45 protein-coding genes and 2 pseudogenes (1 of these 47 running past the window's edge) are annotated in these 57671 nt (G+C 67.5%); 22 read left to right on the top strand and 25 right to left on the bottom strand.

Annotation, left to right across the window (positions count from 1 at the left end):
* Positions 1–313, bottom strand: partial view of an alcohol dehydrogenase catalytic domain-containing protein gene (locus ASE44_RS14170; protein ID WP_082456099.1) — the beginning only. Its footprint begins 722 nt before the window's first position; the window shows 313 of its 1035 coding nt (coding positions 1–313); the start codon lies at positions 311–313; its stop codon lies beyond the left edge, outside the window.
* A gap of 65 nt (positions 314–378) precedes the next feature.
* Positions 379–777, bottom strand: a complete 399-nt coding sequence (locus ASE44_RS14165; RefSeq protein ID WP_056013255.1) for a cupin domain-containing protein — start codon at positions 775–777, stop codon at positions 379–381.
* 185 nt (positions 778–962) lie between these two features.
* Here ASE44_RS14165 and ASE44_RS14160 point away from each other — a divergent pair, with 185 nt between their 5' ends.
* Both ASE44_RS14160 and ASE44_RS14155 read left to right on the top strand, forming a co-directional pair.
* The gene (locus tag ASE44_RS14160) at positions 963–1835 is read left to right on the top strand and encodes a helix-turn-helix domain-containing protein (RefSeq protein WP_056781341.1); all 873 of its coding nucleotides are present in this window, start codon (positions 963–965) and stop codon (positions 1833–1835) included.
* On the top strand, positions 1832–2401 hold the full coding sequence (locus tag ASE44_RS14155; RefSeq protein WP_056781338.1) for a sugar O-acetyltransferase: 570 nt from the start codon (positions 1832–1834) through the stop codon (positions 2399–2401). The genes ASE44_RS14160 and ASE44_RS14155 overlap by 4 nt, the downstream gene beginning before the upstream one ends.
* A gap of 132 nt (positions 2402–2533) precedes the next feature.
* On the opposite strand, the gene ASE44_RS14150 is transcribed toward ASE44_RS14155, so the two are convergent.
* From ASE44_RS14150 to ASE44_RS14140, 3 genes are read right to left on the bottom strand one after another with little or no spacing between them, the layout of a single operon-like run.
* Positions 2534–3256: a DUF3349 domain-containing protein gene (locus tag ASE44_RS14150; protein WP_235522649.1), complete on the bottom strand. Its 723-nt coding sequence runs from the start codon at positions 3254–3256 to the stop codon at positions 2534–2536.
* Between the two features lie 2 nt (positions 3257–3258).
* Positions 3259–3567: a hypothetical protein gene (locus ASE44_RS14145; protein ID WP_056781336.1), complete on the bottom strand. Its 309-nt coding sequence runs from the start codon at positions 3565–3567 to the stop codon at positions 3259–3261.
* 11 nt (positions 3568–3578) lie between these two features.
* A complete protein-coding gene (locus tag ASE44_RS14140; RefSeq protein ID WP_056781333.1) occupies positions 3579–4790 on the bottom strand; it encodes an inorganic phosphate transporter in 1212 nt (403 codons plus the stop codon).
* A 194-nt stretch (positions 4791–4984) separates the two neighbouring features.
* On the opposite strand from ASE44_RS14140, the gene ASE44_RS14135 reads away from it, so the two are divergent.
* Positions 4985–5335, top strand: coding sequence for a VOC family protein (locus ASE44_RS14135; RefSeq protein WP_157580004.1), 351 nt, complete (start codon positions 4985–4987; stop codon positions 5333–5335).
* Positions 5336–5422: 87 nt separating this feature from the next.
* Here the strand turns inward: ASE44_RS14135 and ASE44_RS18585 are convergent, their stop codons facing one another.
* Complete coding sequence (locus ASE44_RS18585) at positions 5423–5575, bottom strand: hypothetical protein (protein ID WP_157580003.1); 153 nt, start codon at positions 5573–5575, stop codon at positions 5423–5425.
* A gap of 140 nt (positions 5576–5715) precedes the next feature.
* On the bottom strand, positions 5716–6489 hold the full coding sequence (locus ASE44_RS14130) for a DeoR/GlpR family DNA-binding transcription regulator (protein WP_056781327.1): 774 nt from the start codon (positions 6487–6489) through the stop codon (positions 5716–5718).
* Positions 6490–6515: 26 nt separating this feature from the next.
* Here ASE44_RS14130 and ASE44_RS18260 point away from each other — a divergent pair, with 26 nt between their 5' ends.
* Together ASE44_RS18260 and ASE44_RS14125 are read left to right on the top strand one after the other, a co-directional pair.
* Entirely contained in the window at positions 6516–6749 is a 234-nt protein-coding gene (locus tag ASE44_RS18260; RefSeq protein WP_082456098.1) for a LacI family DNA-binding transcriptional regulator, read from the top strand.
* A gap of 85 nt (positions 6750–6834) precedes the next feature.
* Entirely contained in the window at positions 6835–8079 is a 1245-nt protein-coding gene (locus ASE44_RS14125; RefSeq protein ID WP_056781324.1) for an MFS transporter, read from the top strand.
* 86 nt (positions 8080–8165) lie between these two features.
* Here ASE44_RS14125 and ASE44_RS14120 read toward each other — a convergent pair whose 3' ends face one another.
* The 9 genes from ASE44_RS14120 to ASE44_RS14075 form a co-directional block, all read right to left on the bottom strand.
* Positions 8166–10103 carry an ABC transporter ATP-binding protein gene (locus ASE44_RS14120; RefSeq protein ID WP_056781321.1) on the bottom strand — a complete coding sequence of 646 codons (1938 nt, stop codon included), beginning with the start codon at positions 10101–10103 and terminating at the stop codon, positions 8166–8168.
* An 889-nt stretch (positions 10104–10992) separates the two neighbouring features.
* A complete protein-coding gene (gene manA / locus ASE44_RS14110; protein ID WP_056781316.1) occupies positions 10993–12198 on the bottom strand; it encodes a mannose-6-phosphate isomerase, class I in 1206 nt (401 codons plus the stop codon).
* A complete protein-coding gene (locus ASE44_RS14105) occupies positions 12198–14870 on the bottom strand; it encodes a CIA30 family protein (RefSeq protein ID WP_056781313.1) in 2673 nt (890 codons plus the stop codon). Before ASE44_RS14105 ends, manA begins: the two co-directional genes overlap by 1 nt.
* Before the next feature lie 58 nt (positions 14871–14928).
* Positions 14929–15942, bottom strand: coding sequence for an ROK family protein (locus tag ASE44_RS14100; RefSeq protein WP_235522647.1), 1014 nt, complete (start codon positions 15940–15942; stop codon positions 14929–14931).
* Positions 15939–18425, bottom strand: a complete 2487-nt coding sequence (locus ASE44_RS14095) for a glycoside hydrolase family 2 protein (protein ID WP_235522646.1) — start codon at positions 18423–18425, stop codon at positions 15939–15941. Before ASE44_RS14095 ends, ASE44_RS14100 begins: the two co-directional genes overlap by 4 nt.
* The gene (locus tag ASE44_RS14090) at positions 18422–19342 is read right to left on the bottom strand and encodes a carbohydrate ABC transporter permease (RefSeq protein WP_056781310.1); all 921 of its coding nucleotides are present in this window, start codon (positions 19340–19342) and stop codon (positions 18422–18424) included. The genes ASE44_RS14095 and ASE44_RS14090 overlap by 4 nt, the downstream gene beginning before the upstream one ends.
* Complete coding sequence (locus ASE44_RS14085) at positions 19339–20298, bottom strand: carbohydrate ABC transporter permease (protein ID WP_056781307.1); 960 nt, start codon at positions 20296–20298, stop codon at positions 19339–19341. Before ASE44_RS14085 ends, ASE44_RS14090 begins: the two co-directional genes overlap by 4 nt.
* Before the next feature lie 83 nt (positions 20299–20381).
* Positions 20382–21680 (bottom strand): ABC transporter substrate-binding protein, encoded by a 1299-nt coding sequence (locus tag ASE44_RS14080; protein WP_056781305.1) that lies wholly within the window; start codon positions 21678–21680, stop codon positions 20382–20384.
* A gap of 153 nt (positions 21681–21833) precedes the next feature.
* Complete coding sequence (locus ASE44_RS14075) at positions 21834–22703, bottom strand: LacI family DNA-binding transcriptional regulator (protein ID WP_056781303.1); 870 nt, start codon at positions 22701–22703, stop codon at positions 21834–21836.
* Positions 22704–22777: 74 nt separating this feature from the next.
* Between ASE44_RS14075 and ASE44_RS14070 the strand changes: the two genes are divergently transcribed.
* From ASE44_RS14070 to ASE44_RS14060, 3 genes are all read left to right on the top strand, one after another.
* On the top strand, positions 22778–24001 hold the full coding sequence (locus ASE44_RS14070) for an ROK family transcriptional regulator (protein ID WP_200921120.1): 1224 nt from the start codon (positions 22778–22780) through the stop codon (positions 23999–24001).
* A gap of 459 nt (positions 24002–24460) precedes the next feature.
* Positions 24461–24976 (top strand): VOC family protein, encoded by a 516-nt coding sequence (locus ASE44_RS14065; protein WP_056781300.1) that lies wholly within the window; start codon positions 24461–24463, stop codon positions 24974–24976.
* Positions 24977–24996: 20 nt separating this feature from the next.
* Positions 24997–25362, top strand: a complete 366-nt coding sequence (locus tag ASE44_RS14060; protein WP_056781297.1) for a hypothetical protein — start codon at positions 24997–24999, stop codon at positions 25360–25362.
* Positions 25363–25841: 479 nt separating this feature from the next.
* Here the strand turns inward: ASE44_RS14060 and ASE44_RS14055 are convergent, their stop codons facing one another.
* Positions 25842–26783: an aromatic alcohol reductase gene (locus ASE44_RS14055; protein WP_056781295.1), complete on the bottom strand. Its 942-nt coding sequence runs from the start codon at positions 26781–26783 to the stop codon at positions 25842–25844.
* A gap of 114 nt (positions 26784–26897) precedes the next feature.
* Between ASE44_RS14055 and ASE44_RS14050 the strand changes: the two genes are divergently transcribed.
* Positions 26898–27281 carry a MerR family transcriptional regulator gene (locus tag ASE44_RS14050; RefSeq protein ID WP_056781292.1) on the top strand — a complete coding sequence of 128 codons (384 nt, stop codon included), beginning with the start codon at positions 26898–26900 and terminating at the stop codon, positions 27279–27281.
* Positions 27282–27426: 145 nt separating this feature from the next.
* Complete coding sequence (locus ASE44_RS14045; protein ID WP_157580002.1) at positions 27427–29097, top strand: CTP synthase; 1671 nt, start codon at positions 27427–27429, stop codon at positions 29095–29097.
* A gap of 415 nt (positions 29098–29512) precedes the next feature.
* Here the strand turns inward: ASE44_RS14045 and ASE44_RS14040 are convergent, their stop codons facing one another.
* The 3 genes and pseudogenes from ASE44_RS14040 to ASE44_RS14035 form a co-directional block, all read right to left on the bottom strand.
* Positions 29513–31414 (bottom strand): glycoside hydrolase family 2 TIM barrel-domain containing protein, encoded by a 1902-nt coding sequence (locus ASE44_RS14040; protein WP_235522673.1) that lies wholly within the window; start codon positions 31412–31414, stop codon positions 29513–29515.
* A 132-nt stretch (positions 31415–31546) separates the two neighbouring features.
* Positions 31547–31936 (bottom strand): annotated as a pseudogene (locus ASE44_RS19000) (sugar-binding domain-containing protein); the annotation flags it as partial.
* A gap of 52 nt (positions 31937–31988) precedes the next feature.
* On the bottom strand, positions 31989–33203 hold the full coding sequence (locus ASE44_RS14035) for an MFS transporter (protein ID WP_056781287.1): 1215 nt from the start codon (positions 33201–33203) through the stop codon (positions 31989–31991).
* A 224-nt stretch (positions 33204–33427) separates the two neighbouring features.
* Between ASE44_RS14035 and ASE44_RS14030 the strand changes: the two genes are divergently transcribed.
* Positions 33428–34378, top strand: coding sequence for a LacI family DNA-binding transcriptional regulator (locus tag ASE44_RS14030; protein WP_082456094.1), 951 nt, complete (start codon positions 33428–33430; stop codon positions 34376–34378).
* A 154-nt stretch (positions 34379–34532) separates the two neighbouring features.
* Here ASE44_RS14030 and ASE44_RS14025 read toward each other — a convergent pair whose 3' ends face one another.
* On the bottom strand, positions 34533–36704 hold the full coding sequence (locus ASE44_RS14025; protein WP_056781281.1) for a glycoside hydrolase family 3 C-terminal domain-containing protein: 2172 nt from the start codon (positions 36702–36704) through the stop codon (positions 34533–34535).
* A gap of 98 nt (positions 36705–36802) precedes the next feature.
* Between ASE44_RS14025 and ASE44_RS14020 the strand changes: the two genes are divergently transcribed.
* A complete protein-coding gene (locus ASE44_RS14020; protein ID WP_056781279.1) occupies positions 36803–37396 on the top strand; it encodes a TetR/AcrR family transcriptional regulator in 594 nt (197 codons plus the stop codon).
* Positions 37397–38455: 1059 nt separating this feature from the next.
* On the opposite strand, the gene ASE44_RS14015 is transcribed toward ASE44_RS14020, so the two are convergent.
* Complete coding sequence (locus ASE44_RS14015; RefSeq protein ID WP_056781277.1) at positions 38456–40054, bottom strand: amidohydrolase; 1599 nt, start codon at positions 40052–40054, stop codon at positions 38456–38458.
* Complete coding sequence (locus tag ASE44_RS14010) at positions 40051–41556, bottom strand: APC family permease (protein WP_056781275.1); 1506 nt, start codon at positions 41554–41556, stop codon at positions 40051–40053. The genes ASE44_RS14015 and ASE44_RS14010 overlap by 4 nt, the downstream gene beginning before the upstream one ends.
* A 150-nt stretch (positions 41557–41706) precedes the next feature.
* Between ASE44_RS14010 and ASE44_RS14005 the strand changes: the two genes are divergently transcribed.
* The 4 genes from ASE44_RS14005 to ASE44_RS13990 all read left to right on the top strand — a co-directional run bounded on the left by ASE44_RS14005 (position 41707) and on the right by ASE44_RS13990 (position 45006).
* Positions 41707–42738, top strand: coding sequence for a LacI family DNA-binding transcriptional regulator (locus ASE44_RS14005; protein WP_056781271.1), 1032 nt, complete (start codon positions 41707–41709; stop codon positions 42736–42738).
* Between the two features lie 62 nt (positions 42739–42800).
* Positions 42801–44066, top strand: coding sequence for a flavin-dependent oxidoreductase (locus ASE44_RS14000; RefSeq protein WP_235522645.1), 1266 nt, complete (start codon positions 42801–42803; stop codon positions 44064–44066).
* On the top strand, positions 44063–44542 hold the full coding sequence (locus ASE44_RS13995; RefSeq protein ID WP_056781266.1) for a MarR family winged helix-turn-helix transcriptional regulator: 480 nt from the start codon (positions 44063–44065) through the stop codon (positions 44540–44542). Before ASE44_RS14000 ends, ASE44_RS13995 begins: the two co-directional genes overlap by 4 nt.
* Positions 44539–45006: a DUF3237 domain-containing protein gene (locus ASE44_RS13990; protein WP_056013328.1), complete on the top strand. Its 468-nt coding sequence runs from the start codon at positions 44539–44541 to the stop codon at positions 45004–45006. Before ASE44_RS13995 ends, ASE44_RS13990 begins: the two co-directional genes overlap by 4 nt.
* A gap of 46 nt (positions 45007–45052) precedes the next feature.
* Here ASE44_RS13990 and ASE44_RS13985 read toward each other — a convergent pair whose 3' ends face one another.
* Complete coding sequence (locus ASE44_RS13985; protein WP_157580001.1) at positions 45053–46642, bottom strand: APC family permease; 1590 nt, start codon at positions 46640–46642, stop codon at positions 45053–45055.
* Positions 46643–46871: 229 nt separating this feature from the next.
* Here ASE44_RS13985 and ASE44_RS13980 point away from each other — a divergent pair, with 229 nt between their 5' ends.
* Entirely contained in the window at positions 46872–47807 is a 936-nt protein-coding gene (locus ASE44_RS13980) for an alpha/beta hydrolase fold domain-containing protein (protein WP_056781263.1), read from the top strand.
* Positions 47808–47825: 18 nt separating this feature from the next.
* Here ASE44_RS13980 and ASE44_RS13975 read toward each other — a convergent pair whose 3' ends face one another.
* Positions 47826–48521 (bottom strand): TetR/AcrR family transcriptional regulator, encoded by a 696-nt coding sequence (locus tag ASE44_RS13975; protein WP_082456092.1) that lies wholly within the window; start codon positions 48519–48521, stop codon positions 47826–47828.
* 66 nt (positions 48522–48587) lie between these two features.
* Here ASE44_RS13975 and ASE44_RS13970 point away from each other — a divergent pair.
* The 5 genes and pseudogenes from ASE44_RS13970 to ASE44_RS13950 form a co-directional block, all read left to right on the top strand.
* Positions 48588–50261, top strand: a pseudogene (locus ASE44_RS13970) (amidase); the annotation flags it as partial.
* Between the two features lie 408 nt (positions 50262–50669).
* Positions 50670–53543 carry an aminotransferase gene (locus ASE44_RS13965; RefSeq protein WP_056781258.1) on the top strand — a complete coding sequence of 958 codons (2874 nt, stop codon included), beginning with the start codon at positions 50670–50672 and terminating at the stop codon, positions 53541–53543.
* 83 nt (positions 53544–53626) lie between these two features.
* Positions 53627–54655 carry an agmatine/peptidylarginine deiminase gene (locus ASE44_RS13960; protein WP_082456169.1) on the top strand — a complete coding sequence of 343 codons (1029 nt, stop codon included), beginning with the start codon at positions 53627–53629 and terminating at the stop codon, positions 54653–54655.
* Between the two features lie 53 nt (positions 54656–54708).
* Complete coding sequence (locus ASE44_RS18715; RefSeq protein WP_056781253.1) at positions 54709–55956, top strand: MFS transporter; 1248 nt, start codon at positions 54709–54711, stop codon at positions 55954–55956.
* The gene (locus tag ASE44_RS13950; protein ID WP_056781249.1) at positions 55953–57632 is read left to right on the top strand and encodes an amidohydrolase; all 1680 of its coding nucleotides are present in this window, start codon (positions 55953–55955) and stop codon (positions 57630–57632) included. The genes ASE44_RS18715 and ASE44_RS13950 overlap by 4 nt, the downstream gene beginning before the upstream one ends.
* The last annotated feature ends 39 nt before the right edge of the window (positions 57633–57671 follow it).

The raw sequence follows: 57671 nt of genomic DNA, 5'->3' as shown, positions 1-57671 counted from the left end.
GCACACATGAGGTGGTCACGCCGTCACGGCAGAACGCGCACGTGTTGTCCGACCAGGCGAACGGGACGATCACGGTGTCCCCGACGGCGAGGCGTTCGACGGCATCGCCGACCTGCTCGACGACGCCGATCGCCTCGTGTCCCATCCGGCGTCCTTCAGGGGTCTCCTCGAGGGAGTGGTACGGGTGCAGGTCGGAGCCGCACACGCAGGCGTAGGTGACGCGGATGATCGCGTCCGTCGGATGCTGGATCGAGGGCTCGGGGACGTCTTCGACGCGGACGTCGCCGGCGTTGTACATCAGGGTTGCTCGCATGAGCGTTCCTCTCGTGTCGGTCGTGCAGTGTGGTGCGGTGCAGTGTGGTGCGGTGTGATCGCGCTTCAGCGGTTGTCGTACTCGGCGTCGGTGACGTGATCGCCCCAGTGGGCACTGTCGTCGCCGTCGGGGGTCTCCCAGAGCGCGAGGTGGGTCATGAAACTGTCGGGTGCTGCGCCGTGCCAGTGCTCCTCGCCGGGAGGCGTGTACACGGTCTGCCCTGCGCGGACCTCGACCACGTCGCCGCCACGCGCCTGCACGAGCGCGGTGCCCTCCATGATGCGGAGCGTCTGGCCGAGCGGGTGGGAGTGCCAGGCGGTGCGAGCCCCGGGGCTGAACCTGACCAGGCCGGCGCTCAGGCGTTGGCCTTCGTCCTGCGGAGCGACGACGGGGTCGAGCCACACGTCGCCGGTGAACCACTCGGGAGGATTCTTCACCGTGGGGGTCGTGGGGAGGATGCGCATGATCGTCCTTTCTCTGGATGGGTCGTGGCGACGGTGGACAGTGAGCCCTGCCCGGTCCACCGGACGGAGGCGCCCGAACGTCACACCACGAGTGAAACGCGATCTCGCGCAAGCAGGGAGTCTCTCTCGAACGGTGTACTGCCAGTGCATCCCACACCCGCACGGACCGTCGTACGGTGGGTGGCATGGACAACAAGGCCGAGGTGCGTGAGTTCCTCATGTCACGGCGTGCGCGGCTCTCGCCCGCGGATGTCGGGCTCACAGCCGGCGCGAACCGCCGCGTGGCAGGACTGCGCCGATCAGAGGTCGCGATGCTCGCCGACCTGAGCGTCGAGTACTACGCCAAGCTCGAGCGCGGTGACATCGCGGGCGCATCCGCCGCCGTGCTGGAGTCGCTCGCCCGGGCGCTGCTCCTGGATGAGACGGAGCGGATGCATCTGCTCGATCTCGCGCGTGCGGCCGACGGCATCCCGACATCCGGCCGCCACCGGCGCCGTGCCAACGCCCAGCAGCCCTCCCGCGTCGCGTTGCAACGCACGCTCGACGCGATCACCGGGGGCCCGGCGTTCGTCCGGGACCGTCACCAGAACCTCGTGGCGACGAACCCGCTCGGTGCAGCGTTCTACTCGCCGGTCATCGGAGCCGGCGGAAGGATCCCGAACCTGGCGCGATTCCAGTTCCTCGACCCCGCAGCGCACGACTTCTACCCCGACTGGGAGCTGTTCGCTCAGATGTGCGTCGGCATCATGCGGGTCGAGGCCGGCCGGGATCCACATGACCGCACCCTGCAGGATCTGGTCGGTGAACTCACCACGCGCAGCGAGACGTTCGCCCGGCTCTGGACGGCGCACGACGTCCGTACACACGGATCCGGCACCAAACGGTTCCACCACCCCATCGTGGGAGCACTCACACTCACCTACGAGGAACTCGCCGTCACGGCCGAGGACGGCCTCAGCCTCCTCGTCTACACCGCCGAACCCGGATCCCCCTCCGCCGAGCGCCTCCAACTCCTGGCGAACTGGGCCTCCGAGGCCCCGATCACGGAGCACTCATGACCCTCACCGAACTCCTCGCCGCCCTGAACGCCGGCGAGACCATCGCAGGCGGCTCCCCCGGGCACGCGGTCATGCACGACACCAGCCAGGAAGCCCTCCGGATCGCCGGTGAACTCAATGCCGGCTATCACCCACCCGCCCGGGTGAGGGAGCTGCTGGCCGAGCTGACCGGCCGTCCCGTCGATGAGACGGTGACGCTGTTCCCACCGTTCACCGCCGACTTCGGCAAGAACATCCGACTCGGCGCCCGGGTGTTCATCAACTCGGGATGCCGCTTCCAGGACCAAGGCGGTATCTCGATCGGCGACGACTGCCTGATCGGTCACAACGCCGTCATCGCCACGCTCCAGCACGGCATGCAGCCCAGCAAGCGGGCCGACCTCATCCCCTCGCCGGTCGTCATCGGGCGGAACGTCTGGCTCGGAGCCAACGTCACCGTCCTCCCCGGGGTCACGATCGGTGACGACTCCGTCATCGGCGCCGGCTCCGTCGTCACGAAGGACATCCCCGCGGGGGTGATCGCCGTCGGCTCCCCCGCCCGCGTCGTCCGCACCCTCGGCGACTAGCCGACGTCGCGCGGTATCGGGACTCCGCCGAGTGCGGGCTGCTCCGCACGGGGCACGCCTCGTCGCAGGATGCACAGCTGGCCTAGCCGCCCCGTTGGGCATTCAGACCCACGGCCGGCCGCGCTCACCACCTCAGACCGCGAAGTCGCTCGGCCACCCGTGGTCGGCGAGCGACCGGCGGACTCGCTCCACGTCCTCGTCGCTCGGCAGCTCTGCGGTGACCCGCGCGATCGCGGTGGCGACGTCGACCCGGCTGAGCGAGGGGTCGCCCTCCGCCGCGAGGCGCGCACCCACCTCAGCGACCTCGGTGTCACTCAGCCGCCGTCGGAGGAGCGCCACGAGGGGCACGAAGTCCTGCTCGGGGAGTCCTGCGGGGTACCCGGCTCGGAGCCAACGCACGATGCGGGCGACCAGCCCTCCGCGCTCCCCGAGGAGTGTCGCTCGCGCCTCCCCGCCAGCGTCGGTGGGATCGGCCGCTTCCGCTCGGACGTCGTCCGGGCTGCCGAGCGGCCACCCCGCGCTCGCGAGCCGGGCGGAGACCCGGACGAGGTCCTCCGGGAGCGCCGGTCCGAGGAGGAGCTGTTCGACACGTGCCCGCAGACGATCCTGGCCGACCGGCTCGCCCACGGCATCGGCGTTCTCCGCCTCGACGACCAGGCCATCGACGACCCGGTCCAGCTCCTCGGGGGTGAGGCTCCGTCGAAGGATGCCGAGCAGCGGCACGTAGTCGTGCTCGGGCACACCTGTCGGGTATCCGGCACGGAGCCAGCCGACGACCCGAGCGACCACGCCGGACCCACCGCCGGTGACCTCGACGCCGTTGACGCCGTTCTCGTCTCCGGTCTCGTACGACACGCTCAGTCCTTGGGGGTGAAGGTCGGGAACACGTGGTCGAAGCTGACCTCCTGCCCGAAGCCGGTGGCGACGATGATCGTGAGTCCGACCAGCACCGCCGTGACGACGACAGCGAAGCACAGCACGCCGATGGAGCGGAGCAGCGCGGGCGGGAGCGCGGGCGTGCCCGAGCCGCTCCGGTCGTCGGAACCGGCGCCTCCGGCGACCGCGAACGAGCGGACACCCAGCGCGAAGAGCGCGGGAAGCCCCGCACCGAGCACGAGCGCGATGACGGCCACCTGGGCGGCGGCTTCGAGGAAGAGCATGAACATGTCCGACGTCCTTACGCTGCGGTCTGCTGCGACGAGCGGGCGGGGGCGTCCTGCCAGTCGTCGTTCACGTTGTGGGATCCGATGCTGTCGCGGCGTGATCGGAGGTAGATGAAGAGCGCGACGCCGGCGAGGATCGCGACCATGAGGATTCCGCCGATCGCACCGCCCACGAGGTGACCGACCCACCACATCACCGCACCCATGAGCGCGGCTGCCGGCAGCGTGATGACCCAGGCGACGACCATCCGGAGGGCCACTCGCCAGCGCACCTGCGCCCCCGGTCGACCGACTCCGGAGCCGAGGATCGATCCGGTCGCGACGTGGGTGGTGCTGAGCGCGAAGCCGAGGTGGCTCGAGGCGAGGATGACGGCGGCGGAGGAGCTTTCGGCGGCCATGCCCTGCGGCGTGTTCAACTCCACGATGCCCTTGCCGACGGTGCGGATGATCCGCCACCCGCCGATGTACGTGCCCAACGAGATCGCGAGGGCACACGCGAGCTTCACCCACAGTGGAACCGACTCGGTGTCGTCCCAGCCGCCGGCCGCGATGAGCGCGAGGGTGATGACGCCCATCGTCTTCTGTGCATCGTTCGTGCCGTGGGCGAGCGAGACGAGCGATGCACTGCCGATCTGCCCGATCCGGAAGCCGCGGTGGAGACGCCCCTGGGCGAGGTTGCCGATGACGCGGAAGACGAGCCAGGTGCCGATCGCGGCCACCGCGCCGGCGAGCACCGGCGACATGAGGGCGGGGAGGATGACCTTGCCGACCACGCCGTCGAGCTTCGAACCGTCGCCGGCCCAGTTCACGCCGTTCAGGCCGAGGCCCGCGAGCGTGGAGCCGATGAGACCGCCGAAGAGCGCGTGCGAGGAGCTCGACGGCAGCCCGAGGAGCCAGGTGAGCAGGTTCCAGATGATGCCGCCGATGAGCCCGGCGAGCACGATGAGCAGGAGTGCCGAGCCGCCTCCCTCGAGGAGCGCCGGATCGGGAGCGCCCGACGAGTCCTGGATCTTGACGACCGCGTTCGTGACGGTGAGCGCGACTTCGATGCTGAGGAACGCGCCCACGAGGTTCAGCACCGCCGAGAGGGTGACCGCGACCTTCGGCGGCAGCGCACCGGTGGCGATGGAGGTCGCCATCGCATTCGCCGTGTCGTGGAATCCGTTCGTGAAGTCGAAGGCGAGCGCCGTGATCACGACGAGCGAGAGCAGGATGATAGGGTCCACGGCGACGAGCTTGCTCCTCGATCACGGGATCGACAACGGGTGCTCGGGCGGATTCACCCACTGTTCACGTTTCGTGGAAGCCGTCGGCGGCACGCGGCGGAAAGCGACGCCTACCGAGCTATGTCGCTCGTCAGCCCACTGGCTGTCCCTTCTCCGGTGCTGAGCGCATCGACGAGCTCCACTACCGTGGTCGCATGAAAGCACGAGCGGTGACCGTGGGAATGCCCGTCCGTGACCTGACGCTCGCGATCAGTTGGTATCGAGCTGCTTTCGACCTCGGCGAGCCAGATCAGGTACCGATGGACAACCTCGCCGAATTCGATCTCGGAGCATTCTGGCTGCAGTTGGCTGAGGATCCTGAGCTGGCCGGCCGCGAAGGCATCTCCGTCAACATCAGTGTCGCGGACGCCGCCGCGGAACGCCGGAACCTGCTGTCCCGCGGCCTGTCTGTGACCGAGGTGCAACGATTCGAGGGTGTCGTCGAGTTCTTCGCGTTGACCGATCTCGACGGCAACACGATCGGTTTCGTCACCGAGCTCGGCTGATCACGCGGCGCAGTCGAACGCGAGCGCCGTGATCACCCGGGCGCGCGCAGGCTGATGCGGCCCGCGGCGACGAGACGAAACCCGACCTCAGCGACCGACCAGACCGGTCGACCAGGCGACGAAGTACCCGAGGATTGCGACGACTGCCACGACGAGGACGACGGCGGTCCAGAACATCACGATGCGGAGCAGCCGTGTCTGAGGCGATTCGCCGGGTCGATTCCAAGGTGCGGGAGCCATGGAGAAACCCTAGCGTTCGGTCGGCGACGCAGTCCATCGCGTGACGGGGTGCGTTCCGCTTGTTCTCGTGCGGGGATCATCGGTGTCACGTTCATCGTCCGGAGACCGCCGGCCGGCTCCTCCTGCGCGGTCCGGCCTGGTTACGGCTTCGCGTCCTCGATGACAGACACCTGCACACCCGCAGCGCGGAGCCGGTCGAGCACCGAGGGAGGGGCCGAAGCGTCGGTGACGAGGACGTCGACGTCTTCCAGCGCACACACGATCGCCATGGAGCGGAGGGAGAACTTCGCCCCCTCCGCGATCAGGATCACCCGAGCCGAGGACGCGATGATCGCCTGCTTGATCGCGGCGTCGCCAAGGTCGAACGCCGTCACTCCGGCGTTCGGATCAGCTGCACAGCAGGTCAGGATGGCCGTGTCGAAGCGGAGCGAAGCGATGGTCCGCTCGGCGATGGGGCCGACGATCGTTCCCTCTGCGCCCCGCACGGTTCCGCCGGAGAGGACCAGGCTGACCGTCTGACTCGACGACAGCGCTGCGATGCCCTGCACGGACAGTGGCATCGCGGTCACCCTGCGGTGGGCGAGCTCCGCGGCAGCGGCGGCACCGGTCGTTCCGCTGTCGATCACCACCGCCTCGCCGTCGTCGATGTAGGCCACGGCAGCAGCGGCGAGCCGTGCCTTCAGGCCCTCGTCGTCGACCGCTCGAACCGAGAACGGCAGCCCCTCCCCGTGCAGGGCGGTCCCGACTGCACCACCTCTGACGCGCCGCAGGGCACCGACCGCCGCGAGATGCTCGAGGTCGCGGCGAATCGTCATCGACGACGTACTCAACTGCTTCGCGAGCTCGTCGACCTGAACACGGCCGGAGCGGCGGAGCTCGTCGAGGATCTCGCGGTGCCGGACTTCCATCTGCATAGACATATCGTACCCGATGTGTTCGAATGAACATTGTGAATGTTCAAAACTCGCCTCGCCCGATCACCATCAAGGATGTCGCTCGCATGGCGGGCGTCTCGCACGCCACCGTTTCGCGGGTGCTCAACGGAAGCGACCTCGTCTCGCCCACGACGCGGGCGCGGGTGCGCGCAGCCATCGACGCTTCCGGCTGGACCCCCGACGAGACCGCGGCAGCACTCGGGCGCCGCAAGACACCCGGGCCGGCTCGGCCCTCCTGACGTCGCACGCCCTCGCGCCGCACCGCTCATCGATGCTCGTCGCAGCTCGCCACCCTCGACCACCTTCCCCGATCGGAACGATCCCATGACCACGTCCTCCCTCAGGAGCACGCCGCCGACCGCCTCCTCGGACGCCCGCCGCGCACGAGTCGCCGTCAGCGTCCTGTTCTTCACGAACGGCGCACTGATCGCCAACCTGCTCCCGCGGTACCCGCAGATCAAGGCTGATCTCGACCTGACCAACGCCGCCTTCGGCACCGCCGTGGCCGCCTACCCCTTGGGCGCGCTCATCGCCGGGCTCAGCGCCGGACTCCTCATCCGCCGGTTCCGTTCCTCGCGCGTCGCCATCGCCGCGACGCTCGTGACCGCCGTAGGCCTGCTGCTCACCGGTGTCGCTCCTGGCTGGCTCATCCTCGCGCTCGCGCTCTTCCTGGCCGGCGCCATGGACTCCATCACCGATGTCGCGCAGAACTCGCACGGCCTTCGCGTGCAGCGTCTCTACGGTCGATCGATCATCAACTCGTTCCACGCCGTCTGGTCGGTGGGCGCCGTGACGGGAGGCGCGATGGGTGCTGTCGCCGCGCAACTCGAGGTGCCCCTGGTGATCCACCTGGCCGTCTCCGGCGGGCTGTTCGGGATGGCGGCCCTGCTGTCCTACCGCTGGCTGTTGGCCGGAGCTGAACCTGACCTCAGCGCTGAGGGCACGATGGGCACGGACGGCGACATCCCGCAGAAATCAGCCGCGTCCACGGCCGCACCGAGGGCGCTCGGCCTCGTCGCCCGATACAGCGTCCTGCTCGCCCTCGTGGTCATCGCCTCGGCCGGGGCCATCGTCGAGGACGCCGGGAGCTCCTGGTCCGCGATCTACCTCTCCGACAGTCTCGGTGCGTCCGCCTTCGTCGCCGGCCTCGGATTCATCTCGCTCCAGGGCATGCAGTTCGTCGGACGCGTGTTCGGTGACCGCATGACCGATCGGTTCGGTCAGCGGACGATGGCCCGCGGTGGCGGTGTGCTCGTCTTCGTCGGCATGGGCGCCGCGCTCGCGTTCCCGAGCGTCATCGGCACCATCATCGGGTTCGGCATCGCAGGGTTCGGCGTCGCCACCCTCATCCCCTCAGCGATGCAGAACGCCGATGAGATCCCGGGCTTCCGCCCCGGCAGCGGGCTGACCATCATCGGGTGGCTCCTGAGGCTCGGTTTCCTCCTGTCCCCACCACTCGTCGGGGCGATCGCCGACGCCACGGCACTGCGATTCGGACTGATCGTCGTCCCCGCGGCCGGTCTGCTCGTGCTGCTCTTCGCCCGCGTGCTGTCGCCGCGAGACCGCTAAGCGGCCCGCAGGTCGAGGGCGCCGTCACCGTACCCAGCTGTGCGTCGTGTTCGCCCGCATCTCCTCGACGGTCATCTCCGGTGAAGTCAGCCGACAGGGCGCCCATGAGGGTATTCAGCGGACACTGTTCCGTCGAGCGCTTCATCACCTGCAGGTACTGCGGTGTTGTCCGCGAACTGCGTGCGGTGCAACTCCTCGTATCGGCCACTCAGAGCCAGGAGCTCCTCGTGGGTACCCCGCTCCACGATCGAACCGTCCTCGACCACGAGGATCAGGTCTGCGCTGCGGATGGTCGAGAGGCGGTGGGCGATCACCATCGCCGTTCGGCCCTCGAGTGCTTCACTGAGCGCCGCCTGCACAGCTGCCTCCGATGTCGAATCCAGCGCCGCCGTCGCCTCGTCGAGGATGACGACACGTGGCTGGGCGAGTAGGAGCCTCGCGATGGTCATCCTCTGGCGTTCGCCACCCGACAGCCGGTAGCCGCGCTCGCCGACCATGGTGTCGAGCTGATCCGGCAGCGACCGGATGAGCGGCTCGAGTCGCGCACGGCGAACGGCGTCCCACACCTCGTCGTCGGACGCCTCCGGCCTGGCAAGGCGCAGGTTGGCGAGGATGGTCTCGTGGAACAGGTGGCCGTCTTGGGTCACCATGCCCAGGGTGTGCCGCATGGAGGCGAAGCTGACGTCGCGAACGTCGGTCCCCCCGAGGCGCACGGCGCCGCTGTCGACGTCGTACAAGCGTGAGAGGAGTTGGGCGATCGTCGACTTACCGGCGCCGGACGTCCCGACGAGGGCGACGGTCTGACCCGGCTCGATCCTGAAGGAGATGCCGTGCAGCACCTCGTCGCCGCCGCGGGTGTCAAGCGTCGAAACCTCTTCGAGCGAGGCGAGCGACACCTTGTCGGCGGACGGGTAGGCGAAACGCACATCGTCGAACTCGACGGACACGGGGCCCTCGGGGACAGTCACGGCGTCGGGCTTCTCCTGGATGAGCGGCTTGAGATCCAGCACCTCGAACACGCGCTCGAAGCTGACCACAGCGCTCATGATCTCGACCCGGGCGTTCGCGAGGCCGGTCAGGGGCACGTAGAGCCGGGTGAGCAGGAGCGCCAGGGTGACCACCTCCCCGGTGTCGAGCTGGCCGGCGAGCGCGAGGGTGCCGCCGAGCCCGTACACGAGCGCGAGGGCGAGAGCGGAGACGAGCATCAGCGCGGTGACGAAGACGAACTGCAACATCGCCGTGCGTACCCCGATGTCTCGCACGCGGGCGGCGCGCACGCGGAACTCCTCGGCCTCCTCGTCAGGCCGGCCGAACAGTTTCACGAGGGTGGCGCCGGGTGCCGAGAAGCGCTCGGTCATCTGCGTGCTCATAGCCGAATTGTGGTCAGCTGCTTCACGGCGCAGCGCGGCGAGGCGACGACCCATGCGGCGCGCGGGTATCAGGAAGATCGGGAGCATGATCACGGCGAGGACCGTCACGAGCCAGGACGTGCTGAGCATGACGATCAAGGTGAGGATCAGGGCCACGATGTTCGTGACCACGCCCGACAACGTGCCGCTGAAGGCCTGCTGAGCGCCGATCACGTCATTGTTGAGGCGGCTCACCAGGGCGCCGGTCCGCGTTCGGGTGAAGAATGCGATCGGCATCTTCTGCACGTGGTTGAAGACGGCGGTGCGCAGATCCAGGATCACGCCTTCGCCGATCCGTGCCGAGAACCATCGCGTCACGAGCGACACGGCGGCATCCGCGAGAGCGACGAGGGCGATGACGGCGGCGAGCCACACGATGGTCGTGACCGCTCCCCGGGCGACGATGACGTCGACCACCTTGCCGGCGAGCACTGGCGTCGCGACCGCGAGGAAGGCTCCCCCGATGGAAAGCGTGATGAAGATCACCAGCTTCGACCGGTAGGGCACCGCGAACGTCAGGATCCGCATCACGGACTCACGGGAGAAACCGTGCTTGCCATCCCTGGCGGACGAGATCTTGTAGAGCGAGCTCCAGGCCGCGCTTTCCATGCTCATTGCGGTTCCTTCCGTGGGCGCCAGCCCCAACGTAGATGCCTGGCACCCAAACCCGAAATCCTCCTCACCTGTGTCGCCGTGGCGGTGACGCTCGGCCTCGCAGGACTGGGAGCACCATGTTCTCCACCCGTTCCGGTCTCGACGACGCAGCGCCCGCGATCGGCTTCTCGCTCGGAGCCCAGCTCGCCATCCGACTCGCCTCCGGACATCCTGAGCTCGTCAGCCAAGTGATCGTCGTCAGCGCTCAGGCGAAGGCCATGCCGTCCACGAACGTCACCTTGCGAGCGCTCGGAGTCGCTGCTCCCCTGGCTCGCAGAACTTCCCGACACCATGCCGTCGCGCGGCTCAGCCTCGTAGCGCGACGAGCTCGGCGGCACACACCTACAGGCATATAACCGGGGCCGCCGTGGACCGTTCAGACGGAGGCGCGAGGCGCGGAACACGGAACACACACGTCCCCTCCGCGTTGCTGGACTGATGCGGCCGACGGTCGAACGGCCGTAGCGGGGTCGTCCGCAGTGGCATACGCTCCGGAACACACGATGAGGGCGGGACCATGGCGCAACGTTGGGTGCTGGTGCATGAGGGCTCGGTCTATGACCTGCCGTCGCAGGCGGTGGCTCGGTTCATGCAGCGGCGGATCAGCAGGGCTCGATCCTCAGGCGAGGCGCTGCTCTTGCGCATTCCGGTACCCGGGTCCGTCGACGTCGTGACGGTGGTCGTCGACGCGAGCACACGCGTGTCCGTGCGGTCTCGTCGCTACTCATGACGAGCGCGCGGGCTCCTGGATGCGCCGAGCGCTTGCGCATACAGCGCTTGACGATGCCGACCGGGAGTCTCGGGAACGCTCGTCGCAGGCGGATGGCGTTCAGGGATCCGGTCTGGCAGATCAGCCGGTGGCGACGAACACCCGTCCGTCCGTGGACACCGTGACGGGGTCCGGCCCCGGTGAGACGAACACCGTCGTCCCTCGCTCGAGCACCATGGTCTCCGTGCCCTGTTCCACCCGCGCCGTCCCGGCGGTGACGACGATCACCGCCGCCTCACCGCCAGCGAGGCCGGTCGCCGTCCCTGGACCGATCCGGGCGAGGAGGAAGTCGTCGACCGGCACCGGGTACACGACCCCACCGCCGGTGCGCGCAATCGGCTCGACGAACGGGATCGGCAGTGGTTTGAAATCGAGAACGGCGAGGAGCTCCGGCACGTCGACGTGTTTCGGCGTCAGCCCTCCACGCAGCACGTTGTCGCTCGACGCCATGACCTCGACCCCGAAACCGGAGAGGTACGCGTGGATGTTCCCAGCGGGCAGGAACAGCGCCTCACCCTCCTGCAGGGTCACGAGGTTGAGGAGCGCCGCGACGACGATGCCGGGGTCCCCCGGGTACTCTTCGGCGAGCTGCAGGATGAGCTCGCGCTCGGCCGACCAACGTGCCGGACCGTCGTCGTCCCCGAGACCTTCGCCGACCGTGCCGGTACCGGCGGCACCGACGAGGGCTGCGACCGCGCCGGGCATCTGTCGTTCGAGCACTGACCGCACCGTCGATTCCAGCCCCTCATCGACCAGCTGAGCCAGGAGCGCCTCGAGCACCACCCGGCCCGGCACGTCGACGAGGCTGGCCAGATACGTCAGCAACTCGCACGACTCCTCGACCGCCCGGAATCCGCAGAGGGCACGGAAACCGTCCTGGAGAGCGACGATGATCTCCGGCTTGTGCCAGGCGTCCTTGTAGTTCCGATGCGGCGCGTCCAGCGGCACCCCGCGCGAGTCCTCGTCGGCGAACCCGGCCCTGGCCCGGTCGGGGGTGGGGTGGACCTGGAGGGAAAGCGGCCTCGCAGCAGCCAACAGCTTCAGCAGGAACGGCATCCTGGAACGCCCACCGAGAGCCGCGTCGGGGTCCGACGCGATCCACTCGTTGAGACTGCTCGGAAGACCGCGATCCTGACCGACGAGTTCGGTCACGCTACCGGGGTGTGCCCCGAGCCAGAGTTCCGCCTGAGGCGAACCGTCGGCGGGCACGCCGAGCATCTCCGGGATCGCCGTCGTCGACCCCCAGGCGTATCGCTTGGGGTCGCTGGTGATGCGGTGCAGTCCCATCAGCGCACCCGTCGGTGACCGCGGGCCAGCAGCAGGCCACCGATCGCGAGGAGCGCGAGCGCGCCGACGATCCAGGGCGTGGCCTCCAAGCCGGTGCGGGCGAGGTCTTCCGTCGACACCGTCGTGTCGGTGCCGCCCGCTCCGCCCGGTTGCCCCGTGCCCGGCTGTCCTGTGCCCGGTTCCGGCTCCGCCGCCGCGACCGTCGTGACGATGTCATCGACCAGCAGGGTGCCGGTGCCCTCGCCGCCGAGGTAGAACCCGATCTGGGTGACGGAGGTCGGGTCGAACGCCGCCTCGCCGGCCCACGCCGGTGGGGCGAAGGAGGAGAACGGGATCTCGACCAGCTGCCAGCCCTCGCCCTCGATGGGCGCGACCGTCTCCCAGTAGGTCCCTCGCGTCACGAACTGAACGGTGACGTCGTCGCCCGGTGTCCCCTGCACCCAGAACTCGAGCCCGGTGTAGCCCCACCAGTCCTGCGGCGTCTGGAACGTGCGGACGACACCGGCGTATCCGGGACCGGCGAGATCGTACGCGGCTGTCATCGCCTGCGTTCCGGTGTCCGGGTTCGTCGTGATCGACGGGGTCACCGCACCGCCCCCGGTATTCCGCACGTAGGTGGCCTGCAACGCGGCGTCATCGGCGTAGGACTCGAAGTCCTCGACGACGAGCGGCTCGCTCGGGAGGGGCTTCATGAGGAAGTCAGCCGCTCCCGTGCTCGAGGCGGTCGCCCCTGCTCCGTTGACCGCGGTGACCGACCACCAGTACCGCTGTCCTGGAGTGAGGGCGACCGTCGGCGTGATGGAGGGGTTTCCGATGCCGTCGACGACGACGACCGGGTTCCCGAGGTCGGCCTGCGCCGCAAGCGTGAAGCGGTAGTACGCCGCACCTGCCGCCGGCTCCCAGGTGAAGGTCGGGGTCGCGGTCACGTCGACGGTGCCGGATGCGGGCGAGATCGATGCGAACGCCGCCGGTGGCCCGCTCGGGGCGTCCACCGCCGACCAGATGGTGGCTCGCGAGACGGTCGCGCCGGCGGCGAGCGTCACCCTGAGGTACGGCCCCACCAGATCGCGTGCGGCCACCGTGCCGTCGGGTCCGACCTCGGACGGTGCGGTCTCCCAGGCAGAACCGTCAGCACTGGACTCGACCACGACCGACCCGGATACGATGAACGACGCCGCCGAGAGCCGGTCCTGCTTCCAGGTGACGCTGGCTCCATCGGAGGCTGCGACCATACTCGTCCCATCTGCCCGTGGAACGATCGTCGTGCCGTCGTGCGCCTCGGTGAGCAGCCAAGACTCGAGCGGGTCCACGAGCACGCGGGTGTCGGTCTCGGTCGCGAGCGGGTCTGACAGCGCCGCATCGGCTCCGGCCCCGTCGATCGCGACGACGCGGTAGACGGCTCCCGTCGGCGAGGTGAAGTCCGTCGCGGACCCGGCGTCGGCTCGGAGCGCGCCGGTGTCCACCGCGGTCCACGAGGTCCCGTCGAGTGAGCGCTCGACCCGGTATGAGACCGCGCCGCCTGCCCCGCGCCATCGGATCGTGTTGATGCCGTCCGCGCGGTCGACCGCCGTGATGAGCGGTGTCCCGACGGCGGGAGCAGCCGGCACGGCACCGATCGCGGCCGCGTAGGCGGTGATCGCGGAGACCCGGGCGCGCTCGGCATCGGTGACACCGGGTGCATGGATCGTGAATCCGTCGTCGTGCGGGACGAGCCCGCCACGGTCGTTGTTCCCGAACAGCGACCAGAACAGCATGCCGGTCACGTTCGGGTCGGCGACCAGCGGTTCGAGGAGTGCCGGGCTCGCAGCCGTGGAGGCGTACTCGCCAGCCAGGTACACCTTGCCCGCGGCGGTGACCGTGGCCGCGTCAGCCGACACGCGTGCGGCGGTGGGCGGGTAGTAGTGCACATCGACGATGTCGAGTTCCGGCGCGGAGAGCGTGTCCGGGTCGATGTCGAATCGCCGACCGGCCGCGACGAGCTGCTGTGGGGCGCGTTCCTTGATGAACGCGACCTGCCGGTCGATCCACGGGGCGGTCATCCCCTCCAACTCGTTCCCGAGCTCCCACGCCATGATCGTCGGGTCCTCGATGTACGGGACGCCGGTCAGCGCGTTCGTCCGCTGCAGGATCCCGTCGACGTAGGCCTGGTAGGCGGCGATCGGCCGCTCGTCGGTGTAGAAGTCGGCCGACGTCAGCCCGAACGGGGTCGTGAAGTCGCGATGCCCGCCGTGGTAGTACTCCCACTCGTCGGTGAGCGGGAGCACGAGGCGGATGCCGAGCTTGCCGGCGTACGCGACGGCGAAGTCGATCGTCGCGAACGCCTCCTCGTTCATCTGCCCGAGGCTCGGCATGATGGCCAGGGGGTTCGCGCCGTCCTGGCCCGTCGAGGTCATCATGTGTGTCCGAACCACGGTCGAACCCATCCGGGCCGCCGCGTCGAGGGTGTCGGCGATGCGGAAGGCCGTCGGGTAGTCGACCCCGCCCACGTTCTCGTCGAGACCGAGCCAGTAGATGTTCGGGCCGCTGAACCGGAAGGTCTCACCGTCGAGCACGAGGCGGGAGCCGTCACGCTCGACGAACGAGGTGTTGCGTGAGGTCCAGTCGACCGGGGCGGCAGCGGCCGGTGCCGCGAGCGCCGGAAGCAGCGCGGCGGTGACGGCCGCCGCGACCATGCCGGCGGCCAGGCGGCCGCTCGTGTTGCGGTGGGGTGGGCGGGGTCCGGGGTGCGGTTCATCGTGCCAGGCTCCTTCGTCTGGGATGGTGCATCGGGTCGTGTGGTGGGAGGCCGAGTGCCTCCGGTCGGTGGATGAGTGCTGCAGCGCCGAGGATCGGCCCCGCACCGTCGAGCGCGGATCCCGTGACGACCACGCCGGCCGCGTAGTCGAGGACGATGGCGTCCTGCACCGCGGCGCGGACCAGGTCGAGGTAGTCGGTGCTGACGGCCGTGAACCCGCCGCCGATGGCGACCGCTTCGAGGTCGAGGAGGGTCGCGGCACTCGCGATCGCTTGCCCGACCGCGGTGGCCGAACGGACGACGGCGGACCGCGCGACGGGATCCCCCGCCGCCGCGTCGACGGCGAGTTCCTCCCCGGTGTGTCCGTCCCATCCGTGGGTTCGCGCCCAAGCGACGCTCCGGGGGCCGGACGCGATGCGCTCGAGCGTCGCGTCGTCGGCCGACTCCCCCGGCATACGGGAGGCGATCTGTACCTGGCCGATGTGGCCGGCGTTCCCGCTCCTGCCGGCGATCAGCCGTCCGTGCAGGATGATCCCGCCGCCGACACCGGTCGAGACGATCATCGCCATCGAGTTCTCGGTGCCGCGGGTCGCTCCGAGCCAATGCTCCGCGAGCGCGATGCAGGTGCCATCGAGACGGACCACCACCGGGGCGTCCGGCAACAGCCGTGCGACGTGTGTCCGGAGGTCGAAGCCGTGCAGTCGCGGGAGGTTCTTCGGGCTCACGGTGCCTCGGCCGAGGTCGACGGGACCCGCCGAACCGATGCCGACGCCGACGAGCGCGGAACCGTCCGGCAGGTGCGCGACCGAAGCGAGGACCACTCGGTCGACGGCGTCCTCCAGCGCACGGCGTCCGGCATCGGGCCCCGTCGGCGCCCGGTGCGCACTGCCGTCGACCACGACGCCCTCGGCCGTGACGAGCGCGGCCTCCACTTTGGTGCCGCCGAGGTCGACCGCGAGCGCGACCGACCCCGACGGATCCCGCTCAGCGGTCAGGTCCGCCAGGGTCACCGCGCCCAGTCCTCGACCAGCTGGTTCGCGGTGCGCACGACGCGGGTCGACAGGAGCTCGTCCTCGTCGAGTTCCACCTCGGTCCGCACGTGGAACGTCACGCGCTCTCCCGGCAGGAGGGTGACGAGCTGGTCGTCGACGACGGCGGCCGGGTCCAGCTTGTCGACGAGCAGCGTGAGGTCGCGGAGGAACGACTCGGCGGCGATGGTCACGGCGTAGCCGTCGTCCTGTCGGGCGACCTCGGCGCTGAACCGCGGGGCGGGGATCGTCGAATCACGTGCCTCGGCGAAGGACCAGAAGCCGCGCTCAGCCCCGAGTGTCGCGACGAGCACCTCGTCAGACGCCGAGCCCGCGACCGCGACCGCTTCGGGGATCTCGACGAGCGTCGAGGAGCGTCGGTCCAGGGCGACGGGGACGCGCACCGAGGCGAGTTCGGTCCCGTCGAACCGGAGGCGTCGGATGACGAGGTCGTCCGCCCAGGCGTCCGGGCCGTCGTTGAGCACGGCGACCACGAGGGACTCCCCTCGCGGCTGCACGGTCACGAGCCGATCGGCGTAGACGTGTCGCAGGGCGTAGAGCAGCGGCTTCGCGCGCTCGTCGCCGTCGACGGCCGCCCAGGACGTGACGGGCCAGCAGTCGTTCAGCTGCCAGACGATCGACCCCATGCAGCGTGGGCTCCACGACCGGAAGTGCTCGATCGCGACGGTCACCGCGTTGGCCTGGTTGAGTGACATCGCCCAGTGCCAGTCCTCGGTGTCGTCCGGCAGCGGCAGGTGCGCGACGAGTCCGTCGGTCAGCTTGTCGTTCCCGTCCGTCGCCTTCTGGTGGTGGATCATGCCGGGCGACTCCGGCGTGAGCGGGGAGTCCGAGATGGCCCGGTCGATCGTCGACCAGGTCGCCGGACCCTGCCAACCGAACTCGGCCACGAAGCGCGGCGAGACGTCGCGGTAGGCGGGGTAGTCGACGCGGTTCCACAGCTCCCACAGGTGCACGGATCCGTGGTCCGGGTCGTTGGCCGGGATGTCCGGCGTGCCCGACCATGGGCTGCCCGCGGTGTAGTTGCCGGCTGGGTCGAGCTCGGCGACGAGCCGCGGCAGCAGGTCGAGGTAGTAGCCCATGCCCCAGGTGCGGCCCTGGACCCGCTTCTCCCAGCCCCACTCTTCGAAGCCCCAGATGTTCTCGTTGTTGCCGTTCCAGAGCACGAGGCTCGCGTGCGGCATGATGCGCGTGATGTTGTCGCGCGCCTCAGCCTCGACCTCGCTCCACAGCGGTTCCTCCTCGGCGTAGGCCGCGCAGGCGAAGAGGAAGTCCTGCCAGACCATGATCCCGCGCTCGTCGCAGAGTTCGTAGAAGTCGTCGGACTCGTAGTAACCGCCGCCCCAGATGCGGAGCAGGTTGAGGTTCGCGAACTCGGCCTGGTCCATCCGGCGGGCGAGCCGCGCGCGGTCGACACGAGTCACGAAGGCGTCATCGGGGATCCAGTTGGCGCCCCGGACCCAGACGGCCTCGCCGTTCACGACGAAGCGGAACGAGGTGCCCTCCGCATCGGGTTCGAGTTCGACGGCGACGGTCCGGAACCCGATCCGCTTCGACCACTCGCCCAAGCGAGCCTCACCCTGCCCGAGCACGACGTCGAGGTCGTACAGCGGCTGCTCGCCGTACCCGCGTGGCCACCACCGTTCGACGTCGGGCACAGCGAGCTCGAGCACGACGGAATCCGCGCCGGCAGGGAACACCACATCGGCGTTCACCTCGGCGATCGTCGCTGTGAGCGCGAGCGCCGCGTCACCGTCGCCGGCGCGTTCCACGTCGACGTGCACGGCCACCCGGCCCTCGCCACCGTCGACCGTCACGACCGGGCGCACCGAGGCGAGCCGGGCCGTCGACCACGACTGCAGACTCACCGGCTTCCAGAGTCCGGACGAGGCGGCGTCGAGTCCCCAGTCCCAGCCGAAGTTGCACGCGGCCTTCCGGATGGCGTTGAACGGGTGGGAGTAGGTGTGGGGGCGGTAGCCGATCTCGAGGCTGGCGAGGTCCGCCGCGGCGATCGGCGAGGCGAAGTGCACGACGAGATCGTTTTCGCCCTCGCGCAGGACGGCACCCACGTCGATGCGGTACGTGCGGTGCTGGTTCCGCGTGGTCGCGACGACCGAGCCGTTCACGGTCACCGTCGCGACGGTGTCGAGTCCCTCGAAGACGAGGTCGTGCCGCTCGTGGCCGTCCGGCTCCCACGTGAAGGTGGTGCGGTACTCCCAGTCCGTCGATCCGATCCACGTCACCAGGTGCTCGTTGCGGTCGAGGAAGGGGTCGGGGATGAGCCCGGCGTCGAGAAGGTCCGTGTGCACGAGGCCGGGTACCGTCGCGGGCACGCTCGTCCCGACGAACGCCTCGGGGATCGCCCCGCCGACCGCACGCAGACTCCACCCCTCGTGCAGGAGGCGGGTGGTCAGGGGACGGACGGTGGCGGTGTCGATGATGCTCACTTGGTTGCTCCAGAGGTCAGGCCGTTGTAGATGTATCGCTGCAGGAAGAGGAAGGCGACGAGCGTCGGGATGATCACGAGGATCGTCCCGGCCGCGATGATCTGCCACTGGGCGCCGAACGGTCCCATGAACCGGAACAGCGAGGTGGAGATCACCCCCAGGTCCTGCGACGGCATGTACAGGAAGGGGATGTAGAACTCGTTGTAGATGGCGATGCCTTTGATGATGACCACCGTCGCGACGGCGGGCTTCAGCAGCGGGAGGATGATGCGCCAGTAGATCGTGAAGCGGTTCGCGCCGTCGAGCATCGCCGCCTCGTCGAGGGAGACGGGGATCGACTGCATGAACTGCAGGAAGATGTAGATCGCGACGATGTCGGTCCCCATGAAGAGCAGGATCGCCGCACCGCGGGTGTTGAACAGCTCGAGGGCGGACACCACCTGGAACGTGGCCACCTGGGTCGTGACGGACGGCACGAGCGTCGCCAACAGGAACAAGCCCATCACGAGCTTCCGTCCGCGGAAGCGGAACCGGTCGAGTGCGTAGGCCGACATGGTGCCGATCAGGATGGTCCCGGCGACGGACACGAGCAGGATGATCGCGGTGTTGAGGAACCCGGTGACCATGCCGCCCTGATCGAACGCGACGACGAAGTTGTCGAGGTTGAACCAGTTCGACGGCGGGGTGAGCGGCCCGGTCGTCCGCTGCTCGCGGTCGGTCTTGAACGCGAGCATGAAGATCGTGGCCAGTGGGACCACGGCGAAAAGGCTCGCGATGATGAGCGAGGCGTACTTGACCGTCGTCGCGGTGAGGGCGGCGGCGCCCTGCGGGCGCTTCGGCCCGCGCCGCGTCCGTCGCAGTGCGCGTCGGGGCTCGGGTGTGGGAACGGAGACCGGTCGGTCGGCGGTGGCGGTCACGATTCGCCTCCCTTCTCGTCGGGGAAGACCCGGCGTTGGACGAAGGTGATGATCAGGACGATCAGCAGCAGGACGACAGCCATCGCGGAAGCCAGACCCACCTTCGAGAATTTGAACGCCGTGTTCACGGTCTGGATCACGAAGGTCTCGGAACCGTTGGCACCGCCGGTCATGACGTACGGCATCTCGAAGGCGGACAGTGCTCCGGCGATGGCCAGGATGAACGAGAGGCCGAGGATGCGCCGGATGCTCGGCAGGATGATGAACCGGAACTTGTGCCACGAGTTGGCACCGTCGAGGTCCGCGGCCTCGTACTGCTCGGACGGGACCGACTGGATCGCGCCGAGGAACAGGACGAAGTTGAGGCCCATGTACCGCCAGACGGACGTGGCGGCGAGGGAGGCGTTGACGAACGAGGGGTCGCCGAGCCACTGCGGGGTGTCCTGCACACCCACCGCCGCGAGGAGGGCGTCGAGGGTGCCGCCTGGGCGGAGGAAGTAGAGGAAGACCAGCCCGATCGCGACCCCGTTGATGAGGTAGGGGAAGAAGATGACGCCTTTGAAGAGGTTCTTGAAGCGGGTCCGGAAGCTCAGCAGCGTGGCGAGGTACAGCGCCAGGACGAGCTGGGCGACGGCTCCGACGAGGTAGTACAGGCTCACGAAGAAGACCTGGAAGATCTCCGGTTTCGTGAAGATCTGCACGAAGTTGTCGATGCCGACGAACTCCTGCTCGGGCTCCAGTCCGTCCCACGAGGTGAGGCTGTACCAGAACATGTTCGCGACCGGCACGTAGGTGAGGACGATCAGGAAGGCGAGCGGCACCACGAGGAACAGCCACGGCGTGACTCGGGAGCCGGTGGCCTTCGGGGGCCGGCCCGGCCGCAGTGTGCGTGCGCGGCGTGGATGGTTCGTCACCACCGCTCGGGTGGCGGGTGATGCTCCCTGGACTGTGACCATGCTCGTTGCCTTCTTCGCTGAATGGGGGTGGTGGGCACCCGGGCTCGCCGTGGGGACGGGCCCGGGTGCCGATCGGAGGGGTGCTACTCGGCGACGTCGGCGCGGGCCGCTGCCCAGCGCTCGTTGAGGTCGGCGAATGCGCTCTCCTTGTCGCCGTCGGCTGCGCCACGGGCGACGTCGATGAGCTTCTGGCGGTAGGTGTTGCCGAAGAGGTCGATCTCAGCGGCGTTCGCGATGTCGTTGATCACGGCTTCCTTGCCCACGGGGTCCGGAGCGAGCTCCAGGTAGGTGACGCCGAGGTCAGAGAAGTCGGCCAGCGTGTCCGGCGCCGGGTCGCTGATGACGGGGCTGATGGCTCCCTGGCTCGCGGCGAATCCGGACTCGTTCGTGAACCAGTCGATCCAGGCCTTCGCGGTCGCCTTGTTCTTCGAGTACTTGCTCACCGCCAGGAACTTGTCGGAGGCGGTGACGGAGGTGAAGCCCTCGTCGGTCTTCCACGGCATCGGCCAGAAGCCGATCACGTCGCGGGACTCGCCGGCCTTCTCCGCCGCGTCCTGCATCTGCGAGACGGCCCAGGAGCCGAGCACCATCGAGCTGATCTCACCCGAGGCGAGGAGGTTCTTCGACTCCTCCCAGTTGGTGGTGGTGGGGTCAGGCTCGCTCAGGCCGGCGGCAACGGTGTCGAAGAGGAGACCGTCGATGTTGTACTGGTCGTTGCCCTCGGTCCATGGGCTGTCGGTGGCGATCATCTCGGTACGGACCTCCGGGCCCTGCACCGCACCGAGGTTGCCCTCGAGCGTCGCGAGCGGCCAGCCGTCCTTGTAGTTCGTGTAGTACGGGATCGAACCGTTCGCCTTGATCTTCTCGAGTGCGGCGAGGTACTCCTCCTCGGTGGCCGGCGGCTCAGTGATCCCGGCCTTCGTCCAGACGTCGCGGTTGAAGACGTAGCCCATGGCGGAACCGAAGGTCGAGACGCCGTAGGCCGTCCCGTCGAAGGAGGCCTCGTTCGCGAACCGGTAGGTCTTGGACTGCTCCTCGGTGCTGCCGAGTGGCTCGAAGAAGTTCGCGTACTGATCCTTGGTGACGTTCGAGGACGGGATGAGGAGCACGTCGCCGTAGTCCTTCGAGTTGAGGCGGATCTTGGCGTCGCCCTCGTAGTCGGTCAGGGCCTCGAACTTGACGGTGGTGCCGGGGTACTGCTTCTCGAACTCGGCCGCGTAGTCCTTGAAGGTGGTGTCGACGAGGTCGGTGCGGTTCGTGAGGACGGTGATCTCGCCGCTCGGGTCGCCGTCGTCGTTGGCGGCTCCGCCGGAGCAACCGCTGAGGACGAGTGCCGCGGCCGCAGCCGTTGCGGCGAGGCCGATGATCGGTCTCCGGGACATGGGAACTCCTTCGTTCGTGGGGGCGAAGGGCCGGGTCGCCTCGTCGCTCGCTGTCCAGCATCGTCTGCCGCCTTGACCTGGTCAAGACTAAACATTATTAATTTATATAACAAATCGGTCACAGCACATCTCGGTGCGTGGCGCGCCGACGCGTCAGGCGCCGGGCACGGAGCCTGAGGTCGAGCGCTCGATGACCACGGCGTGCGGCGCCTCCCGGGTGGCGCCGGGGCGGCCCGCCAGCAGCTCGAGCAGCTCCTCGCCCGCCATCTCGCCGATGCGCTGCACGTCATGGCTCAGCGCGGACATCGGCGGGTCGGACAGCTGGCACTGCGCCGAGTCGTCCCAGGCCACGATCGAGAGGTCGTCAGGCACCCGCAACCCGGCCTCCTGCACCGCCTGCAGCCCGCCGAGCGCCATCACATCGCTGTCGAACACGACCGCGGTCGGCCTGGGGTCGCGTGCGAGCAACGCCTGCATGGCCTGGACGCCTGAGGTCCGGGAGTAGTCGCCGCCGATCGAGACGGTGTCCACGTCGGGCAGGTCGGAGGCGAGCGTGAACGCCTCCATCCGGGACAGCGTGTGCGTGAGCTCCCTCGGGCCGGTGACGTGCGCGAGCCGCCGGTGCCCGAGCGAGACGAGGTGGCCCACGGCCTCGTGCATCGTGACCGCGTCGTTGGTCCAGACCGCCGGGAGGCCCTGCGCCGTCGCCGGTGCACCGATCACGATCGCCGGGATTCCGGACCGCTCGACGAAGGCGACCCGCTCGTCGTCGTCGATGAGGTCCACGAGGATGACGGCGCTCACCGCTCCGTCCTGGTGCCAGCGCCCCAGCTGCAGCAGTTCCTCCTCCCGAGTCGGCAGGACTCGGAGGAGCACCGACAGGCCGTGCGGGCGGACCACACGATCGATGCCGGCGATGAGCTCGTGATAGAACGGCTCCTCCCCGTAGATCTCCGAGGCACGGAACAGCGTGAGGCCGATCGGCCTGGGCTGCGCGATAGTCTGTTCGGCGTCGAGACCCATCGGGACGCGGCCTTTCGTGAGAAGTGGTCGTGTGGCCCTCACACTACGCGCTCGAACATCGCCGGGAGGGGAAGATGGCCAGACGTGAGTCCGTGCAGTCGGGTCCCGGCAGCCAGGCGCTCATCGTCGACCTGATCCGCTCGGCCGGCACGATCAGCCGTACCGAGCTCACCGAGGCGACGGGCCTGACCCAGCCGTCGATCTCGAACATCGTCCGCCGCCTCATCGAGGACGGGCTCGTCCGGGAGACCGGTCGGGCTGCGCCCAGAGGTGGCAAGCCGCGGACCCTCCTCGAGATCAACGCGAGCGCCAAGTACGGCGTCGGGATCCAGCTCGGGTTCGAGTCGATCACGCTCGTCGCAACCGACGTGCGTGGCGGCGTCGTCGGCCGACAGCTCGTCGACGGGGCGGGCTCGGCCACGCCGGAGCAGGTGACCGACCGACTGGTCACGCTCTACCGCGACTTCGTCGCCGGCGTCGGGCTCGCGGCACCGTCGATCGCGGGCGTCGCCGTCGTCGCCCCCGGTCCGATCGCCCAACTCGGCGGTGTCCTCCTCGGTCCGCCCACGCTCGTCCGCTGGGATGACTTCCCCCTGCAGCAGGCGTTGCAGGAGAGCCTCGACGTTCCAGTGATCGTCGACAACGACGCCGCCGCAGCCGCTGTCGGTGAATTCTGGAGCCGCCAGGTGTCGCGCACGGAGTCCTTCGCGTGCGTCTACATGGGCACGGGGATCGGCGCAGGCATGGTGCTGGGCGGTGCGCTCTATCGTGGTTCGAGCTCGAACGCCGGCGAGCTGGGGCACATCAGCATCGAGGTCGACGGTGTCCCCTGCCACTGCGGCAACCGCGGGTGCCTGGAGCGCTACGCGGCACCGGCAGCCGTGATGGCGGCGGCTGCGGCGGTGCGCGACCGACTCGCGGACATGGGCCTCGGCTTCGCACCGGACACACTCAGTCGCGATTTCGACCAGCTCGCCCGCGCCGCCGTCAGCGGTCACGAGGCGGCCCTCGACCTCATCCGCTTCTCGGCCGACCGGGTCGCCGCGGCCACGGTGACGCTCGCGAACCTGCTCGACCTCGATCGACTCGTCCTCGCCGGCCCCGGCATGGCGGTCGCCGGGTCGCTCTACGCCCGCGCGATCCGCGAACGCCTCGAGCAGCGCTTCTTCGCCAGGCGTGCCCACCCGATCGCCGTCGAGCTCTCCGCCAACCCTCGCGATGCGGCTGCGATCGGTGCCGCGTCACTCGTCCTGCAGGGCTCGATCGCACCGGGCCACGGCCCGGCACTCACCCGCTGAGGCGCTGCAGCGGCGGTCGCCAGAGTGATCGGCTCGGCGGACAGGTTCCAGGTCATCGACGATTTCTGGATGCGACGAATTCCGGAAAATCGACCGGCCCTATCCCACCTGGGGCGAAGAAGTGGCGGACACAAGCGGCGACGCTCGCCTCCAGCTCTTCGGTCGAGAACCCACTGGATGAAGACGTCGACCCGATGGTGAAACCGTACGCAGGTTCGCTTGGTCCGTTGATCCATGAGAAGTCATAGACGCGACGTCCGTCTGGCTCTCGGCGCACCTCGACAGAGAACCGTTCGCCCTCAACGTCCATCAACATTGATCACCAGGGTACGTCCTCATGAGATAGCTAGCGCTCTGAGCAGGTACTGCCAGCGACGCTGAGCGATGACAGCAACCCTCCATTCAGCGATACAGTCCTCAGGCACGGACCGCGCAACCGAGGACAGAGCGGAAGATCTCATGACTCACAGCGATTCCCACGTGCTGGCGTTCGAACACGTCGGCATCACGGTCGCCGACCTCGACCGAACAGCGTCGTTCTTCTGCGACGTCCTCGGCTTCGAACTGAAGCGCCGGTCGCGCACACACGGTGATGCAGCGCATCACGTCACCGGCGTGGCGGATGCAGACATCCAGCACGTCTTCCTCACCGCTGGCGACCTGGAAGTCGAGCTGCTCGCGTACCAGTCACCCGACCGCCGTGCCGCTGGCGCGCCTGGACCTGAGACGCCGGGGTCGATGCATCTCGCTCTGCGCGTCGACGATCTCCCTGGCATCGTCCAACGAGCTGGAGCGTACGGCTGGGTTCCTCCCGGGCGGCCCCACCGGATGACAACCGGGCCCCGAACCGGGTTCCTGATGAGTTACCTCCGCGATCAACAGGGCGCGACGCTGGAACTGATCCAGGGCACGACCGATCCCTTCGAAGGTCGCAGCACCAACAGAGATCGTTTTCGAGCTGGTCTGGTCGACTGACGATCGTGCACAGTAAATACGTGAACGAAATCCATGCCGAGCTGAGCCGAGAGGCGACCGAGGCCCTGAACGCCTCGATGCCCGATGCAGTCATCACCGCCAGTCGCGCACGAATCGCGATGTATATGCTCTTCACCGCGTGGCTCCTCGTCCCCGCCTTGGGTTTTTTGGTCGCGATCTTCGGCCCGGCGCTTGTCAACGGCTTCCCTGGCTTCGTCACGGTGGTCGGCCTGATCGTCTTGGTGTTGATAGCGGTGATGGTGACGGCCTTGGTGATCGCCCTCCGCGCCAAGCGAGCATTCAACCAGATCGCTCAGATCATCCGACGTGAACGCCACGCAACCCTCGTCCGCGTGGTGAATCGCCAGATATTCGTGCGCCGCTAACTCGCACGTCGCGCCGCCGACGCTGAAGGGCGTTTCCGAGGCGATGAAATCCGCGCTCTCCAACCAAGGTCCGAGCCTTACCTGACCGCGGCCGTGCGCCGGTATCCGTGGGCGTTGCTGTCAGCCGTTGCTGTCAGCGTTGCTGTCAATCGGGCCCAAAACCACACCTGACCGCCGAAGTCGGGAGAGGATTATGGTCGGGACGAGGCAAGAAAAAAGCCGCTCGATGTCCCGACAGATCTGCGGTGGCATATCGGACATCGCCCCGCCTCCTTCGGTCAAGACCAGTCCCGCGGCAAGCGCACTGTATCGCACGTCGCCTTCGGTGAAGGTCAACCGGGCGTGGCATATGCCATCGTCACCTGGAAACAACAAGACAGCTACTTGTGAACGCGCACGCAAAGTGTCAAGCAGTGCGCCCCGCGTGGGGTGCTCATGGGCGCCCTCCTCTCGAGCTCTACGCCGCTTGAATCCGGTACTCAGGCGACGAGGTTCTGCTGGGCCCACTCCCGGAGCGTTGTAGTCGGGATCGACCGGCGCTCGTTAAACGTGTCGCTCTTGTCCCAGGCTACGCCTCGCCCCTGCGCGAACACGGCGCGGTACTTCCGGGTCATGTTGTCTGGGTCGTTCGCCAGCTCGCTCATAAGCGACGACTCTGTCCAAACTGCAAGTTCGAACGGACGACCAAGGACTGCTTCCAGGGTTTCAGCGACCTGGCGATACGTGATCGTGTCGCCTGCTACGTAGACGATCTCGTTGCGGATCCGGGGCTCCTCGAACAGAATCTCCGCCGTGAGTGCACCGATGTCTTCCGGCGTGGTCACCGTGACCGCGGTGTCGGGGCTACCGAGCGCGTTGACGGTATGGTTCGGCAGGTCGACCATTCCTGAGCCTGGCTCGAAGAGGTAGTTCATGAACATGCCGGTGGAGATGATCACCCACTCGGTGTCGTGCTGCGCCCTGAGCAGATCTCGCACGTCGAGTTGCGAGTCGAAAATGTCCTGGGGACTGCCACGCCCGATCACATCGAAGTCGACGCCGAACTGCCACGGGAAGTACCGCGGAATCTTCGCCTGCAAAGCGGCCTGTGCAACTTTCATCGGAGTTTCAACGCCGGCTGTGATCCCGGTGCAGCCGATCACGGTGTCATATTGCGCGAAGATGGCCGCGAGTTCATCGATCGACTGCCCAACGAGATCCCCTTGAACGATGCCGACTCCCAAAGCGCGGATCTCAGCGACGTTGCGCTGCTTCGCGGGAGTGGTGGAGTCGATCGTGTTCGACCGCAGGAGCACATCGACGGACGCTTCCGGCGCTGGTGAGGCCCGCCTCACGACGTTGCGGAGGACAGGCATGCCGAGTTCTCCTGCTCCGATGACGAGAATGTTCCGCGAGGGGGCGCTGGAGGCGGTCGCCGACATAGGTGTGTCCTTCCTTTGGTCGCCCAACGGTTGGGCGCCCATCATGTCAGCCAGCGTAAAGTTTGACACCAGTGTCAATGTCAACTCCGGGTGCGGTGAAGGGATGGCTGAAGGATGAAGATCGGTGAAGCGGCTGCTGTGGTCGGGGCTCCGACGCGCATGCTGCGCTACTACGAACAACAAGGACTGATCCAGTCGACGCGATCGGCGAACGGCTACCGCGAGTACTCCGACGAGCAGGTCGAACACGCCCGCCATGTGCGCGCCCTGGTCCAAGCCGGCTTGTCCACACGCATGATCAAAATCGTTTTGGACATCGAAGCACCACAGCCGGGACAGCAGTCTGCCTCGTGCAGTCGCGCATTGGCGGAGGATCTGGCACGAGAATTGCGCGTCGTGGAAGACAGGATCGTGTGTCTTGAGAAAAGCCGTGACGCGGTCATCCACTACCTCCAGCACACCGACCACGCCGATCTGCTGTCGCCCGCGCGGCCCTGAACCGTCGCTGCCAGAGGAATCCCGGCGCGCGGTGCAGACACTGATCGAGCGCTGAACTAACCGCGGCGTGAAGTTAGTATGGAATCCCGTGGCGAATACTCAAAGCAACGGAACCAGCACCCCGCCCTCGATCTCAGCTCCCAGCGTGACGAAACAGATCTTCGTCACGGGCGGGGTCGTCTCCTCGCTCGGCAAAGGCCTGACGGCGGCCAGCCTCGGCAACCTGCTCACGGCCCGGGGTATCAACGTCGCGATGCAGAAGCTCGACCCGTACCTCAACGTCGACCCGGGAACGATGAATCCGTTCCAGCACGGTGAGGTCTTCGTGACCGACGATGGAGCCGAGACGGATCTCGACATCGGGCACTACGAACGCTTCCTTGGCATCAACCTCAACCAGGGCGCGAATGTCACGACCGGCCAGATCTACTCGACGGTCATCGCGAAGGAGCGCCGCGGCGAGTACCTCGGGGACACCGTCCAGGTCATCCCGCACATCACCGACGAGATCAAGCGCCGCATGCGGTTGCAAGCTTCCGATTCCCCCCAGCCCGACGTCATCATCACCGAGGTCGGCGGCACGATCGGCGACATCGAGTCCCAGCCGTTCATCGAGGCGGCCCGACAGGTGCGTCACGAGCTCGGCCGTGACAACGTCTTCTTCGTACACATCTCCCTCGTGCCGTACATGGGCACTTCTGGTGAGCAGAAGACCAAGCCAACACAGCATTCGGTGGCACAGCTCCGCTCCCTTGGAATCCAACCTGACGCGCTCGTCCTGCGCAGCGACCGTCCAGTCAGCGGGTCGAACAAGACGAAGATCGCCCTGATGTGCGACGTCGACGAAAACGCCGTGGTGAACGCCATAGACGTGCCGTCGATCTACGACCTACCGACGCTGCTCCATGACCAGAGCCTCGACCAGGTCATCATCGACGCACTGCAGCTCGACGCGCATGACATGGACTGGTCGGCTTGGAAGCCGGTTCTTGATGCCGTGCACGAGCCGAAGGGGGATGTCACCATCGCCCTGGTCGGCAAGTACATCGACTTGCCAGATGCGTACCTGTCCGTCACCGCAGCCCTCCGGGCGGGCGGCTTCGCACACCGCACCACGGTGAATCTGAAGTGGATCGCTTCGGACGACTGCATCACAGCGGAGGGCGCCGCGGAGCAGCTCGGCGACGTGGACGGCATCTGCGTGCCCGGCGGGTTCGGTGTGCGCGGCATCGAGGGCAAAGTCGGAGCGCTGAAATTCGCTCGCGAACAGGGCATCCCGACGCTTGGCCTGTGCCTCGGGATGCAGTGCATGGTCATTGAATACGCCCGCCACGAAGCCGCCCTGCCGGAGGCCTCGAGCACCGAATTCGACCCGGAGACATCGACCCCGGTCATAGCGACCATGGCCGCGCAGGTCGACATCATCGCGACGGGCGAGCTGGGTGGCACGATGTGCCTTGGGCTCTATCCGGCTTCGTTCACGACGGGCTCTCTAGCCGCCGACCTGTACGGCGCTGCGACAGCATCCGAGCGGCACCGCCACCGCTACGAGGTCAACAACACCTACCGTGATCAGATCGCGGCGGCCGGACTGGCCTTCTCCGGCACATCACCTGACGGCACCCTCGTCGAGTACGTCGAGCTCGACCGCGGCGTGCACCCGTTCTACATCGGCACCCAGGCACATCCTGAACTCCGCTCTCGCCCGACCAACCCACACCCCTTGTTCGCAGGACTGGTCGGCGCGGCCATGACGAGGCGTGACTCATCCAGACTCTTCACTCGAGAGATCAACTCAGAACAGATCCAAGCGTGATGATCCTCTGCAAGGACACCCACCCGACTGTCGTGCTCGACACGAGCGGCACCTTTCCCTCCGCTCGGATCCGCACCAGCCGGATGGCCGAACCCTTGCGTGGCTCGCTCGTCCCGCGAAGCCGGCATCGCCCATGTGAGGAACGCCCTAGGTTCGAGTGGCCGCTCCCATCTCCCACCTCGCCGCGGAGAAGCTCGCTGTCGTCGCTCAGGCCCGCAGTCGGGACAGCCGCTCAGAATGAGCACCCTATTCGAGGGCATCTGGCGTCGCGGTGAAGAGCGCCCGGTGATCCCCTCGATCCCAACCAGACACCCCATACAGCTGGCCACCGCAGGCCGCATCAAGACCGACGGTCGCTGCTAGCCGGGCGCCGGGGTGGTCAGTGCTTCATGGGCGCACTGACCACCCGTCGTGCTCACCTGGCCGTGAGATTCACGTACTGCGGCGGAATGCCCGCCGCTGCAGCGCGCACGGTGATCGTCCCGGGGCCGGTTGGACGGATGATGGCCAGTGCACGTCCGTCGTAGGTGGTCCGGGTCGCTGCCGCGAACGCTTCTGTGGTGTCAGGTTGAGCGCTCCCGAAGCCGGCGAGGATTCCGGGCCCTTCGATCTCCACCGAGACGGCCGTGGTGACGTCGGTCGCGATGGTGCCCACCTTGTCGGAGAGTTCGACGCTGAGGTAGGCGAGATCGGTGCCGTCGGCGGTCAGCTCGGTGCGATCGGCGGTGAGAGCGAGTTGGATAGTGTCGCCGCGAGTATGCAGGGTGCTGACGCCGATTTCCTTCCCGTCTCGGATCGCGATCGCCGTGAGTTCGCCCGGGTGGTATTCGGTTTCGAACTTCGCGATGCACGCCTTCTGGGCTCCGACCTGAGCGCGTCCGATGATTGTGCCGTTGAGGCGGAGTTCGACTTCGTCGGCATCGCTGTAGACGTCGACATTGATCGGTGACCCGGGCGGGACAGCCCAGCTCCAGCTGCTGATGGCGTCATCCCAGGACCAGCCGCCCACGAAGACTTCGCGTCCATGATGTTCGGGGCGCTGGACAGCGATGTATGGTTCGTCTCGCAGTCCCCAGATCGTCTCTTGCCAGAACGACACGGGGCGACGATTCCCGAGGATGTCGATCGTCCCGGACTGTGCAAGCATCCAGGGATATGGCGAGCTCGTGCCGACCGGCGCATCGGTATCGCCTGCGTAGACCGGTCGACCGATGCTCGCTTCCCCGATGTAGTCCCAAGCGGTCCAGGCGAAGTCACCGATCACCGTCGGGTGCTGCTCGACCAGCGGCCAGATCCGGTCGAGCGCGCGCGGGAAGGTCTCGGATCCTACGAGGATGCGGTTCGGGTGATGCTCGGCGTCGATCGCGTAGCGGGCTTCGGCGTAGTTGATGCCACTGACGTCGAGCTGCGACTGGGATTCTTCGATTCGATCGGAGACCAACGCCGTGGAGCCGAGCGTGTTCATCATGTCTTCCATCGACCCCATGAGCGCGTTGATGTTCATCGGGGTGTCGCCCGAGGCCATCTGTGCGGCGAAGACGTCCATGGTGGCGACCATCCCGTTGATGGCATTGGTGATGAGTCGCGAGTCGTCGAGCGAGCGCACTTTCTCTGCAAGCGCCCGCCCCCAAGTAGATCCGATAGCGCTGCCGGTCTCGAAGATCTCGTTGCCGGTCGAGTACATGATGACGCTTGGGTGATTGAAGTCCTTGGCGACCATCGACTCGACGTCTCGTTCCCACCACTCCGGGAAGTCGAGCGAGTAGTCGAAAGCGGTCTTGCTCTTCGTCCATACGTCGGACACTTCGTCCCAGACAAGGAGCCCGTGGCGGTCACAGGCGTCGAGAAAGGCACGGCTGATGTTGTTGTGGGAACTACGGACGGCGTTGTAGCCCGCCGCCTTGAGCAGTTGCACGCGACGCTCCTCCGCGCGCGGGTGGGCTGCACTGCCGAGCGGGCCGTTGTCGTGGTGGATGCAGCCACCCCGAAGCTTCACCGAGCGCCCGTTGATCCGCAGACCATGCACCGGATCGACGGTGACGGATCGTACACCGAAGACGGATTCGTCCTCATCGAGCAGGGTGTCGCCCTCTCGCACCCGAGTGTGCGCGGTGTGCAGTCGCGGGTCGTCGACATTCCAGAGTGCTGGCTCGGAGAGGTAGTGACGGAGGTGCACTCGTCCAGTCGTCCCGGGGAGCAGGGTGATCGGCGCGGTCTGCAGGCTGAGCACCACATCGGCATCGTCGCGGATCTCTGTTTCGACCCGGACGGTGCGCGTGTGACGGGTCTCGTTGGCGACCTCGACGGTGGTGATCACGGATGCCAGGTCGGGCTCGATGACGGGGGTGGTGATGCGCACACCGTCGAGCGGGATGTGCACCGGCTCGGCGGTGACGAGCCACACGTTGCGATAGAGACCGGCGCCGGCGTACCACCGGCTGTCTTCGTGGGTACGGACCTCGACGCTGATGGTGTTCGCCTCACCGAACCGGAGAAACGGGTCCAGCGCAACGGAGAACCCGACGTACCCGTTCGGGCGCTGAGCGGCGAAGTCGCCGTTGACGTACACGACAGCATCACGGTAGGCGCCTTCGATGTCGAGGACGATGCTCTGATCACGCCATTCCGCCGGCACATCGATGGTCTTGGTGTACTCGAGGTGCGCGCTCGGGTAGTAACCGGTGTGACTGCCACTAGGGCTGTCTGCGGACCGCGGCAGGTCTCGGAGGCCGTCGTGCGGGAGCGTGACGGCCGTCTTGGCTGATCCGCCGCTGAAGGCGTCGAAGGGCGAACCCTTGTGACCGACGGTCCAGTCTCTGTTGAAGGGTGTGCGGATCATGCGTGTGCCTTTCTGGCGATGTGCGATAGGTGGTCGGATGCGGGATCGGTGGTCACCGAACGCTCTTGATGAATCGGACGCTGATGGCACCGAGGATGACGGCGACGATGGTCACGATGAAGAGCGGCTGGTAGAGCCCGGTCGCCGCGACAACGGCGCCGGCCAGAACGGGGGCGATCACCTGCGGTCCGGCATTGGCGACGTTCATCACGCCCAGATCCCGTGCGGCGTTGTCCATATTCGGGAGGACTCGGGTGATCAGCGATTGGTCGACGGCGAGGTAGACGCCGAAGGCGATGCCGAAGATGCCGCTGGCGATGAAGGCGCCGGTGAGCGTGGGCACCAGGAGGTAGACGAGGGCGCCCGGGGCGAAGAGGAGACTCGACAGGCCCACGAACACACGGATTCGTCCGAATCTGTCCGACAGCCACCCGCCGATGATCGAGAAGACGAGGAGTCCGAGCGTGCTCACTCCCTGCACAGCGACGAGGACGGCGGCGGCTTCCGTGACCGTACCCACACCGATGTAGTCAGCGAGGATGTACAGCTGCATGCCGGACATGAAGTTGTAGCCGAAGATGATCAGGAACCGGCCGGCGAACGTCCACCAGAAGTCCGGGGCACTCCGGAAACTGGGGAAGCGAGCCGCCGCCCGACGCTCGGCCTTGGAGGCGTGAACCGCGGCACGGACCGGCACGTAGTCCTTCGTCGTCAACGCGAAGATCGTCCCAAGGACGAGCACAACCGCAGCGATGCCCACGTACCCTACGAAGAGGTTCGTCGTCAGGCCGGCGATCGTGATCCCTCCGAATGCACCAAGGATCGACGACGCTCCGACCAATCCGGACATGGTCCCCCGGTTCCGGATCGGGACGCGTTCGGGGAGAACGGCGGTCAGGGCCGCCTGCAAACCGCTCAGAGGCCACATCGCGATCGCCCACGTGATGGCGAGGACGAGCGGGCTCGGGCTGCTGGCGGTGACGAGCAGGGCGAGGGCCGCGGCGACCGCGGATCCCAAGATCCAGATGTTGCGCCGGCCAAGGAAACGGCTGCTCGTCTTGTCTGAGAGGAGTCCGAGCAGTGGCTGCGCCACCAAGCTCGAGATCGCACCAGCACTGATCACGAGGCCCAGCATGCCGGCTGCCCCGGTCGTCTCTCCGAGCAGCTCGGCGACCTGTCTGCCGAGCATCACCTGAAGCACGCCACCCCAGACGACGTTGACACTGATCATCGCCAGCGGATAGATGACCCAGAGCCATCGGCTCATGTGCTGGGGACCCGTCGATGGCTCGAGAAGGGCATCCGGTGTAACTGCTGAACCGGGTACAGCGGCTTGATGAGGGCCGGTTTCGGGTTGAACGCTGTTGGTCGACATTGAGGATCTCCACGGCTCTGTGAGGGAAACGCTTACGCGCGTTATCGCCTCATCTAACATCATCTGATTACGCGCGTCAACTACACTGGTCGGACAGACACAAGGGGGAACGCGGGATGGCAGTCACGAGCGATGACGTTGCACGCGCTGCGGGGGTATCTCGGCCGGCAGTCAGTCAGATCCTGAACGGGCGAGGACGGTTCGCTCCGGAGACCATCCGACGAGTGGAAGAGATGGCTGCGGCCATGAACTACCGCCCGTCAGCGGCCGCTCGGACGCTTGCCACCGGAACGAGCGACGTCGTGGTCGCTCTCGTGCCCAACACCACGTTCGGCACCAATCTGCAAGACGTCATCGACGTGCTCACCGCAGAGCTCGCTCAAGTCGGCCTGACGCTCGTTCTGCGTTTCGCGAGTTCTCCCGTGGAACTGCTCGAGCACTTCGTCACGACCGTTCGACCGCGCGCGGTGATAGCGCCCTTCGTCGCTGCCACGGCTGCGGAGCGGAAGTTCATAGAAGGCAGCGGGGTTACCCTGATCGATCTGGCCGCGGGAGAGGATGTGAACTATCGCATCGGTCAAATGCAAGGCGAGTATCTGGTATCGAAGGGGCACCAGGCGCTCGTCTACGCGCACCTGCACGACGCCCGCATCGACGTGTACGGCGACATGCGGGAACGAGGACTCGCCGATTCCTGCCGCGAGCACGCGATTGCAGCGCCGAAATCGATTCGGCTGTCTGTCGACCTGGTGGACGCAGTGTCGGTCTTGCGCGACCTTCCTACCGGAGTGGCCATCGCCTGCTACAACGACGACGTGGCGATCGCGCTCCTCGCCGCAGCACGAGAACTCGGACGTCGCGTTCCGGAGGATGTCGCTCTGCTTGGAGTGGACGCGACTCGGATCGGTGCCCTCATGGAGCCCCGGCTGACCACCATCGCGGTCGACACGACGACCGCTTTACACGCAATGGTCGACAACATCGTGAGCCAGCTGTCCGGTTCCGTTCCCGTCGGCTCCCTCACGGATCGACTTGTGCTCAAGGTCGTACACGGCGGCTCCGCCTGACGGCGGGCACTGAGATGCCCCATCGGTCACCAGGTTGCTTGCCGAGTCGGATCTCGCTTTCTCGGCCAGGGTGGCGCAGCGACGGAAGCTCGTCTTGCTAGCCGCGGCGCCGGCCAGCCAGGAGGGAAGCCGTGCGCCGCGGTAGCGATACTCGTCAGGAGCGCGCTAGATGCAGCCCTGCCGATACGGCGTCGTGGTCGCCCGAGTACGCTGCCGCCTCGATGCGAACACTGTCTGCGGCAGGCGCGAACCCGGCGTCTGTCCATCGCTGAAGTGGACGGGTGGAACCCGCGAGGCGGATCGTCCGGGTCTCTCCTGTCTCGAGGGTCACCGGAGCGAAGCCGACGAGGACCCGCTGTGGGAAGTCCGGAGCGTCGACCGCAGCGTAGAGCTGCACCACGTGTCGGCCGGGACGTTTTCCGGTGTTCCGGACGGTGACGAGGGCGGGGAATTCCTCGCCGTCGACGTCGCCGAGTTCGATCGTCTCGATGTCAAACTTGGTGTACGAGAGGCCGAAGCCGAGAGGGAAGGCGGCCTGGTGGCCGTCCCGGTCGAGCAGTCGCTGACCGTGCCAACGGTCGTAGGTGATGGCGGCGGCGTTGATGTCGAACGCCGGGAGGTGGTCTTCGCTGGTGGGAATTGAGTATGGGAGTCGTCCGGTTGCGTCGCGTTCACCGAGGATGACGTCCGCGAGTGCCGCGCCGCCCTCGCTGCCGCTGTACCAGCCGACGAGCACGGCGGGGACGGCGTCGCGCCATTCTTCGGTGATCACTGCGCCGGCGGTGACGATGACGACGACGGTCCGCGCATTCGCGGCGGCGGTCGCTCGGATGATCTCGGCATCGATCGAGCGGACGCGGAGGGAGCGCCGGTCACCGCCGAGTGCTGTTCCCATGGTGTGCTGCGAGTCGCCGGCGCCGGCCATGAGTGCGGCGAGGTCCACGCCCTCGGGAGCTGGCGGAAACAGGTTCAACAACTCCGGCTGCGATGTGAGATCGCCCATGTATTCACCTTCATCGGCCGCGGTGTATCCGACGACGACGATCGCCACATCGGCTCCTGCTGCCGCGATAGCGGCTGCTTGTGGGTCGTCTTCGCCGGCGAACGTCACCGTAGCGTCCGGCAGCGCGGCCTGCAGACCGCGCAACGGCGTGATGACCTCGGGTGAGCGGACATTCGAGGAACCGCCGTCGCCCGTGTTCGGCAGGTCGGCGAGACGCCCGATGACCGCAACCCGATCCAGCCCCTCACGGTTCAGCGGGAGGAGCGGTGCACCGTTGACGTCGTCGTTCTTGAGGAGCACGATCGCCGTCGCGGCGGCCTCCCGCGACAGTGCACGGTGCTTCGGCGAAAAGACGACCTCGAGGCCTGGCTCCGCATCGAGCGGCCGAGCGAAGAATGCGAGCTGCGTCGCGAGGATCCGACGTGCCGCCCGATCGACGTCGGACCACACCACTCGACCCGCTTCGAGGTCGGCAGGCAGTTGCCCGGCCCGCTGCTGTCGGAACGGCTCTTCAACGTCGAGACCGGCTCGGAGGGACTTGGCCGCGTCGCGCAGGCCGAAGATGAAGTCGGAGACGGTGACGCCGGCGAATCCCCACTCTTCGCGGAGAATGCCCTCCATGAGTCGTTCGTTCTCGCCTGCCCACTCGCCGTTAACGCTGTTGTATGCGGTCATGATGCCGTCGACACCTGCCTCGACGACGCGGCGGAAGTGCGGCAGATACACCTCGTGCAAGGTGGCATCATCGGCCGTGACGTCGATCGTGAACCGGGCGTTCTCCATCGAGTTCAGCGCGTAGTGCTTCGCAACAGCCATGGCGTGCCGACGGACACCGCGGGTCAGCGCCACCCCGAACTCCCCGAGCAGCAGACTGTCCTCGCCGTACGTCTCCTGGGCCCGCCCCCAGGCAGGGTGCCGAGGGAGGTTGATGCAGACGCCTCCGAAGAAGTTCGCTCCCTGTGCCCGCATCTCGGCGCCGATCGCCGTTCCGATGCGTTCCTCCAGGTCGACATCCCAGGTGGCGCCGCGCGCCATCGCGACCGGGAATGCTGTGGAGTTGCCCATGACGACGCCCCGCGGCCCGTCGCTGAACCGCAACCCAGGGATCCCGAGTCGATCCACGCGTCCCATGATGATCGGCCGCATGTTGTAACCAGCGCTCATCTCGCCCATGCCGGGCCAGAACTCATCATCCCCGTCAAGCAGCCACAGCTTCTCCTCGTCCGTCAGCAACGCGAGCAGCGCGTCCACTTCGGTAGCAAGCTCGGCACCGCTCTTGACGCGTTCGAGACTGCGCGAGAACTCCGTCGTCTTCGTCGACATCACAAAACCTTTCATTCCTTACCTGCACCGATGCAGGTAAGGGAATTGTAGGGAGCCGCAACAAATTTCACAAGGACAAATATGCGACGCTTGAGTCCATGACCGAGCCGCAGCGGAGAACTCGCCTTGCGCCCAGTGAGCGACGGGCGCTGATCATCGACGCGGCAACCCGTCAGATCGCAGAGGGCGGATACAACACGTTCACCCTTTCCAAGCTGGCCGAGGACTGTGGGATGACTCGAGCAGGTATCGAGCATCACTTCTCATCACGCGAGGAGCTACTGATCGCCGTCCTCCTCCACCGGGACGACCTCGACGCCTTCGCGATCACCACGCCCGTCGAGGGACGGGACCCCCGGACCTTTGATGAGGACAGCGCGTGGAGAGTGCTCGACAACTTGGTGATACGAAATGCCGGGCAACCTGAACTCCTGCGGCTCTATACGATCCTCGGTGCCGAGGCGCTCGATCCGCAGCACCCGGCACATGACTACTTTGCTGAGCGCACTCGAACTGCACTCGATCTCCTCGCGGACTTGTCCTCTTCATGGCACCCGCAACCACGGACCTTCGCGCTCGCGGTACTCGCTATTCTCGACGGCCTGCAGCTTCAATGGCTGCGCTTCCCAGACGAAGACCTGGTAGCTCTATGGAGGAGCGCGGGAGGCGCGCTGGCCCGACAGCCTGCGTAGCCGCCGTTCTGGCTTCGTCGTCGACGACCTTTGGATGATGAACGGCGGGATCGATGGAGCGGGGCTCAGCAGTGTCGGTCAGGGAAGCGTCGCAACACCCGTCGCGGCGCACTCCCCGGTGTCGTACGCTCCGGTAGAAGCGATGGTTGAGCGGGGGCGGGACCTTGGGGTAACGGTGGGTGCTGGTGCATGGCGGTTCGGACTACGAGCTGCCGTCGCAGGCGGTAGCTCGGTTCATGCAACGCCGGATCAGCACGGCTCGATCCTCAGGCGAGGCGCTGCCCTTGCGCGTCCTGGTACCCGGGTCCGTCGAGGTCGTAACAGTGGTCATCGACGCGAGCACGCGCGTGTCCGTGAGGCCTCGTCGCAACTCACAATGAGGACCTGCAGCCGCGTGTCAGCAGCTCCACGACCGTCACGAGTGCCGGCGCATCGTGGACGCTGACCGTGACGTCAACGGCTGACACGGCTGTCTGTGGCCGCTCAGCGGACGCGCAAACGGGGCGGCTCGTAAGCCGCCCCGCCTGTGGATAACTACCGACCGAAATACGTGGATAACTTCAATTATGACAGTAGGCCAGCCGGGACCCGACTCTTCGGAGTCTCAACGGGCAAGTCGGCTATAACGGCAGCCTCCCCGGCTACAAGTCCGAAACCATCTACCTCCCCGAGCAGCAGACGACACTCGTTGTCTTCGTCAACACCGACGTCGAAGCCGAAACCGGCGGCGGCGTAACTGACAACGGTCTTGATTGCTTCCTCGTCGGTGACGTCACCGATGACTTCCGCTCTGCATCGTTGCACTACGCCTTCTTCGACACCCCTCCGACCTGAATCCTGACCTCGCGGCCGCAAGATGAGTGCGCGCGGTCGGCACGGTCAGCATCGACCCTTGTTGCGACTGCGGCACCTCTCCCCCGGACCCGTAGCGTAGTAATCGTGTTCGCGCATACAAATGGAGTAACGCTCGCCGACGCCAACCGAATTGTTCCCTTTGCGCTGCGCGTCACAAATCCGCTTTGACGTCGACGGAAGGCCTCTCGGCTGTGACGAACGGAGCTAGCGCTCCGGTTGAACGACGACCCGCCCGGCGACGAGGGTCATGACGACCCTGGCATCACCGAGGGTCGTCGGGTCAGCGGTCCGCGGGTCCCGGTCGAGGACGGTGAGGTCGGCCGGAGCGCCGACGACGATCATCCCTCCCTCCTGACCGATCGTCCGGTGCGGCTCGATGGTGAAGCCCCGAAGGGCTTCGACCGCCGACAGCGCCTGCTCGGGTTGGATCGGAACGACATCCGGGCGATCGTGGGGCCGACGGAGCTGCGCGTCGGCGAGGATGCCGACCGCGTCACTCGGAGCCACCGGCCAGTCCGAACCGAGCGCCAACGGGACACCGCCGGCGACCAGGTCGTGCATCCGGAACCCCCGCGCCGTCCGCTCTGCGCCCAGCCTCCGTGACCAGTTGTCGGTGCCATCGGCCTTGGTGTAGAGCGTGCAGTGCGTCGGCTGCATGCTGGCGGTCGCCCCTGAGGCGATGAACGCCGCCAGGGTCTCGTCGGTCATCGTCTCGATGTGTTCGATGCGGTGCGTCGCGCTACCGGGTGGGAGCGAGGCGATCACGTCCACGACGAAGTCGATCCCGGCGTCTCCGATCGCGTGTGTGGTGGTGGGAATGGCGCGCCGGTCGAGTTCGACCATGGCCTCCCGGTACCCCTCCGGAGCGAGCCACAGCGACGCGGTGGACTCACCATGGCAATCCGGCTCATGGAGCCAGGCGGTGCCGTTGTCGATGGTGCCGTCGATCATGAGCTTGACGCCCTGGACGATCCAGCGTCGCCCCCCGACGCCCTGCAACGCCTGCAGACGACCGACCTCCTCGACCGCCGTCCCGGGGTAGAACCACGGCGACATGCGCAGTCGGATCGGGAGTTCCCTGGTGGTTTCGATGGCCCGGAGGAGGTCTTCCGTCTCCGGGGCGAGATCCTGTACCTGTCCCGCGGTGAATCCGGCTTCTGCCATCTGCCTGAGCAACGCGTACAGACGTTCGACCCGCTCGTCGAACGTCTGCTCCGGGACGTGCCGCTCGACGAGTGTAAACGCGTTGACCTCGAGGAGATACCCGGTCGGGCGTCCTTCTGCGTCGGTCACCACACGTGAGCCGTCGTCGAACGTCTCGGTCCCGTCGCATTGCGCGATCCGCATCGCGGCCGTCGATGCGAGGGCGGCATGCGCGTCGAAGAATCGGATGAAGACCGGGCGCTCGCCGGCGACCTCGTCGAGGACCGAGCTGTCGACGGGGCCGTCTCCGAACACGTTCGGGTCGAGCCCCCACCCCAGCAGCCACTCGTCGGCGCGGAGGGTGTCGAGTTCCGCGAACAACCGTTGCCGGACATCGTCCAGCGAGTCGCATCCGTTGAGGTCTGCGCCGCGCGCGAGGCCGAGGCCGAACACCGGGTGGATGTGGCTGTCGACGAATCCCGGCAGGACCGTGGAGTCCTGGAGCTCCAGCACGCTCGTGTCCTGGCCGACATGGTTCATGATCTCGTCGCGGCGGCCGACCGCGACGATGCGTCCGTCGTGGACAGCGATGCCCTCGGCGACGTCGGATGGATCGACCATCGTGACCACGTTTCCGAAGATGGCGAAGTCTGCGCTCATCGCTGCGCACCCCCGGTCACGGCGGCGCCCTCGGTGACGATGGTGCCGTCGGTGATCCCGACGCCCTCGGTGCCGCCGATGCGCGCATACACGTCGGGCCGATGCCGCCGGAGGGCGAGTCCGTAGATCGAGCCACCGATCAGCACGATGGGGACGACTGCGAGGATGATCCCGTTCACGACGGGTCCGGCGGACGTGAGGCTGTCGATCGTCACCACCATGATGCCCAGCAGGACAGCCATGATCACGAGTGAGAGCACCACCATCGGGAGCACGTACCAGCGGCGCGCGATGTGTCGGTTCCGCAGGATGAACAGCAGCACGGCCACCGAGGTCAGGAGCTGCAGGCTGATCACGCCGTACACGCCGGGCGAGTTGACGAGGATGACGAGCGAACGCAGCGGATCGAGTCCGGCGAAACCGAAGCCGAGCACGACGAGGACGGCGACCGCGTTCTGGACGACGCTCGCGAGCCACGGTGATCCCTGTCGGTTGGTCCGGGAGAACATCGGAGGGAGGATGCCGTCGCGAGAGAGGGCGAAACTGTAGCGGTTGATGGCGTTGTGGAAGGCGAGTTGCCCGGCGAAGATGCTCGAGACGATCAGAGCGAACATCACCATGACGCCCCACGGACCGACGTAGTCACCCATGGCTCGGAAGAAGAATCCAGCAGGATCCTCGGCGATCACTCCCTGGACGGCGGAGTCTCCGAACGCCTGCGTCACGACCCACAGCGTCGCACCGTAGAACGTCGCGAGGAACGCCACCGCGATGTAGGTCGCCCGAGGAATGGATCGGTCCGGGTCACGGGTCTCGTTGCGGTACAGGACCGTGGACTCGAACCCCATAAACGCGGCGAAGCCAAATCCGAGGACGGCGAACATATTCGGTGTGAAGACGTTCTCGGGTGCGAGGACGCCGAATTCCAGCTGACCGGCCCGTTGACCGAGGATCGCGATCGCCAAGACGAGGAGGAGGACCGTCTCGAGGACGAGGAACACGCCGAGCACCTTGGCGCCGACATCGACGCCAGCGGACGCGAGCGCCATGACGAGTCCGATGCCGATGAGGGCGAGCGCCCACCAGGGTACGGCGACGCCGAACATCGTCGACAACATGGCCTCAGCCATCTGTCCGAACAACCCCCAGAGCCCGATCTGGAGCAGGTTGTAGGAGATCCACGCGAGGAAGCCGGAAGCAAGGCCGATGACCTTCCCGAGTCCCACCGAGATGTACGTGTAGAAGCCGCCCATCACGCGGAGGTGACGTGCCATGAACAGGAACCCGACCGAGAACACGGCGAGCGAGACACCGGCGACGACGTACACCAGAGGCGCCGAGATGCCGCCGATGAGGACGGCGAGCGGCGCGATGCCGGCGAGCGCGCTGAGTGGAGCGGCTGCCGACACCACGAGGAACACGACCCCCCACGGGCCGAGAGCGGCCTGTTTCAAACGGCCTGTCGTCTCGGTCGTCTCACCGTCGAGTTGCTGAACACTCATGAGTGCCTCCTTCGCTGATCGGCGGCATCCCTTGAGCGGTCTCTGCCGGATTGTGGTCCGAGTGTGCACTATCGGCAGCTGATGCGCAATCGATTGTTCATCATCGGTTCATCTCGATCGATCACCTAGGCTCGTCACGGAGGAGCGGACATGCCCACGAGACGAATCGCGACGCTGCAGGATGTCGCCGACCTGTGCGGCATCTCCCGAGGCACGGCGTCACGCGCACTCACAGGCGGAGGACGAGTCTCCGCGGAGACTCGTGCGAAGGTGCAGGATGCCGCGCGACGACTCGACTACGTCACGAACAGCGGCGCGCGGAACCTCCGACGAGCGCGAGCCGGCGCGGTCGGCCTCTGGCTCCCTCGGGATCTCCGCTTCATGGATTACTACATGAACTTCACCTTCGGCTTGGTCGAAGGCACACAGGACGAAGAGCTGACGGTCTCCCTCATCCCCGGAAACCTCGCCGGACGCAAAGTCGCCGGACTCCATGTCGATGGGTTCGTCCTCGCAGACGTCGACGCGCACGACGATCTGGCCCGAGCGATCCTGCGCGACCCGCGGCCGACGGTCAGCTCGGAGCTCGTTCCTCCGGAGCTACCCCAGCCTGCCGGTGTGGTGGCCGCCGACCACGCCTCGGCCGTACGCCACGTCCTCGAGCGTCTGCGTGAAGGCGGCTCGTCCACGATCGGCATCCTCGCTCCGGATCTCGATCAGATGTGGGTCCGGGAGGTCAGCCAAGCGGCGCGCGAATGGTCGTCCGCCAATGGGGTGGGCGTCCATGTCACCCTGCTCCACAGGGTCCCGACGTCGCCGGAACTGTCCGAGATCGTGCGCGGCATGCTCACCGACCGACCCGAGCTCGACGCGATCCTCTGCCTCCCGGAAGGTCTCGGCGTCGGGGTGCTGACGGCGCTGCACGCGTCCGGACGATCGGTGCCCGGTGACATCCAGCTCGCCTCGTATACGGACAGCCCGTCACTGCTCATCGTCGATCCCCCGGTCTCCGCCGTGGACCTCCGTCCGCGGGAGGCCGGCATCCGCGCCGGGCGCGCATTGGTCGCACTCCTGCAGGATCCAGCCTCCGACGGCGACGTCTCTCGAGCGGCACCGCAGGTCGACTGGCTCGACCTGCCGTTCCGGGCGCGCGGGTCAACGAGGGCGGCGTCGGCAGATTGACCCTGTACATCAGGTGATTCAAATGCAAAACTATGTGCACTTCAGGCCGACGACGATGTCGGATGAGAGAGGGACACATCATGCGCGTGGTCATCATCGGAGCTGGCATCGGCGGACTCGCCACGGCACTCAGCCTCGAAGCCGCCGGATTCCGGGACATCCAGATCTACGATCGGGTCGCACGGATCCGCGGACTCGGCGTCGGCATCAATCTGCTCCCCCATGCCCTCCGCGAGCTCACCGAGCTCGGCCTCGCCGAGCGCATTGCGTCGCTCGGGGTCGCGCCGTCACGACTCGGCTATCACAACCGACGCGGGCAGCTCATCTGGCAGGAGCCGCGTGGTCTCGCCGCGGGCTACCGGTGGCCGCAGCAGTCCGTACACCGCGGGCGCCTGCAGCTCGAGCTTCTCGATGTGGTGCGCGAGCGCCTCGGAGACCGGGTCCACGCCTCGCACCGACTCGTCGAGGTGATCTCCGGCACCGACCGTGACCGCGTGGTGTTCGATACGCCGGACGGGCCGGCCGACGTCACTGCCGATCTCGTGGTCGCCGCCGACGGCATCCACTCCGCCGTGCGCGCGCAGTATTACCCGATGGAGGGCCCGCCGCGCGAGAGCGGTTTGACGCTCTGGCGTGGAACGACGGTCGCAGCGCCGTTCCTGGACGGCACGACGATGATCATGGCCGGCGACTCGGACCAGAAGTTCGTCGCCTACCCGCTGTCCCCGCCCGACGCCGACGGGCTGGCACGCATCAACTTCGTCGCCGAGCAACGCGGCGCAGCGTCCGCAGCGGTCGACTGGAACGCTCCAGTCGATCCCGCGCCGATCGTCGAGCGCTTCCGCGACTGGTCGTTCGACTGGTTGGACATCCCCGGACTCATCGGTGCGGCTGACGAGATCCTGGAGTACCCGATGGTCGACCGGGACGCGCTTCCGCGCTGGACCTTCGGTCGCACGACGTTGCTGGGCGACGCCGCGCATGCGATGTACCCGAACGGGTCGAACGGCGCATCGCAGGCGATCATCGATGCGAGGACGCTCGCTCATCGACTCGCGACCTGCGCGACGGTCGACGAGGCCTTGGAGAGCTATGAGGCGGAACGCCGCCCACGCACCGCCGCCCTGCTGGAGGAGACCCGCAGGACCGGCCCGGAACAGGTGATGCAACTCGCCTACGAGCGCGCGCCCGAGGGGTTCGAGCACATCGACGACGTGATCCCGGCCGCGGAGCTCGCGGCCATCGCGGATGGGTACAAGCGGGCTGCCGGGTTCCATCCCGAGGCGCTGAACCTGCGCCCGTCGCTCAGCGCCCGGGTGCGGGCATGACGCTCGACGCCTCGCGACTCGCCGCCGTGATCTCGCCGCTGCGGCGGGCGTTGCTCGCCGCAGCGAAGGAGCGGGAGGGGTTGCCGAACATCCCGGACGCGCAGATCGAGGTCTTGCGGGCGCTTCCGCCCGGGGTGGTCCGATCGCCTGGCGAGCTCGCAGCCGAGCTGGGCCTCCAGCGGTCGACGTTGAGCAATCTGCTCGCCGGAATGGAGCAGGCCGATCTCATCACCCGGCAGCCGGGGGCCGGTGACCGTCGCCAGGTCGAGGTGCGCGCCTCAACGCTGGCGCTCCAGCACCTCACCGCGTTCGACCAGGCAGCCACCGAAATCCTGGCCGACGTCACCGGCGCCCTCGGTCCGGACGATCAACGACTCCTGTCCGATGCGCTGCCCTCGTTGGAACGACTCCGCGCGGCCCTGCAGACCCGACCGAAACCGCTCCCCGACCACCGATCGAAAGACCTCCGCACATGACCACCCAGGCACCTGTACCCACGCTCGTCCCAGCCTTCGACGCGATCGTGACCCTGGGCGAGCTCCAGGACCACGGACCCACTCGAGCCGGCCACCGCCGGATCATCCCGGTCACCGGCGGTTCGCTGCGCGGTGATGTCGAGGCGGAGATCCTTCCCGGCGGAGCCGATTGGCAGATCATGCGTACCGACGGCGCCTTGGAGATCGACGGGCGGTACTCGGCGCGGACGCGGTCCGGAGACCTCGTCCATCTGCGGGTCAGCGGCGTGCGAAGTGGGAGCCCAGCCGTCCTCGCGTCACTCCTCGCGGGGGCCGAGGTCCCACCCGCCGAGTACTACTTCCGCACCAGTGTCAGCATCGAGACCTCCGCTCCCCGGCTGGAGCACCTTCAGCACTCGCTGTTCGTCGCGTCCTGCGTCCGGCGCGCGGCGACGGTCGAGTACCGCGCCTACCGCGTCACCTAGCAGCCCACTGCTGGATGCCCGGTGAGTCTCCGGCGGAGCCCCGCGGTCACGACAGCAGGCGTTGCTCGTCGAGGGCCGCATCGGCGACCGCATCGGAGCGGCTCAGGGTCTCGCCGCGGAAGAAGGCGGGTGAGGCCTTCGCCTGGATGAACATGATGACGATGCCGACCACGAACACCAGCACACCCATGATGCCGACCAGCCCCACCCCGAGGATCTGGCTTCCGGAGCCGAACGCCGGGTCCATGGCGTCCCAGAGAGTCTGCGCGAAGATGACCAGGAGCATCACCCCGCCGATCCCGGGCAGGACCACCTGAGCGAGCACGGCCTTCCAGCCGGTCGCAATGGCCTGCTTGCGGAAGTACCAGGTACTGGCCAAGGCGGTGAGGCCGTAGTAGAAGCACACCATGATGCTCAGCGTCGTGATCGTGTCCCAGAGCGTGTCCTCACTCACGAAGCGGAGGACCGCGTAGAACACGGACGCGACGATCGATGAGGTCAGGAGCGCTGCCGACGGCGATTTGTATCGCGGATGGATGCGCTTCAGCCCGGCGGGAAGGGCGCCGTAGTGGGCCATCGCGAGCATCGTGCGCGCCGGCGAGATCGCGGTCGAGTTGATGGATGCCATGGCGCTGACCAGGATCGCCAGGGACAACAGGATCGCCGCAGGTCCCATCACCGGGTTCGCGAGCGCGGCGAAGACGTTCTCCGCGATGTCCGGATTACCGAGTCCGGTCCCGGTCGTACCGGTGCCGGCGAATGCGAGGGTCGCCGCCGCGATCCCGACGTACATCACGACGAGCAGGACGAGAAGAATCGATGCCGCCTTGCTCTCGGTGGAGATCCGGCCGCGCGCGGCCCTGGTCTCCTCGCCCATCGTGAGGACCGTGTCCCATCCCCAATAGACGAAGATCGAGACGGCGAGCCCTGCGGAGAATGCACTGAATCCGTCGATGCGGGTCGGGTCGAACCACGACAGGTCCGGGACGCGGCCGGCCGGGTTGGCGTCGTCGGCCGCTCCGGCGAGGAGGGCGATGAGGAACCACACGAGGATGGCCATCTGGAACGCGACGGCGCAGTACTGGAACACCTTGGTTGACGTCATCCCCCGGTAGGAGATGAACGTGGCGATCGCCATGAAGGCGAGACAGGTCGCGACGTTGATGGCCGGGTTCTCCGTCAACAGCGCCAGCGATGGATCGCGGAACAGGATCGCGAGGCTCTGGTAGAAGAAGTCGACGGCAATGCCTGCGAGATTGGACAGGACGAGCACCGTCGATGCCACGAGTCCCCAACCGGTGAGCCATCCGACCCACGGCCCGAAGGCACGCGAGCCCCAGGTGAACGACGTCCCCGAATCCGGCATCGCCGTGTTCAGCGCCCGGTATCCGAACGCCACGAGGAGCATCGGGATGAAGCCGACGAGGAAGATCGCGGGGGTCTGATCCCCCACCACACTCGCCGCCGGGCCGACCGACGCGGTGAGCGTGATCGCCGGCGCACAGGTCGAGATCCCCAGGACCAGCGCTCCGAGCACCCCGATCTGTCCCCGGGGCAGGCCTTTCCTGCTCAAGCCGGTCACGGCGTCCAGGGAACGTGTCTGCGGGCTCGGGCCGCTGAGGTCGAACGTGTCCACGCCAGGCCAGTCTTTCTCGAGGGTGATGCAGGACGCGCGTCGTCGATGACGGCGAACGGGTCGTGTCACCTGAGAGAGGCCGACCAGAAGCTGACGTTAGGAGTCAATGCGCAATTGTGTCAATAGCGATTTCTTTACTGGATATTCACTCTCGACCTAGACCGACATACGGTGTATGTTTTCCTTTCGACGCGAGGGACCCGGCCCGGACGCGACCCAAGGAGACAACGTGCCGATCACGGTCGATCCGATCTTCGACGCCGCATTGACGGAAGCAGCCGCGGCTCCAAGACTGCCGCGGGGCGACGCCGCAGCCCGCCGCGCCGCGCTCGATCCGCTCCTCGCGGAGGAGTTCCGGCGCATGGGTCCCACACCCGACGTCTCGCATCGTGATGTCCGCCTGCCGGTGGACGATGGGCAGGAGATCCTCGCGCGCTGGTACAGCCGCGTCGGATCGGCGCCTGGATCGGCGGTGGTGTTCTTGCACGGCGGCGGTCTGATCGCCGGTTCGGTCGAGATCTACCACCCCTACGTGGCGCACCACGTGCACTGGTCCGGGGTGCCGATCCTCTCCGTCGACTACCGCTTGGCCCCCGCCGCCACTGGCGACACCCCGGCGCAGGACGCGATGGCCGCCCTGCGCTGGTTGTCCGAACACGCGACCGAGTTGGGGGTCGATCCACACCGGCTGGCACTCATGGGAGACTCCGCCGGCGGTGGAATCGCGGCGGCGGCGGCGATCATCGCGCGCAACAACGGGATCGAAGTCGCCCGCCAGATCCTCATCTTCCCGATGCTCGACGATCGCACGGTCGGCGCGGATCCCTCACTCGGCCGACCGGGCATCTGGACGGACGACGACAACTACACCGGCTGGCATGCGCTGCTCGGCGACCGTCTGGGGACCGACGCGGTCTCGGCGTATGCCGCCCCCGCACGGCTCGGGGACTTCTCGCGCCTTGCGCCGGCATACATCGAGGTCGGAAGCGTCGACCTCTTCCGCGATGAGAGCATCGACTACGCGCGCAGATTGTTGCGGGCGGGGGTACAGACGGAACTGCACGTCCACCCCGGCGCACCGCACGCCTACGACTCGATGGCCCTCGACTCGGCGTTCGCGGACCGTTGGAGGGCGGATCGCACCCGAGCACTCATGGGGATTTGAGCCGCCGCGCGTCGCGGCCTAGCGTTCCTCGGTCGGTCGGCCCTGCGGCCGAGCGGACGCGATGAGCATCCGTAGCCCCAGCTCGAACGCTCGCGTCGCCACCGGGTCGAGCGGGTCCTCGTCCTCCAGAGCGACGAACGCCGCGGCGAACCGGGGGAACCGATCCTCCTGTCCGCTGGGATCGAAGACGACGGTCGGACCAGACATGTCCAGCACGCTGCCCAGGATGAACGACTCGAACGCGGTCAGGAGCGGCAGGACGTCGCCGATCCGCCATCCGACGGCTTCCGCCGCGACGACGAAGTCCTCGTACTCGGCGAGGAGCACTGGCGCGGACACCTTGGTGGTCATGAGGAGCGGGATCGTCTTCGGATGGTTCGCGAACGCCCGTCGGTAGGACGTCGCCCAGGCGAACAATCCCTCCTCCCACGGCTGTTCGACGAGCGGCCGTGAGTCGATCGGCGCCGACACCAGCGCTCGTACGTCCTCGACCATGGCGGCACGGCTCGGCACGTGGTTGTACAACGACGCCGGATTCACGCCGAGCTTCGCGGCCACACGGCGGATGCTCGCACCCTCGACGCCCTCTCGGTCCACGAGTGCGAGGGCGGTGCGGGCGATGAGATCACGACTGAGTAGGGGTCTCGGCGGTCGAGCGATAGGAACCTCCTTGTACGCACCCCAGCCTATCCGTTGAAGAAGTCTGGTGCTCAAGAAACAAACGCTGTATGTTTTAGTCCCAACGCGCCGGATCGCCGTGCGTATTCGGAAATGAGACTCATGGACAACTCGACTTTCACCGTCGTCGAAGCCGACATTCGGCAGCTGAACGCTGCGATGGACGAGGGGCTCGTGACGAGCGTGGAACTCGTCGCCCGCTATCTCAATCGCATCGCCTTCTATGATCGGTCGGGCATCCGGCTCAACGCCGTTCCTGTCATCAGTCCCCGCGCGTTCGACGACGCGCGCGCTTCCGATCTCCGGCGTGCCGACGGAGCGTCGCTCGGGCTGCTCGACGGCATCCCGTTCACCGCGAAGGACAGCTACGCCGTGGCGGGGATGACCGTGTCAGCCGGATCTCCTGCCTTCTCCGACGTCGTCGCGTCGCGGGATGCGTTCGCCATCGACCGACTCCGGAAGGCCGGCGCGGTCTTCCTCGGTCTGACCAACATGCCGCCGATGGCGGCCGGCGGGATGCAGCGCGGTCTCTACGGTCGGGCGGAATCCCCGTACGATCCCGGCTTCCTGACGTCGGCCTTCGGCTCCGGATCGTCGAACGGGTCGGGTACGGCGACGGCGGCGAGCTTCGCCGCCTTCGGACTCGCAGAGGAGACCTGGTCCTCGGGCCGGGCGCCGGCGTCGAACAACGGGCTCGTGGCGTACACGCCGTCCCGCGGCGTGATCTCCCTCCGAGGCAACTGGCCGTTGGTACCGACCATGGACGTCGTCGTTCCGCACACCCGGACCATGTCCGATATGCAGATCGTCGTGGACACGCTGATCGCCGACGACCTGGACACGGACGGCGACTTCTGGCGGACCCAGCCGTGGATCGCTCTCCCCCGCCCGTCGGAGCTGCGACCCGGCTCGCTCGTCGACCTCGACCCACTGCCCCTGAAGGGTCTGCGATTCGCGGTGCCGCGGATGTACATCAATGGAGACGCCGAGTCCGCCCACCCGATCACGACCCGTGAGAGTGTCATCGCCCTCTGGTCGACCCTGCGAGCTGAGCTCGAGGCCGCCGGCGCGGAAGTGGTCGAAACCGCCTTCCCGGCAGTCGACAACTACGAGCGATTGCATGAGGGCGACCTCGACCTCGTCGAGCGAGGCCTGGTCACGGAGCAGTACCTCCTCGACGAGGTGGGCGCATTATCGATCTGGGCGATGGACGACCACCTCCGACGGAACGCCGACCCGACGCTCCACCGGCTCGCCGACGCGGACGCGCCGCGCATCTTCCCCAAGCCGCAGGGAGCCCTCGACGACCGATACGGTCGGTTCCCGTTCGACATCGCGTACGACATCGCCGACTACGTCCCGCGGGCCGCTGAGCGCGTCGTCGACTGGGCCGAGATCCCCGGCTTGGAACAGGGGCTTCGCGGCCTGGAAGCGGCGCGGCGCAGCGACCTGGAAGCCTGGATGGACGAGGAACGCCTCGATGCGGTGATCTTCCCCGCAGCCGCCGACATCGGCCCGGCGGATGCGGACGTGAACCCGCGATCCGCCGACATCGCCTGGCAGAACGGTGTCTGGGTGTCGAACGGCAACCTGGTGCCGAGGCACCTCGGGGTCCCGACGTTCACCGTCCCGATGGGCGTCATGGACGACCTGGGAATGCCCGTGGGCGCGACCATCGCCGGGCGCGCGCACGACGACGTTCGCCTCATGCGGATCGCCGCAGCCGTCGAGTCCCTCCGTCAGCGACGAGTAGCACCCGGGAGGACGCCGACGCTCGCGACCGAGCAACTCTTCCCCACCGCAGCTCCCGCCGCACCGGGTTCGATCACCGTGGCGATCGGAACGGTGACGGTCGACGCTGGAGCGCACGACGACGTGGTCCGGTTCACGGCCACGGTAACCGGTGGCGTCGCCGATGAGGCCGTCGCCTCCGTCGACGGCGTGCCGGTGCAACTCACCCGGCGAGGGGACCGGCTCGAGGGCGAACTCACCGTCCCCGCCGGTCGCTTCGAGCAGCCGCACAGCGAATGGCGGGCGCCGTACGGTCCCCTCGTCGTGGTCGTGGTCAGGCAGTCCGGTGGAGCCACCGTCGGGGCTGTCGCCACGACGCTGGCAGCGCCCTTCTGACCTCGAACGTTCAGCTCCACTTCCACCTCACCATCTGTAGACCATTGGAGAAACATCATGGGGACCGAGTACTTCGACTACTTCCAACACGTCGAGCTCCCCTCGCCGGCACTCCCGGATGACGAGGTCCGGAGGCTGTTCACCGCCACGTTCGGCGTCGACGTCGACGTCCGGTCGCTCGGCAGTCAGCAGGATCAGAACTTCCGGGTCTTCGAACGAGGTTCAAGCAACCCGCTCGGCGTGCTGAAGCTGAGCAACCCAGCCTTCAGCGAGACCGAGATCGCGATGCAGGACGCCGCATCCGCGCTCGTCGGTGAACGCGAGCCAGCGCTCAGAGTCCCCCGTGCCGTCGTCGGACCGCGGGGCACGATGAGCGCCTGGTGGGACACCTCGCAGGGTCGCATCCACGCGCGGGTGATCGAGAACCTCGAAGGACGGACCCTGATGGGCTCCGGTCATCTCTCCGCCGCCGTCGTCGAGCGCATGGGGGATCTCGCGGCGAGAGTCAGCCTGGCCCTCGCCGACTTCGAGCACCCGGCCGCAGATCGGGTGCTCCAGTGGGACCTCAGGCATGCCGGCCGCGTCATCGACACGCTGCTCCCGTTGGAGCCGGAGGCCGACGTGCGGGCGACCATCCGAGCCGCCGCGGACGACGCGCTCCTCGCCCTCGACCGCGTAGCGGACGGACTGCCGATCCAGGCCGGACACTTCGACATCACCGACGACAACGTGCTGCGCCGCTCCGACGAACCACTCCCGGACGCGGTGATCGACTTCGGGGACGTCGTCCGCTCGTGGCGCGTGGGCGAGATCGCGGTGACGGTGTCCTCGATCCTCCACCACGACGGGGCGACGATCACCTCCGGGCTTCCTGCGATCAGGGCCTTCCACGCACGCCGACCGCTCGATGAACACGAACGGACCGCGCTCTGGCCCCTGGTCGTGCTGCGCGGCGCCGTGCTCGCACTGAGCGGCCGTCAGCAGGTTCGACTGGACCGGGAGAACACCTACGCGAGCGATGCCCTCGATCGCGAGATGCGCATCCTGGAGGTCGCGGCATCCGTGCCCGTGCAGGTGATGACCACCCTCATCCGCGACGCCCTGGGGGAACCATCCCGTGCCGGCGTCGAGTGGCTGGGGGCTCCCCTACTCACCTTCGCTCGCGGGGTCGCCATCGATGCCGGCACTCTCTCCGAGGTGAACGCCGAAGGCGCTTGGATGCGCGAGGACACGCTCGCCGGCGCGGCCCTGGCAGCCCTGGACGACGGGGCTGACGCCGCTTTCCTCCCGCCGTGGCGGCCTGTACTCACCGGCGCACCTGCTCGCACCCCGTCCGCCCCGGCGACCGTCCCCACCGGGATGAGCCTGTGGCTCGCCGAAGCGACACCGGTCGACCGCCTCGGCACGGTGAGCGCCGTCCGGCCGGGCATGATCGCCGTCACAGGCGAGCACGGGACGATCACCGTCTCCGGCTTGCCCGTCACCGGAGCCGACGTCCTGCCCGCGCGCACACCACTGTTCGTCCAGCTGCACCACGGTCCGGAGTCCCCCGCCCCGGAACGCACCACTGCGGCCCTCGTACCCGGGTGGCGATCGCTCCTCGGCGACCCCGGACCGGCATTCGGCCTCTCCCCGCAACACCCGGACCCCCGCGACGACGTGCTCGGCCGTCGCGACGCCGTGCTCGCGGAGGTGCAAGAGCACTACTACGCCCACCCGCCTCAGATCGAACGCGGGTGGAAGGAGTACCTCATCGACGTGGAGGGGCGGGTCTACCTGGACATGGTCAACAACATCGCGTCGGTCGGCCATGCGCACCCCCGAGTCGCAGATGCGGCGTACCGACAGCTGCGGCTCCTGAACACGAACTCGCGGTTCCACTACCGGGCCATCGCCGATTACGCGGAGCGGATCGCAGCGACGTTGCCCGACGAGCTGGACACCGTGTTCTTCGTGAACTCGGGCTCGGAAGCGGTCGATCTGGCCATCCGTCTCGCGCAGGCCTCGACCGGCCGGGACGACGTCGTCGCGATGCGTGAGGCGTACCACGGGTGGACCTACGCGAGCGACGCCGTCTCAACCTCGATCGCCGACAACCCGTCTGCGCTCGAGACGCGTCCCGACTGGGTGCACACCGTCGCCGCAGCCAACTCCTACCGGGGCTCCCATCGTGGTGCCGATGCGGTGAAGTACGCACCGGAGGCGGCGGAGGTGATCGACGCCCTCGCCGCAGCCGGCACCCCACCCGCAGCTTTCCTCTGCGAGTCCTATTTCGGCAACGCGGGCGGCGTCGCACTGCCCGACGGCTACCTCCGTCAGGTGTACGCGGCGGTCCGGCGCCACGGCGGCATCGCGATTGCCGATGAGGTCCAGGTCGGGTTCGGCCGCCTGGGCGAGTGGTTCTGGGGGTTCCAGCAGCAAGACGCCGTGCCCGACGTCGTGGCCGTCGCGAAGTCGATCGGCGCCGGTCAGCCGATCGGGGCCGTGATCACAAGCCGGGCGATCGCCGATCGGTATCGGACGCAGGGCTACTTCTTCTCGTCGACCGGCGGCTCGCCGCTCTCATCGGTGGTCGGTCTGGCCGTCCTCGACGTCATCCGCGACGAAGGCCTGCAGGAGAACGCCCGACGGGTCGGCAGTCACCTGAAGTCGCGGCTCGAAACCCTGCGCGATCAGTATCCGATCATCGGTGCCGTCCATGGTTCCGGGCTCTACCTGGGACTCGAATTCATCCGGGATCAGGACACGCTCGAACCCGCGACGCTCGAGACGGCAGCCATCTGCGACCGGCTGCGAGAGCTCGGGGTCATCATGCAACCGACCGGGGACCACCTCAACGTGTTCAAGATCAAGCCACCCCTCTGCATCACCGAGGAGTCCGCGGACTACTTCGTCGACGCCGTCGCACACGTCCTGGCGACGGGCTGGTGAACCGCTCGACGAGCTCCACCGTCGTCCCGAACCGTCATCCTCTCCCACCCACCCCGACCGAATCGAGTACCCCCATGTGGCGCATGCCAGCTGAGACCGCGGAACACACCCGAACGTGGATGGCCTTCCCGCGCGAGGGTTTCACCCTCGGAGACACGCTCGCCGCCCGCGAGGAAGGCTACGCCGCCTGGACCGCGGTGGCTCATGCGATCTTGGAGTTCGAGCCCGTCTCGATGGTGGTCGACCCGACCGAGATCGGGCGCGCACGACGGATGCTGGACCCGTCCATCGAGATCATCGAAGCGCCGGTCGACGAGTTCTGGATGCGGGATATGGGACCGACCTTCGTCCTCGATCCCGACCGACCGGGAACGCTCGGCGCGGTCGACTGGATCTTCAACGGTTGGGGTGCCCCGGCGTGGGCGGAGTGGCAGCAGTCCGCTCGCGTCGCTCGACTCGTCGGCGAGCACGTCGGCGCGGAGATCGTCTCCTCCCTGCTGGTCGCGGAAGGTGGCGGACTCCACGTCGACGGGACCGGCACCGTCCTGCTCACGGAGACGGTTCAGCTCGATCCTCGACGTAACCCCTTCGCCGACCGAGCGCGCGTCGAGGCGGAGATGGCTCGGACGATCGGCGCCGAGCACGCGGTCTGGCTCTCGCAGGGGCTGACGCGGGACTACGAGGATCTGGGCACGAACGGCCACGTCGACATCGTCGCGACCTTCGCCGCTCCGGACCGCCTACTCCTCCACGACCAGCTCGACGCGGGGCACCCGGACGCAGCGGTGATGCCGCTCCTCCGGCGCGAGCTGGAGGAGCAGTTCGAAGCGCTCGGACGTTCGGTGGAGATCGTCCCGCTGCCCGGGCCGGCGACGATCCGCGACGACGGGGGCTTCGTCGACTGGAGCTACGTCAACCACCTCGTGGTCAACGGCGGGGTGATCGCCTGCGGCTTCGGCGAGGAGGCAGCCGACGCCCGGGCACGCTCGATCCTGAGTGACGCCTACCCCGGACGCACCATCTCCACCGTCGACGCACTGCCACTCTTCGCCCGTGGCGGCGGTATCCACTGCATCACCCAACAACAGCCGGCGCTCACCGCCGTGAGCTGAGCTCCCCCTCCATACCGACACATCCGGCGATCGAGCCGGGGAACGAGGTCATCATGGCTCCAACCGGTAACGACACGCGGCTCCCACTCAACACGAGACGCGCCATATCCACCTTCGGGCTGTCCGTGCTGGGGCTGCTTGCCGGCAATCTGCTCCCCTTCATGGTCCTCGCGCTCGAGCAGTCGCTCGGCATGGGGGCCACCGAGGCCGGCGCAGTGATGACCGGTTCCCTGCTCGCCAGCGCGGTGTCGTGCGTGGCCACCACCCGCTTGGCCGAGGGAGCGCGTCGCACCCTCGTCGCGCGGATCGGCCTGGCACTGGCGGCCGTGGCGTTCACCGTGGCAGCGCTCAACCCCGGTGCCAGTGTCACCGTCATTGCGATCGTCGCGGGAGGTGTCGGCACCGGCGGGGCGCTCTCCGCAAGCGGTGCTGCACTCGCAGCGCTGCGCAACCCGAACCGGATGTCAGCTGCGAACGGCCTGGTCAACCGCGTCGTCGTGACGATCATCCTGGCCGTCGTGCCGCTGATCGGCATCACGACCGGCAGCGTCTTCGGTGTCATCGCCGGTGCGGCGTTCCTCCTCTTCTTCGCCGCGACCTGGCTGCCTCGAGCACCGATCGTCGCAGTCGATCCCCTCCCCTCGGCAGCATCCGGCCAGCACGTAACCACGGGGAACCCACGTCCCTCCCGCTCCATCACCATCGCCGGAGTCGCACTTCTGGCCATGTACGCGGTCTGGGCCGTGAGCGAGGATTCGGTGTGGGCGCTCGCCGGCATCATCGGCGCGGATCAGTCCGGTCTGACCGAGGCCGGCCTCGGCCTCGTCCTGAGCGCCTCGAGCGCGGGCGGACTCGTCGCGGCGGTCGTCCTGATGTTCCTCGGCGAACGGATCGGCCGTGCCGTTCCGCTCGCGGTCCTCCTCGTCGCGGGCGGAGCGCTGAAGCTCGTCGCAGCGGTCACGACGGACCCGACCGTCTACACGATCGCGCTGATCGCCTGGAACACCGCCTACCTGGCCGTGTTCCTCCTGTTCATCGCCACAGCAGCCGCCTTGGACGCGAACGGTCGGTTCTCCGGCCCGGCGATCGGCGTCTACCTCTTTGGATCGGCCTTCTCGCCACTGGTCGGCGGATGGCTGGCGGAGACGTTCGGGTACCCCGGCTTCGGGTGGGCGATTGCGCTCGTCAGCTGGATGCTGGTGGTACCGGTCGTCGTCGTGGCCCGTCTGTCCACCCGCGTGGAACAGCGGATGGACACATCCGAGAAATCGACCGTCGCAACAAAGGAGATGATCCGATGAACGCTCGCACCATCATCTCGGGTGCTCGGATCATGGATCCGGGCGCGCGTGCAGCTACCCGAGCCGCTACGACCGACACCGTGGACGTGGTCGTCGAGGACGGGAGGATCCGCTCCGTCGGTGAGCGTGTCAGCGTTCGACCGGACGACGTCGTGATCGACGCCAGCGGTACCGTCCTCCTTCCCGGATTCGTCGACTCGCACGTGCATCTCGTGTGGACCGGCCAGAGCCTGGCGAACGTCGCACTCACCGACGCAGCCGACCTCGCGGAGATCCAGCGGCGACTCGCCGCCGAACGTTTCCGGTTGGGCGACGATGCGACCGTCCTCCGCGGCCGCGGCTGGCTCTTCGACGCGGTCGACGGTGAGCCGACGGCTGCGATGATCGACGAAGTGGTCGCCGACATCCCCGTCTTCCTCGACTCGAACGACATGCACTCGATCTGGGTGAACACGGCTGGCCTGCAGGCCCTCGGAGTCGACTCGTCGACGCCCGATCCAGCCGGCGGCCGACTGTCTCGGGACCCGTCCGGCGAGCCGACCGGAATGCTCTATGAGCGTGCCGCGCATGAGATCGGCTGGGCCCATGTCACGGCGACGACCAGCGATGCCGATCGCGTGGAGTCCGTGCTCCGGGCGCTCGACGCGTTCGCGGCGGCCGGAGTCACGTCCGTCATCGACATGGGGATGGACGAGGACGGTTGGCGGGCGCTCCGAACGGCGGCCTCCCAACTCGGGGGTTCCCTACCCGTCCGCGTCTCGGCGCACTGGCTGGTGGTCGACACCGGCGATGACGAGGGCAACCTGGCCCAGATCCGTCGCGCAGCCGAGGTCGCCGCCGACGGGTCGGACTGGCTCTCGATGATCGGGGTCAAGCTCGTCCTGGACGGCGTGATCGACGCGTGCACGGCGGCAATGACGTACCCCTATGCCGACGGCAGTAACGGCGACCTGATGTGGGACCCCCAGCGGCTCGAACAAGTGGCCATCGCCGCCGACGCGTCAGGCCTACGGATCGCCATCCACGCCATCGGCGACCTCGCCAGCGACGTGGCCCTGGAGGTACTCGAGTCGGTCGTGGAACTGAACCCGTCATGGGACCGACGCCCGCGGCTGGAGCATCTCGAGGTGGTCTCGGAGGCGACGCCCGCGCGGATGGCCGCACTCGGGGTCACGGCGTCGGTCCAACCCGTGCACGCCGACCCCGCGATCCAACCGAACTGGCGTGCGCAGCTCGGCGACGAACGGGCCGAGCGCGGATATCCGTGGCGGTCGTTCAGCGACGCCGGAGCACGGCTGGCGTTCGGAACCGATGCCCCCACCGCGCCGCATGAAGCGCTGGACAACCTCTACATCGCGACGACGCGACGCTCCGTCATCGATCCGGCTCTGCCCGCACACACCCTGCACTCCGCAGTGCTCCCCGATGCCGCACTCCGACACGCGACGATCGACTCGGCGGCGTCCTTCGCCGCCGACGGCCGCATCGGGCGTCTCGAACCGGGGTACCTCGCAGACCTGGTCGCGTTGGATCGGCATCCGTTGGACGCCGGCGGGTTCCGCGAGAACACTGTGGCCTTCACCATGACGGACGGTGACGTCGTCTTCCGTTCGGCGGGGTCCCTGGACGTCCCGGACCAATCCGGACCAGACGATCCACCTCGTGAGTCGGACTGACACCACACCCCCGCCGGCGTCGACCCGAGCCGGGCACTA

This window comes from Plantibacter sp. Leaf1, assembly GCF_001421315.1.
Taxonomy (GTDB): domain Bacteria; phylum Actinomycetota; class Actinomycetes; order Actinomycetales; family Microbacteriaceae; genus Plantibacter.
This window is presented reverse-complemented; position numbering and strand designations above follow the sequence as displayed.

Excerpts from the sequence above, each read along its gene's own strand:
- ASE44_RS14165 (WP_056013255.1), bottom strand. The coding sequence starts at position 777 with ATGCGCATCCTCCCCACGACCCCCACGGTGAAGAATCCTCCCGAGTGG.
- ASE44_RS14160 (WP_056781341.1), top strand. The coding sequence starts at position 963 with ATGGACAACAAGGCCGAGGTGCGTGAGTTCCTCATGTCACGGCGTGCG.
- ASE44_RS14155 (WP_056781338.1), top strand. The coding sequence starts at position 1,832 with ATGACCCTCACCGAACTCCTCGCCGCCCTGAACGCCGGCGAGACCATC.
- ASE44_RS14145 (WP_056781336.1), bottom strand. The coding sequence starts at position 3,567 with ATGTTCATGCTCTTCCTCGAAGCCGCCGCCCAGGTGGCCGTCATCGCG.
- ASE44_RS14135 (WP_157580004.1), top strand. The coding sequence starts at position 4,985 with ATGAAAGCACGAGCGGTGACCGTGGGAATGCCCGTCCGTGACCTGACG.
- ASE44_RS18585 (WP_157580003.1), bottom strand. The coding sequence starts at position 5,575 with ATGGCTCCCGCACCTTGGAATCGACCCGGCGAATCGCCTCAGACACGG.
- ASE44_RS14130 (WP_056781327.1), bottom strand. The coding sequence starts at position 6,489 with ATGCAGATGGAAGTCCGGCACCGCGAGATCCTCGACGAGCTCCGCCGC.
- ASE44_RS18260 (WP_082456098.1), top strand. The coding sequence starts at position 6,516 with ATGAACATTGTGAATGTTCAAAACTCGCCTCGCCCGATCACCATCAAG.
- ASE44_RS14125 (WP_056781324.1), top strand. The coding sequence starts at position 6,835 with ATGACCACGTCCTCCCTCAGGAGCACGCCGCCGACCGCCTCCTCGGAC.
- ASE44_RS14120 (WP_056781321.1), bottom strand. The coding sequence starts at position 10,103 with ATGAGCATGGAAAGCGCGGCCTGGAGCTCGCTCTACAAGATCTCGTCC.
- manA (WP_056781316.1), bottom strand. The coding sequence starts at position 12,198 with ATGGGACTGCACCGCATCACCAGCGACCCCAAGCGATACGCCTGGGGG.
- ASE44_RS14105 (WP_056781313.1), bottom strand. The coding sequence starts at position 14,870 with ATGGTCGCGGCGGCCGTCACCGCCGCGCTGCTTCCGGCGCTCGCGGCA.
- ASE44_RS14085 (WP_056781307.1), bottom strand. The coding sequence starts at position 20,298 with ATGGTCACAGTCCAGGGAGCATCACCCGCCACCCGAGCGGTGGTGACG.
- ASE44_RS14080 (WP_056781305.1), bottom strand. The coding sequence starts at position 21,680 with ATGTCCCGGAGACCGATCATCGGCCTCGCCGCAACGGCTGCGGCCGCG.
- ASE44_RS14075 (WP_056781303.1), bottom strand. The coding sequence starts at position 22,703 with ATGGGTCTCGACGCCGAACAGACTATCGCGCAGCCCAGGCCGATCGGC.
- ASE44_RS14070 (WP_200921120.1), top strand. The coding sequence starts at position 22,778 with ATGGCCAGACGTGAGTCCGTGCAGTCGGGTCCCGGCAGCCAGGCGCTC.
- ASE44_RS14065 (WP_056781300.1), top strand. The coding sequence starts at position 24,461 with ATGACTCACAGCGATTCCCACGTGCTGGCGTTCGAACACGTCGGCATC.
- ASE44_RS14055 (WP_056781295.1), bottom strand. The coding sequence starts at position 26,783 with ATGTCGGCGACCGCCTCCAGCGCCCCCTCGCGGAACATTCTCGTCATC.
- ASE44_RS14050 (WP_056781292.1), top strand. The coding sequence starts at position 26,898 with ATGAAGATCGGTGAAGCGGCTGCTGTGGTCGGGGCTCCGACGCGCATG.
- ASE44_RS14035 (WP_056781287.1), bottom strand. The coding sequence starts at position 33,203 with ATGAGCCGATGGCTCTGGGTCATCTATCCGCTGGCGATGATCAGTGTC.
- ASE44_RS14030 (WP_082456094.1), top strand. The coding sequence starts at position 33,428 with ATGGCAGTCACGAGCGATGACGTTGCACGCGCTGCGGGGGTATCTCGG.
- ASE44_RS14025 (WP_056781281.1), bottom strand. The coding sequence starts at position 36,704 with ATGTCGACGAAGACGACGGAGTTCTCGCGCAGTCTCGAACGCGTCAAG.
- ASE44_RS14020 (WP_056781279.1), top strand. The coding sequence starts at position 36,803 with ATGACCGAGCCGCAGCGGAGAACTCGCCTTGCGCCCAGTGAGCGACGG.
- ASE44_RS14015 (WP_056781277.1), bottom strand. The coding sequence starts at position 40,054 with ATGAGCGCAGACTTCGCCATCTTCGGAAACGTGGTCACGATGGTCGAT.
- ASE44_RS14010 (WP_056781275.1), bottom strand. The coding sequence starts at position 41,556 with ATGAGTGTTCAGCAACTCGACGGTGAGACGACCGAGACGACAGGCCGT.
- ASE44_RS14005 (WP_056781271.1), top strand. The coding sequence starts at position 41,707 with ATGCCCACGAGACGAATCGCGACGCTGCAGGATGTCGCCGACCTGTGC.
- ASE44_RS14000 (WP_235522645.1), top strand. The coding sequence starts at position 42,801 with ATGAGAGAGGGACACATCATGCGCGTGGTCATCATCGGAGCTGGCATC.
- ASE44_RS13995 (WP_056781266.1), top strand. The coding sequence starts at position 44,063 with ATGACGCTCGACGCCTCGCGACTCGCCGCCGTGATCTCGCCGCTGCGG.
- ASE44_RS13990 (WP_056013328.1), top strand. The coding sequence starts at position 44,539 with ATGACCACCCAGGCACCTGTACCCACGCTCGTCCCAGCCTTCGACGCG.
- ASE44_RS13965 (WP_056781258.1), top strand. The coding sequence starts at position 50,670 with ATGGGGACCGAGTACTTCGACTACTTCCAACACGTCGAGCTCCCCTCG.
- ASE44_RS13960 (WP_082456169.1), top strand. The coding sequence starts at position 53,627 with ATGCCAGCTGAGACCGCGGAACACACCCGAACGTGGATGGCCTTCCCG.
- ASE44_RS18715 (WP_056781253.1), top strand. The coding sequence starts at position 54,709 with ATGGCTCCAACCGGTAACGACACGCGGCTCCCACTCAACACGAGACGC.
- ASE44_RS13950 (WP_056781249.1), top strand. The coding sequence starts at position 55,953 with ATGAACGCTCGCACCATCATCTCGGGTGCTCGGATCATGGATCCGGGC.